The sequence below is a fragment of the Herpetosiphon gulosus genome, assembly GCF_039545135.1.
In the GTDB taxonomy this organism is placed as follows: domain Bacteria; phylum Chloroflexota; class Chloroflexia; order Chloroflexales; family Herpetosiphonaceae; genus Herpetosiphon; species Herpetosiphon gulosus.
Genome location: NZ_BAABRU010000032.1, coordinates 1 through 41318 on the forward strand (window position 1 = coordinate 1; position 41318 = coordinate 41318).

Sequence of the window (41318 nt, forward strand, 5' to 3'; positions counted from 1 at the left end):
CGCGAGATCAAGGGCCATGTGGCGAAATTCCGCCGTAAAGGTGCGAGGGTTTTGCCGTGTCATTGGTGGATTCCTTTCCCGTACCAGTATGATAGCATACATGTCTATACGTTCAGGACCACATCAGTTCCTCGGATTGATAAATTGTCCCCACAGGCGTGGGGGTGAACCGTCCTGTCTTTTGCCTAGTACCCTTGTCAAGATATTGTCCCCACAGGCGTGGGGGTGAACCGATATAGGCGCATCACTCAGCAACCTAACCAAAATTATCCCCACAGGCGTGGGGGTGAACCGTCAATTCAAATTGGCGGAGTTTCTAAGTAGGTATTGTCCCCACAGGCGTGGGGGTGAACCGATCCCAGTAGAGGCCGGAACACTCAGAAGCGGATTGTCCCCACAGGCGTGGGGGTGAACCGTCAAAACGCCGGAGCGCTCGCCGATGAATATGATTGTCCCCACAGGCGTGGGGGTGAACCGGCACATTTGTCCCCTTAGCCGAAGCCTATGCAATTGTCCCCACAGGCGTGGGGGTGAACCGCCCGCATGCTCCGCACGGCGGAAGTGCGCACCATTGTCCCCACAGGCGTGGGGGTGAACCGTTGTACCTTTATCTGTTTTCATCAGGTGTTATATTGTCCCCACAGGCGTGGGGGTGAACCGCCCTCAACTATTCCGGCCAATGCCAGGTGTTATATTGTCCCCACAGGCGTGGGGGTGAACCGCCGAACGCCACGATCAAGCATAAACCAGACGGATTGTCCCCACAGGCGTGGGGGTGAACCGTGGATAATATCCAGCTTGCTCGTTGTGCCAAGCATTGTCCCCACAGGCGTGGGGGTGAACCGCAACTCAAGAACGAAAGCGACATGGCCTACAAATTGTCCCCACAGGCGTGGGGGTGAACCGTGTGGCATTGAGCCGTTACTTGACATTGATTGTCCCCACAGGCGTGGGGGTGAACCGCTGCCCACTTGAATCGCTGGCTGTTTGATGCGATTGTCCCCACAGGCGTGGGGGTGAACCGCCGAACGCCACGATCAAGCATAAACCAGACGGATTGTCCCCACAGGCGTGGGGGTGAACCGAAAAAACTGATGAAGAGATTAATAATGAATCTATTGTCCCCACAGGCGTGGGGGTGAACCGTTGTTCTTCAAGGTCGTTGATCTCGCCAAGTGATTGTCTCCACAGGCGTGGGGGTGAACCGCGGCCTCATTACGTGTACTAGTCTCATAAGCAATTGTCCCCACAGGCGTGGGGGTGAACCGCGGCCTCATTACGTGTACTAGTCTCATAAGCAATTGTCCCCACAGGCGTGGGGGTGAACCGAGCCTGCTCGGCTATCGGTAGTCTTGGCTGGGATTGTCCCCACAGGCGTGGGGGTGAACCGGCTGCTCAAGACATCGGCAATAGCTTGTTGCTATTGTCCCCACAGGCGTGGGGGTGAACCGAGCATGTGCAAGTCTCGCCTGGGTATAAAAGCATTGTCCCCACAGGCGTGGGGGTGAACCGGCCGCTGACCAATTCTTGTCTGTGTATGCCACATTGTCCCCACAGGCGTGGGGGTGAACCGACGCGCTCATTGCTGCGGCTGCCGGAAGATGTATTGTCCCCACAGGCGTGGGGGTGAACCGTCGTGTGGCCAAACCTTCATATGCTGAAATGCATTGTCCCCACAGGCGTGGGGGTGAACCGTTGTTCAATCACGCTGGCCAGCTCGGCAACGCATTGTCCCCACAGGCGTGGGGGTGAACCGTTTGTTTCTAAATCCTCTAATGCTCCATCTCAATTGTCCCCACAGGCGTGGGGGTGAACCGTACGATGAACACAAAAAGGAAAGACTGGAAATATTGTCCCCACCGGCGTGGGGGTGAACCGAGAGGGAACAACAGTAAAAGTATTGGGAGGAAATTGTCCCCACAGGCGTGGGGGTGAAGCGGAACAGACAACGATTGAAGCCGTGCTTGATGGATTGTCCCCACAGGCGTGGGGGTGAACCTTGCAAAGCATCCCGTTGATTTGAGGTCAGGCCATTGTCCCCACCGGCGTGGGGGTGAACCGCTGTCGGCTTAGAACACTTGCGTCAAAGTTTTGGATCGCCGCGAAGTGATTATACCGTTTGTCTTCCAATGAGTACATGCTGATGGAAATGTATGAATTGCGCATTATCATTTGAGGTACGGCAATGAGTCAAACAGTGAATGCTCGAAGCATTGGCATACCCCATACCTGTCAGGGAAGGCCTACTACTCGCCGCCTGGGCGTGTAAAGTCGATCTGTTCGGTGCGTGCCGTGCCATTCGTGCGCCCCGGATAGGACAGCCACTGCATGGCGATATTGAGGTCTTGCACAATGGCTGCCGCTTCGATCAGAGTGCCGTTCTCCAACTGGATCGTTCCAGTGGTATGTGCATCACTAAGCAAGGTGAGATCATACCCACGTTCAAGTGCTCCATACGCCGTGGCGCGAATGCACCAATTGGTTGCCGCCCCTGCCAGCACTAGGTGCGAAACTCCTAACGCTTCTAGTTCTTCCGATAAGGTGGTGTGTTCAAACGATGAATTGAACTGCTTATGGATGCGTGGCTCACCTGCAGTTGGCACTAACTCTGGAACCCATTGCCACTGCGGACTATCAGTGGGCAGTTCTGCATCAGCGTGTTGAACCCATAGCACGGGAATATTTTCGGCACGAGCACGCTCCACAGCGCGGGCAATATTCCCGATGATCCGTGATGCATCCCATGCGTCATTGATAACCCCAACCTGGGCATCAACGACCACAAGTGCCGCGTTATTTCCTTCTCGAATAGTTGCTATACGGTGCTCCTTTGTTACAATTCAGCAGAGAAACCTTCTTAGGATTATAGCACATATGTGCGACACTAATCTCCAGCAAAACCACGAACGAAGCGCATTCCCATTCAGGGTATCAGTACTGTCTGACCTCCTCGCTTGATCTGCGCGGCGCGGTATTTTTGGGAATGTGGCATTCGCTATTAGGCAGCTTGCGTCCGCCCTGATTTAATGTTAATAAGGATTTGAGGTATTTGTTTCGAGGAGCGTTTTTGGGCAAGCATTTTTGCTTGGCTGATCGCTGCTAACGGCGTGCAAAGTTCGTTGATTCACGAATTACCAAATCGGGAGTTAGCTGAGGCAATGACCATGGATGTTGATCGATTAAATTAAGCGTTGCTTTGGCGGCACTCATGCCCATTTCAAAGGTTGGTTGGCGAACGGTGGTTAATGGGGGGGTAGTATAGGCTGAGCTTGGTAAATCATCAAAGCCAATCAGTGAAACATCTTCAGGGACGCGAATTCCCCGCCGATAGAGTGCTAAGCGGGCTCCATAGGCCATTTGGTCATTGGCAGCAAAGAGGGCGGTAAACGGGTTCGCTCGCATTAATAAGGTTTCAACGGCGAGTAAGCCCGATTGTTCTTGAAAAGTTCCTTCAACAATCAGGTCGCGATTAATTGGTAAGTTGGCATCGCGCAGAGCTTGTTCGTAGCCCGCTTGGCGATCAAGTGTATCTTGATGGCTGCGAATCCCAGTAATATGGGCAATCCGCTGATGACCCATTTCAATTAAATATTGGGTTGCGCGATAGGCTCCTTGGAAATTATCAACTAAAACACAATATTCTTCCAAACTTGGCACACTTCGCCCAATAATGATCAAAGGAAACTCTTGGGCTACGGCCAACATTTCAGCATCGGGCATTAAGCCGCCCAAAATGATCAGTGCCTCGGGTTGGCGTGAGCGCAGAATGTTTAACGCGTTGTATTCCTCAGCTTGTTGCCAGTTGCCATTGGCAAAAATAGGGTGATAGCGGCTGCCCCGAAAGCCATATTCGATGCCGCGCAGCAACTCGCCATAAAACGGGCTACCAATATCTTGGGTCAGTACCCCAATAATTGTGGATGTGCCACGAGCTAGGCCTTGGGCAATCAGATTTGGCCGATAATCCAACTGTTGGATCGCAATCGTTACAGCTTGGCGTTTGGCTTCAGCTACAGGCGTGGTGCTGTTCAAAACCCGCGAGACGGTACTGGGTGATACGCCAGCTTTGCGTGCAATATCATGGATGGTGATCCGTTTATTTCCAGTCATAATACTTAACCAAACTAGTGCTTCCAAGCTATCAATACATTGAATAATGAGCATCAACAATACCATATTCCCGTTTGAATGCAAAGCATGGGCTTATGCCGATTGTGGCGCAAAAGGATCGTTGGCGTTGGTTTAATCGCTGCTTGCTGCTTATGTTGCGATTAGCACGTTGTTGCTTGTGCTCCACAACTGTCCTAGTATCGCTGTATTTTGAAAATATTTTCATAAAATAAACGATATTTTGAAAATTATTTTCACAAACTTTATAAAATGAATAGAATAATCCAAATTTCCAATCAAATCCTTGACTTTTTATTAAAATCATGCTAATTTTCTGAAAGCGATTTCAAGATCTCACCTCTTTATCACCAACCTTCATGATCCGTGTTTAACTGGCCCTTTTACCAACACCTTAACCAGATTCAGGATGTTCTGAATAAAAAGGAGACCAATGATGGACTCAGCAACGCTAGCGCGTCATCGTATATTTCGAAAGATCACGCTGCTCATCCTCACAAGCTTTATCCTCGGTCTTTTTGCCTTTTCGATTCAATCAGCTGCTGCTCAGACTACGCCAACGGCCTCGGATAAGGCCTATAGTTGGTTGCGCTCACAGCAATTGCCGAATGGGTTGGTCGATAGTTTCGAGCAAGGTGGGGCTGCCGACGACCTGTGTGTGGTGTACGACCAAGCGGTAGCAGCGATCGCCTTTGTGGTGAAAGCCGATTACGATCGTGCGCGTGCCGTGTTGACCGCCTTGCGTGGCTTGCAATGGGATGATGGCAGTTGGCACAATATCTACGCCTGTGGCAACCCCAACCAAGTGCTGGAATGGCATCGTGATGTGGGGCCAGCGGTGTGGGTGGCCTTGGCAGTGGCGAGTTATGAAGCGGCGACCGGCGATCTGGTGACCTATCGCGAGATGGCGCTACGAGCGGTAAACTTTGGTTTTGGGTTTCAGCAGGATGATGGTGGGGTGAATGGTGGCTTTGAGGCGACCCAACAAGGCTATCGCTTCCACAGTTGGGGATCGACCGAGCATGCGATTGACCTGTATGCGGCGGCTCGCTATTTTTATGGCGATCAACCGCGCACGGGGCAAGTGAAGCAGTTTCTCGAAACGGTGGTGTGGGATGCTGCCAAAGGTCGCTGGTTGGGTGGCCGCGCGGATCAGCGCGACCCGTTGGATGTGAACACCTGGGGCGTGGCCGCGTTGGGCGATGAGTATGTGATGGCGTTGGAGTATGCCTTGACGACGCATCGGGTGACCTTGGGTGGCATTGATGCAGTGGATTTCAACAGTGACCGCAATGATATTTGGTTTGAGGGCACAGGCCAATTGATTGTGGCGTTGCAGGCCGTGGGTCGCACCAGCGACGCGACGTATTTTCTGCAACAAATGGCGAAGGGCCAAACGGCGAATGGGGGAATACCCTATTCCTTACAAGGGACGAATAACGGCTATTGGACGATGAGCATGGCGAATGCGGTGTCGAGTGCAGCTTGGTTGATTTTTGCCGATGCTGCCTTCAATCCGCTAGGTTTAGGCACTGCGACGATCACAAGTGCTACGCCAACGCCTGATCCGGTGATGGTGGAGCCGCCCGTGAGTGCCTCGGATAAGGCCTATAGTTGGTTGCGCTCACAGCAATTGCCGAATGGGTTGGTTGATAGTTTCGAGCAAGGTGGGGCTGCCGACGACCTGTGTGTGGTGTACGACCAAGCGGTAGCAGCGATCGCCTTTGTGGTGAAAGCCGATTACGATCGTGCGCGTGCCGTGTTGACCGCCTTGCGTGGCTCACAATGGGGTGATGGCAGTTGGCACAATATCTACGCCTGTAGCAATCCCAACCAAGTGCTGGAATGGCATCGTGATGTGGGGCCAGCGGTGTGGGTGGCCTTGGCAGTGGCGAGTTATGAAGCGGCGACCGGCGATCTGGTGACCTATCGCGAGATGGCGCTGCGAGCGGTGAACTTTGGTTTTGGGTTTCAGCAGGATGATGGTGGGGTGAATGGTGGCTTTGAGGCGACCCAACAAGGCTATCGCTTCCACAGCTGGGGATCGACCGAGCATGCGATTGACCTATATGCGGCGGCTCGCTATTTTTATGGCGATCAACCGCGCACGGGGCAAGTGAAGCAGTTTCTCGAAACGGTGGTGTGGGATGCCGCCAAAGGTCGCTGGTTGGGTGGCCGCGCGGATCAGCGCGACCCGTTGGATGTGAACACCTGGGGCGTGGCCGCGTTGGGCGACGAGTATGTGATGGCGTTGGAGTATGCCTTGACGACGCATCGGGTGACCTTAGGTGGCATTGATGCAGTGGATTTCAACAGTGACCGCAATGATATTTGGTTTGAGGGCACAGGCCAATTGATTGTGGCGTTGCAGGCCGTGGGTCGTACCAGCGACGCGACGTATTTTCTGCAACAAATGGCGAAGGGCCAAACGGCGAATGGGGGAATACCCTATTCCTTACAAGGGACGAATAACGGCTATTGGACGATGAGCACGGCGAATGCAGTGTCGAGTGCCGCATGGTTGATTTTCGCCGATGCAGCCTTCAACCCACTAGGTTTAGGCACGGCAAATATCACGAGTGCTGCGCCAACGCCTGATCCGGTGATGGTGGAGCCACCCGTGAGTGCCTCGGATAAGGCCTATAGTTGGTTGCGCTCACAGCAATTGCCCAATGGGTTGGTTGATAGTTTCGAGCAAGGTGGGGCTGCCGACGACCTGTGTGTGGTGTACGACCAAGCGGTAGCAGCGATCGCCTTTGTGGTGAAAGCCGATTACGATCGTGCGCGTGCCGTGTTGACCGCCTTGCGTGGCTTACAATGGAGTGATGGCAGTTGGCACAACATTTATGCTTGTAGCAATCCCAACCAAGTGCTGGAATGGCATCGTGATGTGGGGCCAGCGGTGTGGGTGGCCTTGGCAGTGGCAAGCTATGAAGCGGCGACCGGCGATCTGGTGACCTATCGCGAGATGGCGCTGCGAGCGGTAAACTTTGGCTTTGGCTTTCAGCAGGATGATGGTGGGGTGAATGGTGGCTTTGAGGCGACCCAACAAGGCTATCGCTTCCACAGTTGGGGATCGACCGAGCATGCGATCGACCTGTATGCGGCGGCTCGCTATTTTTATGGCGATCAACCGCGCACGGGGCAAGTGAAGCAGTTTCTCGAAACGGTGGTGTGGGATGCCGCCAAAGGTCGCTGGTTGGGTGGCCGCGCGGATCAGCGCGACCCGTTGGATGTGAACACCTGGGGCGTGGCCGCGTTGGGCGACGAGTATGTGATGGCGTTGGAGTATGCCTTGACGACGCATCGGGTGACCTTGGGTGGCATTGATGCAGTGGATTTCAACAGTGACCACAATGATATTTGGTTTGAGGGCACAGGCCAATTGATTGTGGCGTTGCAGGCCGTGGGTCGCACCAGCGACGCGACGTATTTTCTACAACAAATGGCGAAGGGCCAAACGGCGAGTGGGGGAATACCCTATTCGTTGCAGGGGACGAACAACGGCTATTGGACGATGAGCACGGCGAATGCGGTGTCGAGCGCAGCCTGGTTGATTTTTGCCGATGCTGCCTTTAACCCGCTTGGCCTGATTGGTGATGATCAAGCACCAACTGCGCCTACCAATCTGACAGTTTCGTTAATCACGGCTACAACTGCCCAGCTTGCTTGGAATGCGGCGAATGACAATATTGGGGTTGAAGGCTATGCAGTGTATCTCAATAACGCTGTTACTCCAGTAGCTGAATGTCGAGCTGTTCATACAACTCAATGCACGTTGACCAGCCTGAATCCACTCACTGCTTATAGTATTACGGTCAAAGCCTTTGATGCGGCGGGCAATGTTTCGGTTGTGAGTAATTCGGTTGACATAACTACGCCTGATCTTGATCGGATTGCCCCGACTGCCCCGACCAACCTGAATGCTACCGATGTGACTGCTGCCAGTATGCTGCTTCGTTGGGCGGCTTCAAGTGATAATGTCGGCGTGATTGGCTATAACGCCTATCTTGGCACGAACCCGATTGCGGTTGCCAGTTGCAATGGCGTAACGACAACCGTATGTAGCCTGACTAGACTTACGCCCAATACTGAATATAGCATTACGGTCAAAGCCTTTGATGCGGTGGGTAATGTTTCTGCTGCCAGCGCTAACATCAGCGTGACAACCTTGGCCGATACTCAAGCCCCAACACCACCATTGAATCTTCAGGTTTTGGCTAAAACCATGACGACGATTGGCATAAGTTGGACGGCTTCAAGCGATAATGTCGGCGTGGTTGGCTATAATGCCTATCTTGGCACGAACTCAATTGCGGTTGCCAGCTGCAATGCTGTAACGACAACCATGTGTAGCCTAACCGGACTTACGCCCAATACTCAATACAGCATTACGCTGAAAGCCTTTGATGCGGTGGGTAATGTTTCTGCTGCCAGCAATGGGTTGGTTATTCGTACCAACCCATTACCAACATTTGGCAATCCTTGGTATGTGCTTGATGGCGCTACTCAAACTATACCAAGCCAACTCAGCACAACCAGTGGCGATGCCGCCGCCAGCGATTCGATTCCAGCGGCGAGTGCAACCAACATCGATGGTCAGGCAACTCAAACCATCAGCTATGAGGCCAAAAATCTCACGGCTAGCTACGATAGCAGCAAAACCACCCAGTTTGAGTTGTTTATTGATGCAGGCACGGCAGTTGGCAATGGCACCCAAGCACGCGTTGCCTATGATTTTACTGGCGATGGCACATGGGATCGAATCGAAACCTACAACTATTTTGCGACTGATCCGGTGAATAGTTGGGAACGCTATAACCATACTCGTGGATTACGCTCAGCAACGGGCAGCTTTGCCAATTTGACCAATGGCAAGGTGAAACTTGAGCTTTGGAATGCAATCGGCAATAACCCATCGATCATTCGCACGAGTGCAAGTAGCGCCGATGGGCAACAATCAACCTTGATTTTGCCATTCTTGGTAACAACCGTTGATAGCGAGGCTCCCACTGCGCCAACCAACCTTCTGCGCGGCACGACGACTGCTAGCTCAGCAGCCTTTACCTGGCAAGCATCAAGCGATAACGTCGGGGTCGTGGGTTATTCAGCCTACCTCAATGGTAGTCAGGTTGCTGAAGCAAATTGTCAGATGGTGACAGGCCTCGGCTGTACTATCACTGGCTTGAGTGCCAATACCAGTTATAGCGTGGTGGTTACAGCCTTTGATGCTGCTGGCAATCAATCCGAGGCTAGCGCAAGCATCGCATTTACTACTCCCGAATTGGATACGATTAAGCCAACAGCGCCAACAAATGTTGCAATTGCCAATATAGGCTCTACCACGGCTACGATTAGCTGGAATGCAGCGACTGATAATCTGGGAATTGTTGGTTATTCGGTGTATCTGAATGGGGCAACTCAAGCAGCCAGTGGGTGTAGCCTTGTCGTTACGCTGAGCTGTGCGCTGAGTGGCTTGAGTGCCAATACCAGTTATAGCGTGGTGGTTACAGCCTTTGATGCTGCTGGCAATCAATCCGAGGCTAGCCTAACTGTCACGTTCATAACTCCGTCCAACCCATTTCGTTCGCAGTTGTATCTGCTTGATGGTGCTAGCCAAACCGCTAGCGGAATGTTGAGTATGATTCCGGGCAATGCTGCGGCTAGTGATCAGCTTGCGAGTGCCCAAAATGGGAACTGGGATGGGCTGCCAACTAATGCTATCACCTATCAGATTAATGATCTGACGGCAACCTATGATCCTGCGAAAACTACTCAATTTAATCTCTATCTTGATGCAGGCACAGGCGTAGGCAACGCCAGCCAAGTGCGCGTTTCTTACGATTTTACTGGCGATGGCACATGGGATCGGATCGAAACCTATAACTATTTTGCGACTGATCCGGTGGCTGGCTGGGAACTATACACTCATACTCGTGGGTTGCGCTCGGCAACAGGTAGCTTTGCCAATTTGACCAATGGTAAACTGAAAGTTGAACTTTGGAATGCAATTGGCAATGGTGAATCGCTCGTGCGAACGAGTGCCACGACGGCTGATGGCCAGCAATCGGCGCTGACGCTGCCATTTAGTGAATAACGTTCGTTGTTGAGCATTCTCGAGAAGCATTTAAAGCTGGCGGGTTTGATTTGGATGCCAGCCATTTACAGATTCGCCGTATCTTGATGGCTCTGGTAATGCTTGGTGTGGTGACACCCTGGAACTGGGGCGCTGGAATATTAGAAATCTGGTGCAACCATGCTGTTTCAGCACAATGGTTGCACCAGATTTCCAGCGGCAGCTAGCGGCGCTATGGATGGAATCTGATACATTGACCATCGTTTTCGATTGACAGCAATCCCCTTTATCTCCCATGCTCGTGCTCGTGGTCGGCGCAACTGAACTCCTGATCTCCCTCCACGCCAATAGATCATTGAAGCCCATGACCCTACTTATCATGACCGTGCGGCGCTATGGATCGGCCTTCGTAAGCTGCATTCCATGAACCGTTGCAACTGATATTGAGTAAGTCCCTGATTTGCTCTGAATGATTTATTCAAATATCTAGATAATATTGTTTCCTCGCCAAACTTGATCTATCGATGGTACGAGTTTTTAATGGTTATCAGCGTTTTTGCAACAAGCGATGTATAATTCAAAATAACCCCAACTGCAATAAATCTGCTCCATGATGCTCTATGTAGTAAGTAATCACTTGGTAGAAGGAGTGCTTTGATGAAGCCTGAAGACATTGCCAAAAAAGTTCGCGAAGTTGCCGAAGAAAGCTTGAAAAACGCCCATACCAACGACTCCGATGATCAACTTGACCAAGCTAACGAGCCGCATGATCGTCGCCCAGTCAAAGAGGCCGATGAACATATTACCTTGCGCAAACGCCGCCGTCCTAGTGGCAACGATGATGATTAATCGTTGACCCATGTTAGGTAAAATATTCATTTTTTGCACTTTGTAGGAGTGTTGTATGCAGCAGATTGCGCCGCGACGCTGGCGTTTGATTCGTTTTAGCCTCATTTTACTCTTGCTCTTAGCCGCTTGTGCCGATCTCTCCGAACCAACTCCGGTGGCAAAACGCACTCCGATTGCTGGCCAAGCTACGCCCGCCGACCCAACTCGCACCCCCGCTGGCCGCGATGATCAGACCTGGCTGATTATGCTCTACTCCGATGCCGACGATGAGATTCTTGAAGAAGATATGCTCAACGACATCAACGAGGCTGAACTGGTTGGTTCAACCGATCGGGTGCGTGTAGTTGCTCAGGTTGATCGTTACGATGGCGGCTTCGATGGCGATGGCGATTGGACGAGCACCAAACGCTTTTACATCGAACAAGACGACAATCTTGAGCAAATGAACTCGAAAGAAGTCGCTGATCTCGGCGAAGTTAATATGGCCGATGCCGATACCTTGATCGATTTTGTCACCTGGGCCGCCAAAACCTATCCCTCAGACAAATATGTATTAATTATGTCTGACCATGGCGCTGGCTGGCCTGGCGGCTGGAGCGATCCAGATCCTTCAACCACAGGTCGCCACGATATTCCGCTGGCTGAGAGCTTTGGCGATATGCTCTTTCTAATGGAAATGAGCGAAGCACTCGAACATATCATCGCAGAAACTAACATTGGCGAATTCGAGTTGATTGGTTTCGATGCCTGCTTGATGAGCCATGTTGAGGTCTATAGCGCAATTGCGCCCTATGCTCGTTACGCCGTGGCCTCGCAAGAGCTTGAGCCATCATTGGGTTGGGCGTATGCTGCAATTTTAGGGCGCTTAACCGATAGTCCTGAGATTGATGGCGCTGAGCTGTCACGGGCGATTGTCGATAGTTACATCGAGCAAGATCAACAAATTCTTGATGATGATGCCCGCGCCAAATATGTTTCGCGTACCTACGATTTTGATGGCGATGTTTCTGCCGAGGAAGTTTTAGAGCAAGAGCGCAAGGCGATCACCCTAACAGCAATCGATTTGGGCAAATTGCCTGCGGTGATCGATGCCCTTGATCGCTTGGTCATCACTTTGTCCGAGGCTGAGCGCAAAGATATAGCGGCAGCGCGGCGCTACACCCAAGCCTTCGAGAGCGTGTTTGATAGCGATCAACCTAAGCCCTATATTGATCTTGGGCACTTTGCTCAATTGCTTAAGCAAAAAGTCAATGTGCCAAGTGTCAACAAAGCCGCCGATGACCTGATTGCAGCGATTGATCGCAGTTTGATCGCTGAGAAACATGGCGATGAAAGAGCTGGAGCAACTGGCATTTCGATCCATTTTCCCAACTCCAAACTGTATACCAGCGCCGATGCTGGCTACAAATCCTATAACACGGTTGCCGTAAGCTTCGTCAACGATTCGCTATGGGATGAATTTTTGGCCTTCCAATACGCCAAAAAGCCGCTACCTACTACGATTGAGCAACCAACCGCAACCGTTGAACGCCAGCCAACTCCAACCCCAGAGCCAATTGATGTGACCGAGGTTGAAGCACCAGGCTCCGAGCCTATTACGGTTGCAGCGATCGAACTTTCCAGTACAACCGCTAGTCTCGATCAGCCAGTTGTACTCACGAGCAGCATCACTGGCGATAATATTGCCTTTGTCTATATTTTCATCGGCTACTACGATCAAGAATCCGATTCAATTCAAGTCTTGGATATGGACTACCTTGATGCTGAGCAGACGCGTGAAATTGGCGGGGTCTTTTATCCCGATTGGGGCGAGGCCTCGACAATTGATATTGAGTTCGAGTGGGATACACAAGTTTTTGCCATGCACAACGAAACCACCTCAAGCCTAGCCTTGTTCAGCCCCGAGGATTATGGTGCATCGCCCGAAGATGCCACTTATACGGTCGAAGGCTTGTACACTACGGCCAAAGGCAAAAAGACCCGTCGCGCGTTGATGTTGTTCAGCAATGGCGAGTTGGTCCAAGTGCTTGGCTATACCGGCAAAGAAGATACTGGCTCGTTGCGCGAAATCAACCCCAAACGTGGCGATAAATTTGTCGTGCTCGACACCTGGCTGGAAGAATCGCAGCAAACTGGCGAGAGTGAATTTGTCAATTACGAAGGCGAAACCTTTGTATTTGGCGACGATAACTTTACCTGGGAGCTTGAGCCAGCCCCCGCTGGGAATTACCTCGTTGGCTTCTTCGCTGAAGATTTTGATGGGAATGTCTACTCAGCCTATGAAACCTTGATTGTCGAGTAAATACTTAAACAACAACGGCGCTGGTTTTGCACCAGCGCCGTTCTTTATTTTAGTGAGGTGGTCAATCTAAGGAATCCAAATCAACCAGACTGCGCTATTGCCATAAACCGACCCAGCTAGATCGCGGAAGGTGATCGTAAGTTCTTGATCAAGCCATGATTGTAATTCGCTGCGCGAAATTTCGACAACTTGGGGCGTGGTTAAGGTGTGTTCATACAACACTGCATTATCAGCCCAAACCGTCATTTGATCATCAACCCGAACTTCGGCAATCGCATCAGGACGCGATGAAAGATAGAAACGCCCCGTTGTTGGCAATGGGCTATTGATTGTTAATGTCGTCGTGTAATAAATTTGGCCTTGTTGGTCAATTGGCAGAAGCGGCTGAGCCACGGCATTAATCACTATTGGGAAAATTGGGCGGCTATCGGTTACCAGTGGCAAGAAGGTGGTTGAGCTACCTGCTACTGGCGTTACGCTTGGTTGGATCGTCGGCGTGGCGGTTGGGGTACTAGTTGCCGTTGGGGTACTGGTTGCCGTTGGGGTACTAGTTGCCGTTGGGGTTACGGTTGGCGTACTGGTTGCAGCAGGAACCCGCCGTAATAAAACGCTTATGCTATTACCATAAAAATTTGAGGTCGCAATATCGACCAAACCATCGTTATTCAAATCGGCATAGATCAACGACGTTGGGTGTACACCTGAGGTAACTAGTTGCGGACTGCTAAAACTGGCATTGCCTAAGCCAAAATAAATACTGACCGTGCCAGGATCAACATCATTAACCGTATTAGTTGCCAAGATATCCAGCATGCCGTCACCATCGAGGTCAGTTATTTCAATATCGCCTGGGCCTTGCAAGAAAATCGTTGGAGCAAGCGGCGTAAAGCTACCACTCCCATTATTGATCAAGCGGGTCATGCTTTGTTCCCAACGGTTAACCGCGATAATATCGTTATCGCTATCACCATCGATATCGCCAATGCCTGCGCTATGTGGAACATTGCCAACGCCATAATTAACTGTTGGACTAAACGTGCCGTTCGCATTATTAATCAACACGCTGACACTATCGCTACCAGCATTGGCCACAACCACATCAGGATAACCATCGCCAGTCAGATCGCCAACTGCCTCAAGCGTTGGCGAGGCCTGCACCATATAAATTGTTTGATTGGCGAAGGTTCCATTACCATTGCCCAATAAAATACTAACCCCTTGACTATCTTGGTTGGTCACAACCGCATCAAGTTCAGTATCTTGATTCAGATCACGCAAAATTACGTCGGTTGGGCGTGAACCAGTGCTAAAAGATTGAGCAATTTGGAATGTGCCATCGCCATTACCAAGCAATACCCCCAATTGGTTAGAGGTTTGTTTCGTAACCACAATATCTAAATCGTTATCACCATCAACATCGCCAACATCGATGCCACAAGGCGTAGCGACGCTATAAGTGGTGCGAGCTGGAAAAACGCCAGCTCCATTATTCAAAAATATTTGAACTTCGCTACTTGCCTGATTTGTGGTCGCCAGATCAACAAAACCATCGCCATTGAAATCACCACGACCTAATTCGCATGGGCGGCTTGGTGAGCTATAGGTCACCACCGGATGAAAATCAATTGGATTAGGCAGCGTTTGAGCAAACAAGCCTTGACTATTGGCGTTAACCACCAACCAACTGCTCACGACAATTGTGCCTATGCTAGCCAGCATGGCACGCCGAAAAAACATTGTGGTCTGCATAAATCTCCCATCAATCGAAATGTAGGGTTTTGTTCCTCTCTGCACTGAGGCTACAATGACAGTATAGCATAGCGTATTTGGTGTTACTATCCTTCTGTTTGCAGGAATACACTGGGGATATTCTGCTCTGTTTTACTATTAGAGCAGCTACCCTCAAAGGTATAAGCTCCTTTGCGGCCACATACTGCTCTCAAGGGGCTTGTCGCATTTTCAAATCCCTGTAATCAAGCAAATTAAGTAAAGGGATGGGTGTGATGATATTGTGGCACTATTGGGAGCCAAAAACGCTCGTTACTGCCGCTGAAGTGGCTATCAAGTATACTTCGTGTGCGCAAATCGCGGATGATCCGCGAGATCGTAGCACGGGTTGAACCAACCGCTGAGGCAAGTTGTTCGTGGGTAATTCGCACGTCGATCAACAAGCCATGGTTGTGCTGTTTGCCAAACTGCTCGGCCAATAAATTCAAAATACCTAAGACTCGTTGGTCGAGGTAGGGATGGGCTTGGCACGAAGCCCACGCTTCCATTAGTTGTAGCCGCATGCGTAATCGTTCGATCAACAAAGGTTCACTCAATACCCGTTGCCACGGCAAGAGTTGGGCGCTAATCGGGGTATGTGCTTGTAGATAGATCGCGCAGCCATCATGAGGATGGCCACAGACTAATTGATTGGGGCCAAACAAACCTAGGAGCACTTGCGCTCCATCGGGATGATTGACCTGCAAGCTTAAAATCCCTGTTTCAATCAATAAGGCTTGATCGGCTTGTAAATGCACCATTGCACCACGCGGATAGTGTTGTTCACGGCCTCGAGTGTTATGCTGATTAAGCTGGCTGGTTTGCAGGGCATTTAACTGTTGAATAATTTGGCTTGGGCTTGTATCATTGCTAATCACATGGCGAGCACCAGCTTCATAGGCCTTCAAGGTTAAATGTGGATAGCTACTTTGGTTCCATCCCCACCATATTAGCTCTTGACCGCTCAAGTTTTCGGTGAGTTGGGCTAGTTCATGGTCGTTGGCAAAACTGCCGAGCAGGAGACTTTGATCAACGACAATTGCTTGTTTTGCCACTTGGCCAAGCCGTACCAAACTCAATCTATATCCAGCATCCAGCAATTGTCCAAGCAGGGCTTGATCCGGCAGATCGCTGCTGATTAAAAGCAGTTTCAACATAACGGTGCTATCCATCACTTAATTATTGATACAATATATCAAATAATGCCTACTTGTCAAAATAGGTTTTCGTGATGCGCCTTTAAGCGTGGCCTAAATAGGCTAATACTTGGCCGATGGTAGCACATGGTTGGTGTTCAATTTGCCAGCGATTGTGCTCTAGCTGCTGAATATGTGGGCAATCGGCCTGGCCTGAAGCAATAACCTGATAGCCATAACGCTCTAGGGCATGTTGCATCCATTGGCCATCTAAGCCGCTTGCGCTCAGCTGAACCTTGCCAATTGGTTTGCTGTGTGAGCGAAACCCGCCACGTTGTTGATCAAAGTGCAGTTGGCTTTTGCGGAAGGTTTGAGCCAAACGCCCATCTAAAATCAAATCTTCAGGTGTGCCACATTCCACGCTGCCATCATCTAAAACCAGCCATAACCGATCAGCACTACCAATTGCCAAATCCAGATCGTGAGTAGACATAATTGCAGCTAAGCCAGTTTCGTGGGCAAGTTTGCGTAATAAACTGGTAATTTCGACTCGCCGTGGCAAATCGAGAAATGCGGTTGGCTCATCGAGAATCATGACTGCTGGTTCTTGGGCTAGCGCTCGGGCAATCATAATCCGTTGGCGTTCGCCATCGCTCATTTCATTGAGCAAACGTTGCGCCAAATCATCAGAGTTGGTTGCATGCAATGCCCAGCGAATCACTTGGTGATCGTGCTGATTGAGGCTGCCAAACATGTTGGTATAGGGCATTCGGCCAAGGCTAACCAACTCGTAGCCACTTAAATTACTGACCTGAAGTCGATCAGTCAATACAACGCTGAGTTGTTTGGCTAATTGAGCTTGACTCAATTGCTGCAGCGGTTGTTGATTGATCGTAATGCTGCCGCTAATTGGTGCTTGCATGTGGGTTAGGGTACGAATGAGGGTCGATTTGCCAGCGCCATTCGCTCCAAGCAAACATACGAATTCGCCATTGGCAAGGGTTAAACTAAGGTTTTGCAAAACGCTGCGGCTTTGGCCACGGCGTTGGTGGTAGCCAACACTCAAGTTATGGGTTGCTAAAACTGGCTGGTTCACATCCATGCTCCGCGTTTCATACGCAATAAAACCCAAGCCGCAACTGGCGCACCAAACAGCGAGGTTGCTGCGTCAATTGGCAGTTGCAGCGAGCTATTCGGTACTTCGGCCAAAATTCCGCAAGCAAGCGCAAATGGCATTCCGGTGAGGATGGTTGCAGGCACAAGCACCCGATGATCCGAGGTTTTGAACAAGCCACGAGCAAGGTGCGGAATCGCAATGCCCACAAAGCCAATCGGTCCAGCGTAGGCGACGACGGTGCCTGCCATAATTGAGGCGCTGCCCATAATGATCCAGCGTGCCCGCTGAACATTGATGCCTGAGCTTTGGGCATAATGCTCACCAAGCAACAGCGCATTCAGGTGTTTGGTGGTTAGGCCTGCAATTAAGGCTCCGATCAGGGTTACAGGCACAAAATAGCGTAATTCGCCCCAACGCACCCGGGTAAAGCTACCAAGTTGCCATTCAACAAAGGCACGGGTTTGAGTTTCGTTGGCAAAGAAAATTAATACCGTTACCAGTGCATAGGTCATAGCACTCAGAATCACCCCCAGCAGCAGGATGATCGTCATATCGCGTACCCGACTCGCAACCACCAACATAATTCCTAATACGCTCAAACCACCCACAATTGCGCTGCCAATCGTGCCTAGATTGCCAAAAACATTGCTGCCAAGCGCCGCAAAACTAATACCAGTTGAAGGAGCCAGCAGAATCACTAAGGCTACACCAAGGCTTGCCCCTGATGAAACGCCTAAGGTAAATGGTTCGGCCAAGGGATTTCGAAAGACTGTTTGGAGTTGTAGGCCTGCTAAGCCGAGCGCCATACCAACCAAGATCGCGGTAATAATGCGTGGCAAACGAATATCAACAATGATTGTACGCCACGCTGGCTGAGCAGTTGGCTGCCCAAGCAGGATATCTGCCACGCTGCTCAGCGGAATATCGACCGACGACCATGTGAGCGAAAGCAGCACCCCAACCACGCTGAGCACAATTAGTAGCCCAAACAGCCAAGTGTTGCGCTGCTTGTGGCTTGGCTGCCAGTGGCTGACTGTTTGGTTTGGCTGAGTTGGTAAGCTGGCAATATGAGTCGCAAAACGGCTTTTTGGTTGTGGTGCTTCTGGTAGTTTTGGCTCAGGTTGGGCTAATCTGAGTTGTTGCTTTTGCATTACTTGAAACTTTCTCTATTCGATAGCTGGTGTTCCCTCACCCCTGACCCCTCGCCCGCCGCCGTGGGCGAGGGGAGTTTCCCTATTCATGATGGCTGGTTTCTCATACCTCGCTAGGTGGGAGGAATGAGAGATTCCTTTACTCGCCAGGAATACGTTTGAGAAATACTAATGTGTGATCGGGCAAAAGCTCAGGATGCAACATACTGACTGCATCAGCAAGCAATTGATCAACCCGCAACGCGCCAGTGCTAAAGTAATCGTCGGCACGACCAAAACGATGGAAGCTATTGCCCTTTTGCAAAGCACTAAAACTCGCATTTAAGGGATTGCTGGCAATAAATTCGCTGGCGTTCTGTTCGCTGGGCATGTAAGCCAAGTTGAACCAGAAATCGGCGGTTGCCCCAACTTCAAGCGCTTTTTCGAGATCGATGCTGCTACCAAAACCACCACTGCCGCCACCAAGGCTTAGCTCAGCATCAGTCAGCACTAATTCGCCGCCTGCATCACGCATCAACACTGATTCCAACCGATCAAGGTTGCGCGTGCCAAAGCGACCATCTTGGGTCACATTACCAATGAGCACGTTTGGTTTGCTAGCCGCTGCCTGAGCTTGATCACGCAGCGCCAAATATTTGCGCTCGATTGGCGTAAAAATCGTCTCAGCTTTGGCTTCAAGGTTGTAGAACAACGCTAAAAATTTGATTTGCTCAGCCGAGCCAAGCGGTGATTCGGAAAATGGTGAGTAGTGTAGCGCTGGAATACCCACTTGACGGGCGTTGGTCATCCATTCGCGACCATTGGTGTTCAAATAAATGTCGGGCTTGCCAGCAGCGATTAATTCAAGATCTTCGCCATAACTGGCTTCTTTGATCACGTTAGCTTGAGCGACTTGAGCCGCGATTGCTGGCAGATATTCGTTGGTATTGCCAGTCATTGAGCCGACCACGCCGCTCAAGCTATCGACCACACCCAAGGCATCCATGGCCGCAAAAGTGCTGCTGCCACCTTCCCACACCCGCGTAATCGGGATGGTTACGACCAAGGCATTGGCTAAATCGCCTTCAAGCACGGGCGCTGGCGTGCCACATTGCACCAAGACATAGCGATCAAAATCAGTGCTCGTTGGATCAGTATCGAGATCAACCGTGACGACTTTGTAATTATTGGCATACTCAACCGTCCACTCTTTGGCATAGCTTGGGCTTGTTTTGGCGCTAAAGTAATCGGTTGCACTAACGTAATTGCTAACACATGCACTTAAATTGGCTGCGCTGGTTGCTGGGGTTGTCGCTGCTGGCACAGCACTCACTTCGGCCACAGCGATTGGGGTGCTACTAGCGGACGCAGCAGGGCTGGTTGGATTTGTGGTTGGCGTAGTTTGAGCGCCACAGGCGCTGATCAAGCCTGCTACCACAAATAAGGCGATCATTCGCTGCTTGAACATTGGTTTCCTCGCAAAATCTATACTACAACGGCAATGCCTCGGCCATGCTGGGGGTTGATGGCTGAGGCATTGCCAAAACATTAAGTTAAATTAGTGCTAGGCCGATTGTTTGGCTAGCGCTTGGCGTAAACTTAATGGCCGCATATCAGTCCAAACCGCTTGAATATGTTCCAGGCAGGTCTGTTTATTACCACTTACTCCAACATCGCTCCAGCCCAGCGGATTTTCGCGTTCGGCAGGCCAGATTGAATATTGCTCCTCGTGATTGATCACGACTTTATAGATGGTTGAATCGTCAGTTTCGGCGTGCATCGTAACTACCTCTTTGAAATCGATCACGATCGCTAAGTATAGAAAGAGTGCTGTATCAATGTTGTTTGATTGGGCACTTAATTACTGTGTGTGATTGAACCTTGATCTGGTGTGATTCGACACCAAGCGTGCTGTTTAGCCTCGCTACAATGCTGCTTGAACGAGCTGTGGATGTCGGAAGCGTCCCCTTGCTTCCATCACGATAGATTTCAGAAAGCGATAGTGTTTGTGTTAGAGCATGCGACTCTCCCGCCAGCCGCGACGTTGGTGGATGTGCTGCGTTTGAACGCATTGGAAGCGCCTGAACAGCAGGCGTATCGGTTTTTAAATGGCCAATTTGCACCCGAAGATTTAAGCTATGCCGAGCTGGATCGGCGGGCGCGACAGTTGGCTAGCCGCTTGCAAGCGCTGAACGCTCAGGGTGAGCGGGTTTTGTTGCTGAATGAACCAGGTCTTGATTATATTGTGAGTTTTTTGGGCTGTTTGTATGCTGGCGCGATTGCAGTGCCGTTATATCCGCCAAAATTGCAGCAACTTGAACGCCATTTGCCGCGCTTGTTGGCAGTTGTCGCCAACGCAACCCCACGCTTTGCGCTGGTTGATCCGCAGTTTGTAAGCCAAATTGAGCGTTTGCTGGCGGTCGCGCCACAATTGCAAGCACTCCACTGGCTAACCTGCGCTGATCTAGCTGATCCTGAGGCTTGGCAAGCGCCACACCTTGATGCGCATAGCCTGGCTTTTTTACAATATACCTCTGGCTCAACTGGCCAGCCCAAAGGCGTGATGGTCAGCCATGGCAATTTGTTGGCTAATTTGGCGCAAATTCAGCAACGTTTTGCTCACGCTGCAACCAGCCAAGGGGTGATTTGGCTGCCGCCCTATCACGATATGGGCTTGATCGGCGGGATTTTGCAGCCGTTGTATAGTCGATTTCCGGTGGTTTTGATGTCGCCTGTGGCTTTTTTGCAGCAACCATGGCGCTGGTTACAGGCGATCAGCGATTATCGCGCGACCAGCAGCGGCGGCCCCAACTTCGCCTATGAGTTGTGTGTGCGCAAAATCACTCCAGCCCAACGGGCTACGCTGGATTTGCGTTCGTGGCGCGTGGCCTTCAACGGTGCTGAACCAATTCGGCCAAACGTCTTGCGCCAATTTGCCGAAACCTTTGCTGAGGTTGGTTTTGATCCGGCGGCGTTTTACCCAACTTATGGCATGGCCGAAGCAACCTTGATGGTCAGCGGCGCTTATTTGCCACGTTTGAATCAGCCTGAGCCAGATTTAGTCAGTTGTGGCACGGTAATCAACGACCACGAGGTGTTAATTGTTGATCCAGTCAGTTTGGCGGTTTTGCCCGAAGCTGCTGTTGGCGAAATTTGGTTGCGTGGGCCAAGCGTCGCTCAAGGCTATTGGGCGAATGTCGAATTGAGCAAGGCAACTTTTGCCGCCCAACCGTTTGAGCGCAACGAGCACTTTTTGCGTACTGGCGATTTGGGCTTTTTGCGCAATGCTGAGCTGTATATCAACGGGCGCTTGAACGATCTGATCATCATTCGTGGGCAAAATCATTATGCCCATGATTTAGAATTGAGTGTTGAGCAGGCTCACTCTGCCTTGCAACCCCAAGCCTGTGCTGCGTTCAGCCTCGATGTCGCTGGCGTTGAGCAGTTGGTGCTGATGCAGGAGTTGCGGCGTGAACAGCGCCAGCATGATCCAGCCCCAATCGTGGCCGCCATTCGCCAAACCTTAGCCCAAACCCATGGCTTGCAAGCCTATGCAATTGTATTATTGCGGCCTGGCCAACTGCCACGAACATCGAGTGGCAAGCTTCAGCGCTATCGTTGCCGCGAATTATTTCTCGGCGGCGAATTAACTCCAATTGCCCAAACGATCGTTGCCAGGATCGATCACGAGTTGCTTGAGCCACAACAGATCAAGGAATTGCCAATAGCTGAGCAATCAGCAGCTATCGCCAACTATTTGCACCATCAATTCAGCCGTCAACTCGGCTTTGAAGTTGACGTAACGCTATCTATTCAGCAGCTTGGGCTTGATTCGTTGGCAGCAATTGAAGTGCAATATCAGCTAGAGCAGGATCTTGGGCTAGTCGTCAGTTTCGGGCAACTGTTGGGCCAACAATCGCTGCTGGATCTTGCCGACGAGCTAGCCCAGCAACAAAGCTTGGTTATTCCAACAATTGCGCCAAGCGCGGTTTCGTTTGGTGAGCAAGCCTTGTGGGCGCTCGATCGGCTGAACCCGAATAGCACAGCCTATACGATTGCGCGGGCTTGGCGTTTTGAGCAGCCGCTTGATCCTGCATACTTCGCCGCAGCATGGGCAAACTTGGCCGAGCGTCATGCGGCGCTGCGCACCAATTTTGTCGAGGTTGACGGAGCCGTGCAACGGGTGGTGCATTCCACGGTTGAGTCGCTGTTACGACTGGTTGATGCCAAGGCATGGGATGCCACCCAACTTCACGATTATCTCCAAGCGCAAGCCAATCAACCCTTTGATCTCGCCAACGATCGTTTGGTTCAGGTTCAATTGATTGCCCACCCCACAGGTCAGGTGTTGTTGTTGCTTGCCCATCACACGGTTGTCGATTTGCAATCGTTGGCGGTGTTGCTGCACGAAGCGCAACAGCTGTATCAGGCCTTGGTTGAACAACGAGCTTGGCAATTGCCGTCTGCTGCCGATTATCGCGAGCATGTCGCTTGGCAACAGGCTTGGTTAGCTAGCCCTGCCGGCCAAGCCGCCCAGCAGTTTTGGCACAATCAAACTGCCGAGGGCTTGCCAACGCTTGATTTGCCCAGCGATTACCCGCGCCATGCCCAGCAGCGCCACGCTGCAAGCTATCATTATTTGATTGAAAATAGTCTGCTGACCAGAATAAATAAGCAACCCCAAACCTTGCTTAGCAGACTCTTGGCTGGCGTGGCGCTGCTATTGAGCCGTTATAGCCAGCAACGCCAGCTTGTTTTGGCAACGCCAACTTTAGGTCGCAATGCTGCTTCGCGCTCTGGCATTGGCTACTATGTTAATCCGGTGCTGATTAACTGGCAGTATCAGCCGAATCTCGCGAATACTGAGCTTTTGGCCTATACCCAAAACCAAGTTCTGGCAGCATTTGAGCATCAAGCCTATCCGTTTGATTTGGTCTTGCGTTCGTTGCAGCACGACCGTCACAATCCACCGATTCGGGTGATGGTAGTGTTGCAACAAAGCCCGTTGGGGCAGGCCTTGGAGATTGGCGGCTTGGCGCTGGGTCGCGAGCATACCAGCATGCATTTTGCTGAACACCAAGCCCAGATCATTGAGCTAGCGCCAAATGATTTGCAATTTGACATAACAATTATCTTTGCATTACTGGAACATGGTTTAGGCCTGCGGATCGATTACGATCAAGGCTTATTTGCTACGGCTACGATCGCGCAATTGAGCCAGCATCTCAGGCAAACGCTGGAATTTTTGGTGAGCAAGCCGCAACCTGTGCGGGAATTAACCCTGAGCACGCCAACCCTAGCGCCATTGCAAGCCTTTGAAACTGGCTGTTTAACTCAATGGTTTGAAGCGCAAGTTGCCAAAACGCCGGATGCGCTTGGTCTGACCGACGGCCAGCAGACCTGGACGTATCAGCAGCTTAATCACCAAGCCAACCAATTGGCGCACTATTTGCGCGATCACGGCATTGGCGCGGGCCGCTTGGTTGGTTTGTATCTCGAACGCTCGGCTTTGGTTGTGGTGAGTATTCTGGCGGTGCTCAAAACTGGCGCTGCCTACCTGCCGATCGACCCGATGTATCCGGCTGAGCGCGTGCAATTTATGCTGGCCGATGCTGAAGTCGCATTATTGTTGGCCGATGCTGAGCTGACAGAATTTAGTGGCACGCTGATCGATCTCACCCAGCAAGTTTGGCATGATCAACCAACAACCAACCTTGAACTAGCGCTTGATCCGGCGCAATTGGCCTATGTAATTTATACCTCTGGCTCAACTGGTAAGCCCAAGGGTAGCCTGCTGAGCCATGCCAATGTGACCCGTTTGTTTAGCAGCAGTCAGCAGCATTTTAATTTCAATGCCAATGATGTGTGGACATTGTTCCACTCGTATGCCTTTGATTTTTCGGTTTGGGAAATGTGGGGGGCGTTGTTGTATGGCGGGCGTTTGGTGGTTGTGCCCCAAGCCCTCAGTCGCAATCCCGAAGATTTTTATGCGCTGTTACAACGTGAACGCGTAACGGTGCTCAATCAAACGCCCTCGGCTTTTCGCCAGTTGATGCAGGTTGATCAGCAATGTCAGGCCAATTTGGCTTTGCGCTGGGTGATTTTTGGTGGCGAGGCTTTAGATCTTGCCACGTTGCGGCCTTGGTTTGAGCGTCATGGTGATAGTACACCATGCTTAGTCAATATGTATGGCATCACCGAAACCACGGTGCATGTGACCTATCGCCCGTTGAGCTTGGCCGATCTTGTAGGCTATTCGAGCGTTATTGGTCAACCCTTGGCCGATTTACAAGCCTTGGTGCTTGATGCGAATTTGCACCCTGTGCCGACCGGAGTTTATGGCGAGCTGTATATCGCTGGGGCTGGTTTGGCGGCGGGCTATTTGCGGCGGCCTGATCTCACGGCTGAGCGTTTTATTCCGCATCCATGGAGCCAACCCGCTGGCCAGCGCTTGTATAAAACTGGTGATCTCGCACGTTGGAATCAGCAGGGCGAGTTGGAATATCGCGGGCGCAGCGATCAGCAAGTCAAACTACGTGGCTTCCGGATTGAATTGGGCGAAATTCAGGCAGCACTATTGGCGCATCCAGCGATTCGCGAGGCCGTGGTTGATGTAGCTTCGCTAGAAGTTGCTGCGTCAATTGCCGATGCCCAGCCCAGCCAACCAACGCTCAATGAATTACGCCCATTTATTAAAACTGCCCTACGCCAAGCCCCAACGCTTGAGCAACGCTTGGTGGCGTATGTGGTGGCGACCGAGCCAGCGCCGACGATTAGCGCATTGCGCCAATGTTTGCGCCAGCGATTGCCCGATTATATGCTGCCAGCCCACATGCTCTTGCTTGAGCGTTTACCTCTGACCAGCCATGGCAAGCTTGATCGGGCAGCCTTGCCAGCGATTAATCAGCAACGCCCTGAGCTTGAAACGGTTTATCGTGCACCGAGCACTGGTTTGGAGCAACAGCTTGCCAGTATTTGGAGCGGCGTTTTGGGCGTGCTAACAATTGGACTTGATGATAATTTCTTTGATCTTGGTGGCGATTCGATTTTGAGCATCAAACTGCGAGCGCAGGCGGCTGAACAAGGCCTGCACTTCAGTTTACAGCAATTGTTTGCCAACCCAACGATTGCCGAGCTAGCTCCCTTGGTTGAGCCAAGCAGTGATCAAGCTGAACTGATTGCGCCGTTTAGCTTGATCAGCGCTGCTGATCGTCAGTTGCTGCCTGCCGAGTTTGAAGATGCTTATCCCTTGGCGCGAATGCAGGCGGGCGTGATTTTTCACTGCCAGCTTGAGCCAACTACACCGTTGTATCACGATATTTTTATCTATCGTATCCGTGTTGCCTTTGATGCCGATTTGTTGCGTCAAGCAGTTCAGCAGTTGATCGATCGTCATGCTGTGCTGCGAACCTCGTTTCACATGCATGGATTTAGCCAGCCCTTGCAATTGGTGCAGCGCCACGTCGCCGCACCGCTCACGATTGAGGATTGGCGCGATTTGGACGAGGCTGCCTATCAAGCTCGCCAAACAGCGTGGATTGAACAAGAGAAACAGCGCCACTTCGATTGGCAAACTGCACCATTGATTCGCTTTATTGTGCAGCGAGCCAGCGATGATAGCTGCGATTTGGTGCTGAGTTTCCACGACACGATTTTTGATGGCTGGAGCACCGCCTCGTTACTGACCGAATTGATGTTGCGCTATGATGGCTTACTCAATCAACAACCGCTTGATCCAGCTCCACCGCTGGTGCAATATCGCGATTTTGTCGCTCAAGAACAGCAGGTGTTAGGTCATCCAGAGGCACAGGCATTTTGGCGCGAAGCCTTGGCAGATGCTAGCGCTACGCCATTACCACGTTGGCCGCGCCCTGCTACAACCAGTACGATGCCCGATGTGGCAGTCCTCGATGTGCCAGTGTCAGCCCAGCTTTCACAGCAATTGCATGAATTGGCTCGCCAAGCTCATGTCCCAGTCAAACATGTCTTGCTAGCGGCACATATGAAGGTGATCAGCCTGATCACCGGGCTAACTGAGGTGATCAGCGGCCTCGAAACCAATGGACGACTCGAACGCCATGACGGCGAAAAGACCATTGGGGTGCATTTGAATATGCTGCCATTTCGCCAGCACTTGGCTCCGATGAGCTGGCTGAGCTTGATTCAACAGGTATTTGCAGCTGAATTGGCGCTGATGCCCTATCGCCAAATACCCTTAGCCGAATTGCAACGCGAACGGCGCGGCCAACCATGGTTTGAAACGGTCTTCAACTACACCCATTTTCATGTGTTCGAGCAACTCCAACAACTCAAACAGCTTGAGGTGATCGGCGGAAGAGGTTTTGGTCAAACCCACTTTACCTTGCTCGCTGAGTTGAATCTCAACACCTTCACTGGGCAATTGCAAATCGATTTGGTTGGTAATTTACATGAACTAACCTGTGAGCAATTAACCTTGATTGGTCATTGTTATGCGCAGGTTTTGGCGGCAATGGTGGCTGAGCCAAACGCAGGCCATCACACCCACCATCATTTAACCAAGGCTGATTGGGTCCAATTGCAAGCTTGGAATGCAACCGAGCAGCCATTGATCCAGACTTCATTGGTAACAGCCTTCGAACAACAGGTGCTGCAACATCCGCATGCTTTAGCCGTGGTTGCGGCTGATCAACGGTTGAGCTATGCCGAACTTAATCAACAGGCCAACCAACGAGCGCACAGCCTGCGCCAACGTGGTATCGGAGCCGAAATGCTGGTAGCGGTTTGTGTTGAGCGAACCAGCGATTTGTTGATTAGTTTGTTGGCCGTGCTCAAAACCGGCGCAGGCTATCTGCCACTCGACCCAAGCTACCCCGAAGCCCGTTTGAATTGGATGCTGGCAGATAGCCAAGCAGCACTTTTGCTAACCCAACCGCAATTCAAATCATTATTTGCTGATACTCAAATACCTGTCTGCTACACAGATGAAAAACACACGTCAATCACCAACCTTGAACTAGTGCTTGATCCGGCGCAGTTGGCCTATGTGATCTACACCTCTGGCTCGACTGGCCAACCAAAAGGTGTTGCGATTAGCCATGCCGCCTTGAGTAACTTCTTGCAATCGATGCAAATGCAGCCAAGCCTCCAGCCAACCGATCGCTTGTTGGCAGTCACGACGGTGGCCTTTGACATTGCGGGGTTGGAATTGTACTTGCCCTTATGGGTTAGGGCGACGGTGGTGCTAGCACCCGCCAATCTTGCTGCCGATGGGCTTGCTTTGGTTGAGTTGCTGCAAAGCCACCAAATCACGGTGTTACAAGCGACTCCTAGCACATGGCGAATTTTGCTGGCGACCGGCTGGCAAGCACCAACTGGGTTTAAAGCCTTGGTTGGGGGCGAATCCTTGCCAAATGATTTGACTGAGCAATTGTTGAGCGCAGGCGTGACGCTCTGGAATATGTATGGGCCGACCGAGACCACAATTTGGTCAACCGCCGCTGCGCTCAGCCAAACACCCGTCCATGTTGGGCGGCCAATTGCCAACACCGAAATCTATATTCTTGATCAGGCCTTACAGCCTGTGCCAATTGGTACGCCTGGCGATGTGTATATCGGTGGTTTGGGCTTGGCACGGGGCTACCATCAACGGCCTGATTTCACCGCTGAACAATTTATCCCGCATCCATGGAGCCAACTCGCTGGTGCTCGCTTGTATCAGGTTGGTGATCGTGGGCGCTATTTGCCTGATGGTTCGCTGGAGCTTTTGGGCCGCAGCGATCAGCAAATCAAGCTGCGCGGCTATCGGATTGAGCTTGGCGAAATTGAAAGCGCTTTGCGAGCGTTGCCAACCATTCAGCAAGCAGCGGTTGCAGTTTGGCATGAGCAATTAGTGGCCTATGTGGTCGCTGATCAGCATTTTGAGCCTGCCGAATTGCAACAACAACTGCGCCAACAGCTGCCAGTTTATATGCTGCCGCGTAGCTATCAACGTTTGGATGCGCTGCCGCTGACCGCCAATGGCAAACTTGATCGCCGTCGCTTGCCTGCGCCCGATCAGGTGCTAGCACCTGTAACCCACGGCTATGTTGCGCCAACTACTGCCTTACAAACTGAATTGGGTGCGATTTGGGCGCAGGTGTTTGGGGTGACACAAGTTGGCATTTATGATGATTTCTTTGCGCTGGGCGGCCACTCGCTGCTAGCAACCCAACTGATTATTCAAATTCGCCAGCGCTTTTTTGTTGATCTGCCGTTGGCGCAGTTGTTCAATGCGGCCACAGTAGCAAGCTTGGCAAGTCTGATCGAGCAGTTGCAAACTGATCAGGGCCAAACTGCTGACCTAGCGACCTTGCTCGATGAGCTTGATCAATTAAGTGATGACGAGGCGCGTGCCCGTTTGTTGGCTGATTTTTAGCGAGGCTCACCTATGGATGCGTTACCGCAACGTTTGGCGCAGCTTTCGCCCGAAAAACGCGCCTTGCTCGAACAACTACGCTTACAACGCCAAGCAGCGGCGGCGATTGTGCCGCGTGATCCTGCCGTCGTTGTGCCGTTATCGTTGGCACAACGACGGCTTTGGCTGGTTGAGCAAATGCGGCCAGGCCAAGCCACCTATATCATGCCTTGTGTGCTGATGATCAAGGGCTTGCTTGATCGCAATGCGCTAGCGGCTAGCCTGAGTTGGTTGCTGCAACGCCATGAAGTGCTACGCACCAGCATTCAGCATGGCAGCCAAGGCGCATATCAACAGATTCATGCGCCTTGGCAGGTAGAATTAGGGTTGGTTGAGGTTGATCAAACCCAGCTTGAAAGCCAGTTACGCCAATATGCCCAGCAAGCATTTGATTTAAAGCACGCGCCGTTATGGCGTGCCCAGTTGTGGCGTTGCGCTCCAGAGCAGCATGTTTTAGGCTTGATGCTGCATCACATTATTGCTGATGGCTGGTCGTTGGGCGTGTTGATGCACGATTTGGCGCTGGCTTATGCTCATTTTGCCACAGGCGCAGCGCTGAATCGTGTTCCGCTGCCAATTCAATATGGCGATTATGCCTGTTGGCAAGCCCAACAACCAGCAATGATGCTGCCAAACAGTCGTGATTTTTGGCTAAAGCTATTGCATGATGCTCCAACCTTGGCCTTGCCAACCGACTATCCCCGACCAGCAGTTCAATCGTTTCAGGGGGCACAAATCGCGTGGCGCTTGCCAAGTGAGTTAGTTGAGCAACTTAAGCAGCTCAGCCAACGCCAGAGTGCAACCTTATTTATGAGCTTGCTGACGGCGTTTTATTGGCTTTTGCACTGGCTAAGTGAGCAAACTGATTTGGTGGTTGGCACTGATGTTGCGGGGCGACAACAGCCTGAAACCCATCAATTAATTGGCTTTTTTATCAATCAATTGATGCTGCGCCAAAAAGTTCAGCCGTATCAATCGTTTCAAGCCAGCCTACAACAAACCCGTCAACTCACATTAGCGGCTTTTGAACACCAACATGTGCCATTCGATCAGATTGTCGAATTGTTGAACGTCGCCCATGATCCCAGTCGCACCCCCTTGTTTCAGGTGAAATTTGTGCTGCAAAACACGCCTTTGCCCACGCTCCAACTAGCAGGAGTGGAGCTTGAGCGCATGGATCTTGATCCGCACACTGCCAAATTTGATTTACTGATCAATCTTTGGGAAGAGCACACTGGTTTAGCAGGAACCCTTGATTACAACACCGATATTTTCGCAGCGCAGCGCATGCAGCAATTGCTTGAGCGCTACCAACTGCTGCTTAAGTTGATTGTGCTTGAGCCGACGATTACGCTTGAGGCTGCCGTAGAGCGTTGCCAAAGCCAAGAGCGCGAACTTCAACAGCAACGGCTTGAGCAACGGAAAGCGGCAAATCGTTCCAAACTAATACTTAATCGGCGACGGTCGAGCACCGAGCCAACCCAATAGAAGGATGATTGTATGCAGCAACACGCAGTTGAGCATTTTCGGCTATCGCCGCAGCAAACCCATACGTGGTTGGTTCAACCACAAAGCCAGCAGCCTTTGGGTACATGGCTGGTCGTTGGTTTAACCAACACCCTAAGCCATGAACGCTGGCAAGCCGCATTAGATCAGGTGATCGAGCGCCACGAGGCATTACGTACCCGTTTTGAGCAGATTGCTGGGTTAAAGCTGCCAGCCCAAGTGTTGCATACCCAAACGGTGGTGTTGCAGCAGCAGCAGGTAGCTGAAGTACGACAGATAAGTGAGCTTGCCGTACCGCCCGATGCAGGTTTGATGCACATTACCGTTTTTGAGCATGGCCAGCAGCAATGGCTTGGGCTATGGCTCTCAGCCTTGGTCAGCGATGCTACCAGTGCCCGATTGTTGCTCACTGAGCTAACCCAAGCTGCGTTGGCTCCGCACGAATTGAGCGCAACCGATGAGTTGATGCAATATATTGATGCTGCTGAATGGCAAAATGGCTTGCTCGAAGCCGCTGAAAATGCCGTCGAACGCGCATTTTGGCAAACTCAAGCGCTCAATCAAGCTCCCCATGATCTACGTGGCTTTGCACGTTTGTCATCGATTCAGCCAACTCGCATCGAGTTGAATCTAGCGCCAAGCATAATTAAGCCAGTTAATGCTTGGTGTATTGAACATAATATTGGTGTGGCAAGTACGGTGCTAAGCCTTTGGCGCTGGTTGCTCAGCCGCAGTAATTATGCGCAAACGCCAGCCTTGGCAGTGGCATTCGATGGCCGTTCGTATGCTGAATTGGTCAATGCCCAAGGCTTATTTGAGCGCTATCTGCCATTGTTGCCAAGCGAAATTACTGCCAATCAGCCAATTGCCGAGGCTACAGCTATGTTAGAGCAACAATTGGCCGAGCTAGCGCAGTTCCAAGAATATTTTAGTTGGCAGCAAATTGCGCTTGATCAGCCGTTGGCGTTGGCGTTTGCTCACTATCGTTGGGAAACAGCGGCGCATTATCAGCTTGAACACCTGACCAGCCATACTGATTTGTTTCGCTGTAAATTAAGCCTGATCGAGCAAGCTGCAAGCTGGCAATTGACCTTAGATTACGATGCAACCAATATGCGCTCCGAGGTTGCCGAGGCCTTGGCTGAGAGCTTAATCACGATGATGACTTGGCTTGGGCAACAATCTAAACCAACCTTTGAGCAACTGCCAATCATTGGTAGCAAGACCCAAACCTTGCTGACCAAGCAGGTTAATGCAACCGAGCAGTCATTTGCTGCTACACCAATTCACCATCTCATTGATCAGCAGGCACTGCATAATCCGCAAGCAATTGCCGTGCAATCTGGCGCAGAGCAACTGAGTTATGCCGAATTAACCCAGCAATCCAACCAACTGACCCAACAATTAATCCAACACGGTATTCAGCCCGAGCAGCGGGTTGGTCTGTATCTTGAGCGCTCGCCGCTGATGGTCGTGGCGTTGTTGGCTTGTCTCAAGGCTGGTGCGGCCTATGTGCCCTTAGAGCCAGATTATCCTGCAGAGCGGATTCAGTATATTCTTGCTGATGCGGCGATTCAATTGGTGTTGAGCCAAACCAACCTGATGCCAAGTTTACCCTGTACCATTGCCCAATTGGCGGTCGATCAGCTGCAATGTGATCAAGCAAGTGCCGCCCCATATTCGAACTACCATCCTGAACAATTGGCCTATGTACTGTATACCTCTGGCTCAACGGGCCAGCCCAAGGGTGTGATGGTGAGCCATGCTGGCTTGAGCAACTATGTGCAATGGGCGATTGCAGCCTACGATTTGGCGGCTGGCACAGGCTCGTTGGTGCATTCGCCATTGGCCTTCGATTTGACCGTGACCAGTTTGCTTGTGCCCTTGTGTGCTGGCCAAACCGTGCGTTTATTGCCAAGTAAGGCTGGAGTTGAAACGCTAGCCCAGGCACTGCGAGCCAGCACTAATCTAAGTTTGCTCAAACTGACACCAGCGCATTTGGCGGTGCTCAATCAATTGATTCCGAGTGCTGAATTGGCGCAACGCAGCCGGGCTTTGGTGATTGGTGGCGAGGCACTTGATGCAACTATTTTGGCTCCATGGCGCACCCACGCCCCTGAAACCTGCTTGTTCAACGAATATGGCCCCACCGAAACGGTTGTTGGCTGTGCGATATACCAAACCCAACCAACTGATCCGGCTGATGGCGCGGTTTCAATTGGTTTGCCAATTGCCAATATGCGTTTGTATGTACTTGATGATTGCTTGCAACCTGTGCCATTTGGCGTTGTTGGTGAACTGTATATTGGCGGGGTTGGGGTTGCTCGTGGCTATAATCAGTGCCCTGATCTGACCGCTGCCCAATTTGTCCCCGATAGTTTGAGTGGAATCGCTGGCGCACGGCTGTATCGCACTGGCGATTTGGCGTGTTGGGCTTGGGATGGAACGTTGGAATATTTAGGGCGACGTGACAATCAAATCAAGTTGCGCGGCTATCGAATTGAGCTTGGCGAGATCGAGGCGGTGTTGCAACGTATGCCAGCGGTTGCTTTAGCACTGGTCTTGGTGCGTGGCACAGGCGACGATCAACGCTTGGTCGCCTATCTTCAAGCCACACCAGATGTAGACCCCAAGCAATTAAGCGACCAAGCAGTGCTGAGTTATGCCCAACAATGCTTGCCACATTATATGCTGCCCAGCAACGTCGTGTTGGTTGAGCAATGGTCACTAACTGCCAATGGCAAAGTTGATCGGGCGGCATTGCCCGAACCAACCGTGGTAAACAATTATGTTGCCCCAACTACCCCTGAAACAGAAATTTTGGCAGCTATTTGGGAACAGGTGCTTGAGCAACCGACAATTGGGATTGATGATAATTTCTTTGCACTTGGCGGCAATTCAATTCGCAGTATTCAGGTGGTGGCCCACGCCAAACAGCGCGGCTTGAACCTAAGCGTTGAAATGCTGTTTAATCAGCCAACGATTCGTAGTTTGGCACAAACTTTGGTCTGCTCCACAGAAAATCGAATTAACGAATACAATCCATTCAGTTTGATTAGCCCCACTGATCGTGCTCTACTTCCAACCAATATCATCGATGCCTTCCCGATTGCCAAGTTGCAGGGTGGCATGATTTTCCACAACCAATTCAACCCTGAACAGGCGTTGTATCACGATATTTTCAGCTATCGCATGCGGGTGGTGCTCGATTTGGCGTTGTTGCAATTGGTCGTTGATGATTTGGTGGCGCGGCATCCAGCCCTGCGCACCAGTTTTGATCTGACCAGCGCCAGCCAGCCGTTGCAAGTGGTACATGCCCAAGGCGCAAACCTGTTGAATATCGTTGATCTGCGTGGCCAGCCTATTGAGCAACATGATCGTTTGATTGAAGCCTGGATTGCTGCCGAAAAGCAGCGCGGTTTTGAGCCAAGCAGTCTGCCGTTGTTGCGTTTCCAAGTCCATGTGCGGGCTGATGATGAACTGCAATTTTCGTTGAGCTTCCATCATGCGGTGATCGATGGCTGGAGCGATGCGATTATGCTGACTGAGCTGTTTAGCGATTATGCGCGACGCTTACAAGGCCAACCCAGCACTATCGTTGCACCCCAAATCGGCTATCACGAATTTGTACGGCTGGAACAAGCAACGATTCACAATCCTGCGACCCAGCAATTTTGGGCTGAACATTTGGCTCAAGCTAGCCCGATGCGCTTGCCCCGTTGGCCAAATGCGCCGCGTTCAAACACCAGCCAATCGCAATCAGTCGCAATTAGCACTGAACTTTCGCAAGCACTCAAAGCCTTATCGCGTAGCCTTGCTGTACCCATTAAAGATGTGCTGTTGGCGGCGCATTTACGCGTCATCAGTATGTTGACTGGGCAATTCGATGTGGTGACCAGTATGGTTTCGAGCGGGCGGCCTGAAACCCTCGATGGTGAACGGGTTTTGGGCTTGTTTATCAATAGCATTCCCTTGCGCATGCAGCTCAATCAGCCAACATGGCGTGAGCTTATTTTGCAAACCTTTGCTGCCGAACGGGCTAGTTTGGAGCATCGGCGCTATCCAACTGCTGAGCTACAACGCCATAACGACGGTTTGGCTTGGTCGGAAAGTTTATTCTACTTCACTCACTACCATATCTTCCAAGCCTTGCAAAGCATCAGCGAGTTGGAGTTGCTTGATGTACTGCCCTACGAAGTTTCAAGTTTTCCATTGGTTGCCAATTTCCGCATCGATCCCTTCACCAACGACATTAACTTGAGTTTGACCTGTGATGGCCGGATTTTGAGCGCTGCCCAAATTGAAGCGATCGCAGGCTACTATCAATCGTCTCTTACCGTGATGGTTGCCAACCCTGCCGCTGATTATCGGGCTATGCCATTGTTGGGTGTTGCCGAGCAGCAGCAATTGCTTGGGTTTAACCAGGCCGCTGCAATTGAGCAATCGCCACGAGACCTTGTGAGTTGGTTGGCCAAAATTGCCCAACAGCATCCGACTGCTCAAGCGATCCAAGCCTATGATGGGGCTTTGAGCTATGCTGAGCTTGAACAACGCGCCAAGGCTTTGGCGGGCTATTTGCAAGCCCAAGGAATTGGCGCAGAAACCCGGGTTGGTATCAGCCTTGAGCATTCAACCAGCTTGATTGTGGCGATATTGGCGGTGCTCAAAACCGGAGCCGCCTATGTTCCGCTTGACCCAAGCTACCCACACGAGCGGCTTGAATTGATCGCGAGCGATGCTGAACTGAAGCTCTTGATTTGCCAACAGCCCGAATTATGGCAAAACCTGCCTGCCAGCATTGGCTGTTTGGGCCTGGCTGATTTGGCTTCTGCGCAAGCGCCATTTGTGCCAGCGACGATTCATCCAGCTCAGGCTGCCTATCTGATCTATACCTCTGGCTCGACTGGTCGGCCCAAGGGTGTGATAGTGAGCCATGCCAATCTGCTTAGCTCCACGTTTGCGCGAACGCTTGAATATAGCGAGCCGCTGACGAGCTTTTTATTGCTCTCATCGTATGCCTTCGATAGCTCAATCGCTGGAATCTTCTGGACGCTGAGCCAAGCTGGCTGTTTGGTGCTGCCTGATCAAGCGCAGCGCCACGATATTTTAGCGCTGGCAACATTAATCGAGCACCAGCAAATTAGCCATACCTTGGCAATTCCATCGTTGTATGCAGTGCTGCTGGAACAAACCGAACGAAGCCAATTGTCCAGCCTGCGGACGGTGGTTGTGGCAGGCGAAGCTTGTTCCACCAGCGTAGTCAATCGCCACTATCAACAACTACCAACTTGTGCCCTCTACAACGAATATGGCCCAACTGAAGTGACCGTTTGGGCCACCGTTGCCAAGCTTGCATCACACCAACCAGTCTCGATTGGTAGTCCGATTGCCACAATTCAGGCCTATGTGGTCGATCCAAGTATGCAGCCCGTGCCCATCGGGGTTGCTGGCGAATTATTGCTTGCAGGCGAGGGTATCAGTCGCGGCTATTGGCAACAACCAGCGCTAACCGCCGAGCGGTTTATGCCCAACCCGTGGGCCGAACAGCCAGGCCAGCGGCTCTACCACACTGGTGATTTAGCTCGTTGGTTGCCCGATGGTCAGCTTGAATTTCTGGGCCGCATCGATCAACAGGTCAAGATTCGCGGTTTCCGAATCGAGCCTGAAGAAATTGCCCAACTGTTGCGCCAACACCCAGCCTTACGCGAGGCTGTGGTTACCGCTCAGCCCGATCAGCATGGTCAATTACGCTTGGTGGCCTATATCGAGCCACGCAATTAACGATAGGAGGGTTAGCTGTGGAAGCGAAATCTGGATTAAAAAAACAACTTGGCAGTATTCAGCGCCAAGCCTTAACGACTGATCAACAAGCCTTGGTGACAACCAGCTTTTTAAATGAACAACGCTTGCCGTTGGTGGTGCGGCCAAGCGTTGCAGGGGTTGATTTAGCCCAATGGTCAACCAACAATTTAGCGTGGCTAACCAAGCAACTGCATCAATACGGTGGGGTGCTATTTCGCGGCTTTGGTGTAGATACGGCCCAAGCCTTCGAGACCGTAATCAGCGCGGCCTCAGGCGAATTGCTGGAATATCGCGAGCGCTCATCGCCGCGTAGCCAAGTGCAAGGCAATATCTACACCTCGACCGAACATCCAGCCGATCAAACGATTTTTCTGCATAACGAAAATTCGTATCAAAAAGCCTGGCCACGCCAAATTTTCTTCTGTTGCACCATCGAGCCAGCAACTGGCGGCGAAACCCCAATTGCCGATGTGCGCAAGGTCTATCAACGGCTTGATCCAGCCTTGCGTCAAGCTTTTGTTGATCGGGGAATTTTATATGTACGCAACTTTGGTGGTGGCGTTGGCCTCGATTGGCGCAATGTGTTCCAAACTGATGATCGGGCTGAGGTCGAGGCCTATTGCGAGCGGGTTGGGATGCAGGCGATTTGGGGCGAAAACGACCATTTGCAAACCCGCCGCATGGGTCGAGCCGTGGCAACCCACCCGATTACTGGGGAAATCGTGTGGTTTAACCATGCGACCTTTTTCCATGTGAGCACGCTTGAAGCGCCGATTCGCGATGCGTTATTGGCCCAATTCAAGCCCGAAGAAGTGCCGAACAACAGCTATTACGGTGATGGCAGCCCAATTGAGCCTGAGGTTATGGAAGCGTTGCGGGCTGCTTATCAAGCCGAAACGATCATCTTCCCGTGGGAGCGTGGCGATGTGCTGATGCTCGATAACATGTTGGTGGCCCATGCGCGTTCAGCATTTACGGGCAGCCGTCAGGTGCTGGTGGGTATGGCCCATCCAACCACTCATGCTGATTAAATAGGTATCCATAATGCATCGATTCTGGAAATTCACCCGCTGGATTTTACTGGGCTTACTTGTGATCAGCTTGATCACAGGCACTGGCGGCTATGTGTATTTACGCCAGTCGCTGCCTCAAACTAGCGGCACCATTGAGCTAACCGGGATTCAACGACCTGTCACAATTGTGCGCGACCAAGCTGGTGTGCCGCATATTCAGGCTGCCAATTATCATGATGGCTTGTTTGGCTTAGGCTTTGTGCATGCCCAAGATCGGCTGTGGCAGCTTGAGTTTCAACGGCGTTTAGCACGAGGCGAGCTTTCCGAGGTGCTTGGCACGCCAACGCTTGAAACTGATCGATTTTTGCGAGCTTTAGGCTTGGTTGCTGCTGCTGAGAGCGCTTGGAAGGCGCTTGATCCGGCAAGTCAGCAGGCAATTCAAGCCTATATTGCTGGCATTAATCAATTTATTATGAATCACAATGGCATGGATTTGCCGCCAGAATTTAGCATTTTGGGGTTTAGACCACAGTTGTGGCAGCCAATCGATGTGTTGTTGACGGGGAAATTACAGGCCTGGAGCCTTGGGGCCAACTGGAGTGCCGAGCTGTTGTATAGCCGATTAATCGCTCAAATTGGGCCAGATCGCGCAGCCTTTTTATTACCAGCAGCTAGCTCCGACGACCCGTTGATTTTGCCTGATGCCACCTATAGTGCTGGTTCTTCGCGGTTGGCTACAGCTGTAAACTCGACCTTTTGTGTTGAGCAAGCCGATCTTTGCTCAAGCCTGTTGGGGCGTGTTGAGCAGCTGCATCAGCAATTTAAGCTCGCTGGCAGTTATGCGGGCAGCAATAGTTGGGTTTTAGCTGGCCAACATACCATTAGCGGCAAACCGTTGCTAGCCAACGACCCTCATCTTGCAGCCCAAGCGCCGTCGATTTGGTATCTAGCCCAGATTCAAGCAGGCGAACTTGACGTAATTGGCGCAACCTTGCCGGGTGTTCCGGCGGTGATGATTGGTCATAATCGTTCGATTGCGTGGGGGCTGACCAATACAGGGGTTGATGTGCAAGATTTGGTGATCGAACGGCTTGATCAAGCAGGCAACGCCGAATACCTGGGTAAATCCTATCCATTGACCTTGCGTGACGAGATAATCAAAGTTAACGATCAACCAGATCAAACGTTGCAAGTACGCAGCAGCCGAAATGGCCCGATTATCTCTGATGTTGATGCCGAACTGCAAGCCACCAACCAAGTGCTTGCGTTGCGCTGGACAGCCCTCGAACCAACCGACCATACGATCACGGCGTTGTTACAATTGAATCTTGCTAGCGATTGGCAAACATTTCGCGCAGCTTTGGCCTGGTATCACGCCCCGATGCAAAATTTTAGCTATGCCGATGTCAACAACAATATTGGCTTGCAAATCGCTGGACGCTTGCCAATTCGCGCTGGTGGTGATGGTCGCTTGCCCGTCGAAGGTTGGAATGCGCAGGCAGCGTGGTTGCGCCTGAGCGAGTTTGCGGAATTGCCATTGAGCTACAATCCGCCAAGCGGCATGCTGGTTTCAGCCAATAACCAGGCAGTTGGCGATGATTACCCATTGCTAATCAGCCGTAGTTGGGCTCCAGCCTACCGCGCTCAGCGAATTTGGCAATTGCTGGGCGAACAGCCAACCTTTGATCAGGCTGCTATGCAACGGATGCAGGCTGATCAACGCTCGTTGCAAGCCCAACAGCTTTTACCGTTATTGCTCACGGCTCAAACCAATAATCCTCAAGCGTTACAAGCCTTGGAATTGCTCAAACAATGGGATGCAAGTTTGACGAGCGATAGTGCGGCGGCGGCAATCTACGAAACGTGGTATTTGCGTTTGGCACGGGCAATTGTGGTGGATGATCTAGGCGAAGAGATATGGCGTTCGTATAGCTATCACGAACAATTTTTTGCGCTGGCGATTCCAACCATTTTGCAAACCAACGCTCAAGCATGGTGTGATGATCAAACCACTGCTGAGCCTGAATCATGTAAATTATTGATGGGGCGCGTGTTGGAGCAGACGCTGGCCGAATTAAGCGCCGAGTATGGTAGCGAGATTCAGCAGTGGCGTTGGGATACGATTCATCAAGCAGTCTTTCCCCATGCCGTATTTGCAGGCATCGAACCACTTGATAGCTGGTTTAGCCATACGATTGGTAATGGCGGTGATAGCGCTACGATCAATGCTGGGCCAGCTGATCGGATTGATTTTGTGCAATATGGCGGGCCGATCTATCGCCAAATTGTTGATCTGGCAGCGCTTGATCAAGCCGTCTACATCCAAACTCCTGGGCAATCGGCGCATATCCTGAGCAACCATTTTGACGATTTGCTCGCACCTTGGCAACGTGGCGAGTATTTGCCAATGCGCTTGCCACTACCCAATGAAAGGCAAACGACGCTGCTACTTCAGCCAGAATAGGAACCAGTATGACAACCACCGACTGGGGTGCAATCGATCAAACTAGCGCCGCACCCACGCATTGTATTGGCTATCTCAACACGGTCAGCGAGCTTGATCAAGTGGCGCAATACAAGGCCATGACCTTTGAATTATTGCATATCCAGCTCGGCCAGCGGGTGCTTGATGTTGGCTGCGGGGCGGGCAACGATGTTCGCTCAATTGCGCAGCAGGTTGGCGCTGAAGGGCTGGTGATTGGGCTTGATAACAGCGCTACCATGCTGGCAAGTGCCCGAAATTACCCGGCCAATCAAGGGCTAAACCTGCGCTTTGAGCATGGCTCAATTAATGCGCTACCCTTTCCTGATGGCTATTTCGATAGCTGTCGGGCTGATCGGGTCTTTCAACATTTGGAGGATCGTAAGCAGGCTTTGGCCGAAATACTGCGTGTAACCAAAGTTGGCGGCAGAATTGTGGTGAGCGATACCGATTGGGAAAGCCTTTTGATTGATGGCCCCGATAAAGCCCTGCTCCGCTACATTGTCCGACAGATTACGGATCGGGTGCGTAATGGCTGGTCGGGTCGCCAATTGCCGCGATTATTCCAGCTTTCAGGGCTGCAACAGGTACGCACAACCCCAATGACAATTATTGAAACTAATCCAACCCTCGCCGATCAACTGTTTGGCATCCAATCGGCGCTGAACGATTTGTTGCAACAAGCCCAAATAACCCGTGAAGCCGCCCTCGACTGGGAGCGCTATTGCCAAACTGCCAGCCGCTTGGGCGTTTTCTTTAGTGCAATTACCGGATTTGGGGTGGTTGGGATCAAAGGTTAACTTCACAACAATTGCTGATCAAAGAGGTAAGCAGCTGCCCTTTGATCAGCAAGCCGCGATAGTTTAGGCGAATTGAACAGTTTGGAGCAGTGCAATAACGTCGTTAATAACGAATGACCCCATCACCAGCATTGCTCCCACAAAGAGTATCTTCGTCCCACCAAATACCAAGGACTGGATGCGTCTCAACCGTTCCACGGTGTCTATACAATCATCCCAATGCTATGCGCAGACGGCTCCATCACCACCGCTCGGCTGGACGTGCAGTATGCTGGGGTCATTCGTTCGTCGTCAGTGCGGCATCTACTGCGAACGGAACACTGCCGCAAACAGGGCAAGCTCGGTATCGCGAGCCATCCATTGGGTCAAGATGTCTCGTGGCTTCCCAATCGTCAACGGTGGCATCATCCGCGCATACGTAGTGACCTGCGGCGAGCCGCCATCGGCCACAATCCGCACAACATCCGCATCACGCGTCATGCGATAGGCGCGTCCTTCGACCATGATCGTCCCCGTTTTCCCATCGGCAGTGCGGATCGACCACTGAGTAGTCGTGCCGTTCACAAAGGTAATCGTACAGCGATAGACCTCGTTCGGTGCACCACCCGCAGGGGTCACCACACAGGAACTGTCGGCCAATACCCCCTCTGATGTGGTCACGATTTAATGGATAATTATCTTATCCGCTCCACGCCGCTTCAATCATCGCGGGCGTTTGGTAGGCTAAGCTCGAATGTAGCCGTTGGCGATTATAAAAAATTTCGATGTATTCGAA

At 51.5% G+C, this 41318-nt stretch carries 18 protein-coding genes and 1 CRISPR repeat array; of the genes, 9 read left to right on the top strand and 9 right to left on the bottom strand.

All coding sequences use genetic code 11. The annotated features are described in order from the left end of the window. Positions 1 to 143: 143 nt before the first annotated feature. Positions 144 to 2061: a CRISPR direct-repeat array (repeat unit 29 nt; unit sequence ATTGTCCCCACAGGCGTGGGGGTGAACCG). 185 nt (positions 2062 to 2246) lie between these two features. Together ABEB26_RS24250 and ABEB26_RS24255 are read right to left on the bottom strand one after the other, a co-directional pair. Further along, a complete protein-coding gene (locus ABEB26_RS24250; protein ID WP_345724676.1) occupies positions 2247 to 2783 on the bottom strand; it encodes a cysteine hydrolase family protein in 537 nt (178 codons plus the stop codon). A gap of 316 nt (positions 2784 to 3099) precedes the next feature. Next, positions 3100 to 4110, bottom strand: a complete 1011-nt coding sequence (locus ABEB26_RS24255; RefSeq protein WP_345724677.1) for a LacI family DNA-binding transcriptional regulator — start codon at positions 4108 to 4110, stop codon at positions 3100 to 3102. Between the two features lie 451 nt (positions 4111 to 4561). On the opposite strand from ABEB26_RS24255, the gene ABEB26_RS24260 reads away from it, so the two are divergent. From ABEB26_RS24260 to ABEB26_RS24270, 3 genes are all read left to right on the top strand, one after another. Beyond that, positions 4562 to 10225 (top strand): fibronectin type III domain-containing protein, encoded by a 5664-nt coding sequence (locus ABEB26_RS24260; RefSeq protein ID WP_345724678.1) that lies wholly within the window; start codon positions 4562 to 4564, stop codon positions 10223 to 10225. 636 nt (positions 10226 to 10861) lie between these two features. Then, on the top strand, positions 10862 to 11053 hold the full coding sequence (locus ABEB26_RS24265; protein ID WP_345724679.1) for a hypothetical protein: 192 nt from the start codon (positions 10862 to 10864) through the stop codon (positions 11051 to 11053). Between the two features lie 55 nt (positions 11054 to 11108). Then, positions 11109 to 13355 (top strand): clostripain-related cysteine peptidase, encoded by a 2247-nt coding sequence (locus ABEB26_RS24270; RefSeq protein ID WP_345724680.1) that lies wholly within the window; start codon positions 11109 to 11111, stop codon positions 13353 to 13355. A 66-nt stretch (positions 13356 to 13421) separates the two neighbouring features. On the opposite strand, the gene ABEB26_RS24275 is transcribed toward ABEB26_RS24270, so the two are convergent. The 6 genes from ABEB26_RS24275 to ABEB26_RS24300 all read right to left on the bottom strand — a co-directional run bounded on the left by ABEB26_RS24275 (position 13422) and on the right by ABEB26_RS24300 (position 20285). Continuing rightward, positions 13422 to 15104 (bottom strand): FG-GAP repeat domain-containing protein, encoded by a 1683-nt coding sequence (locus ABEB26_RS24275; protein ID WP_345724681.1) that lies wholly within the window; start codon positions 15102 to 15104, stop codon positions 13422 to 13424. Positions 15105 to 15337: 233 nt separating this feature from the next. Next, the gene (locus tag ABEB26_RS24280) at positions 15338 to 16279 is read right to left on the bottom strand and encodes a Crp/Fnr family transcriptional regulator (protein ID WP_345724682.1); all 942 of its coding nucleotides are present in this window, start codon (positions 16277 to 16279) and stop codon (positions 15338 to 15340) included. An 82-nt stretch (positions 16280 to 16361) separates the two neighbouring features. After that, complete coding sequence (locus tag ABEB26_RS24285) at positions 16362 to 17354, bottom strand: ABC transporter ATP-binding protein (protein WP_345724683.1); 993 nt, start codon at positions 17352 to 17354, stop codon at positions 16362 to 16364. Beyond that, positions 17351 to 18526, bottom strand: coding sequence for a FecCD family ABC transporter permease (locus ABEB26_RS24290; RefSeq protein ID WP_345724684.1), 1176 nt, complete (start codon positions 18524 to 18526; stop codon positions 17351 to 17353). Before ABEB26_RS24290 ends, ABEB26_RS24285 begins: the two co-directional genes overlap by 4 nt. A 139-nt stretch (positions 18527 to 18665) precedes the next feature. Further along, entirely contained in the window at positions 18666 to 19973 is a 1308-nt protein-coding gene (locus tag ABEB26_RS24295; protein WP_345724685.1) for an ABC transporter substrate-binding protein, read from the bottom strand. Between the two features lie 96 nt (positions 19974 to 20069). Further along, complete coding sequence (locus ABEB26_RS24300; RefSeq protein WP_345724686.1) at positions 20070 to 20285, bottom strand: MbtH family protein; 216 nt, start codon at positions 20283 to 20285, stop codon at positions 20070 to 20072. Between the two features lie 228 nt (positions 20286 to 20513). Between ABEB26_RS24300 and ABEB26_RS24305 the strand changes: the two genes are divergently transcribed. From ABEB26_RS24305 to ABEB26_RS24330, 6 genes are read left to right on the top strand one after another with little or no spacing between them, the layout of a single operon-like run. Further along, positions 20514 to 28901 carry an amino acid adenylation domain-containing protein gene (locus ABEB26_RS24305; protein WP_345724687.1) on the top strand — a complete coding sequence of 2796 codons (8388 nt, stop codon included), beginning with the start codon at positions 20514 to 20516 and terminating at the stop codon, positions 28899 to 28901. A gap of 12 nt (positions 28902 to 28913) precedes the next feature. After that, complete coding sequence (locus tag ABEB26_RS24310; protein ID WP_345724688.1) at positions 28914 to 30428, top strand: condensation domain-containing protein; 1515 nt, start codon at positions 28914 to 28916, stop codon at positions 30426 to 30428. A gap of 12 nt (positions 30429 to 30440) precedes the next feature. Next, the gene (locus tag ABEB26_RS24315) at positions 30441 to 36227 is read left to right on the top strand and encodes an amino acid adenylation domain-containing protein (RefSeq protein WP_345724689.1); all 5787 of its coding nucleotides are present in this window, start codon (positions 30441 to 30443) and stop codon (positions 36225 to 36227) included. 17 nt (positions 36228 to 36244) lie between these two features. Continuing rightward, the gene (locus tag ABEB26_RS24320) at positions 36245 to 37279 is read left to right on the top strand and encodes a TauD/TfdA family dioxygenase (protein ID WP_345724690.1); all 1035 of its coding nucleotides are present in this window, start codon (positions 36245 to 36247) and stop codon (positions 37277 to 37279) included. 13 nt (positions 37280 to 37292) lie between these two features. After that, positions 37293 to 39725, top strand: a complete 2433-nt coding sequence (locus tag ABEB26_RS24325) for a penicillin acylase family protein (RefSeq protein WP_345724691.1) — start codon at positions 37293 to 37295, stop codon at positions 39723 to 39725. 8 nt (positions 39726 to 39733) lie between these two features. Further along, positions 39734 to 40543 (top strand): class I SAM-dependent methyltransferase, encoded by an 810-nt coding sequence (locus ABEB26_RS24330; RefSeq protein ID WP_345724692.1) that lies wholly within the window; start codon positions 39734 to 39736, stop codon positions 40541 to 40543. Positions 40544 to 40846: 303 nt separating this feature from the next. Here ABEB26_RS24330 and ABEB26_RS24335 read toward each other — a convergent pair whose 3' ends face one another. After that, entirely contained in the window at positions 40847 to 41203 is a 357-nt protein-coding gene (locus ABEB26_RS24335; RefSeq protein WP_345724693.1) for a hypothetical protein, read from the bottom strand. Positions 41204 to 41318 lie beyond the last annotated feature (115 nt).

Bases quoted from the DNA above. Each gene is read 5' to 3' on its own strand.
- ABEB26_RS24255 (WP_345724677.1), bottom strand. From the start codon at position 4,110: ATGACTGGAAATAAACGGATCACCATCCATGATATTGCACGCAAAGCT.
- ABEB26_RS24260 (WP_345724678.1), top strand. From the start codon at position 4,562: ATGATGGACTCAGCAACGCTAGCGCGTCATCGTATATTTCGAAAGATC.
- ABEB26_RS24265 (WP_345724679.1), top strand. From the start codon at position 10,862: ATGAAGCCTGAAGACATTGCCAAAAAAGTTCGCGAAGTTGCCGAAGAA.
- ABEB26_RS24270 (WP_345724680.1), top strand. From the start codon at position 11,109: ATGCAGCAGATTGCGCCGCGACGCTGGCGTTTGATTCGTTTTAGCCTC.
- ABEB26_RS24275 (WP_345724681.1), bottom strand. From the start codon at position 15,104: ATGCAGACCACAATGTTTTTTCGGCGTGCCATGCTGGCTAGCATAGGC.
- ABEB26_RS24280 (WP_345724682.1), bottom strand. From the start codon at position 16,279: ATGTTGAAACTGCTTTTAATCAGCAGCGATCTGCCGGATCAAGCCCTG.
- ABEB26_RS24290 (WP_345724684.1), bottom strand. From the start codon at position 18,526: ATGCAAAAGCAACAACTCAGATTAGCCCAACCTGAGCCAAAACTACCA.
- ABEB26_RS24295 (WP_345724685.1), bottom strand. From the start codon at position 19,973: ATGTTCAAGCAGCGAATGATCGCCTTATTTGTGGTAGCAGGCTTGATC.
- ABEB26_RS24300 (WP_345724686.1), bottom strand. From the start codon at position 20,285: ATGCACGCCGAAACTGACGATTCAACCATCTATAAAGTCGTGATCAAT.
- ABEB26_RS24310 (WP_345724688.1), top strand. From the start codon at position 28,914: ATGGATGCGTTACCGCAACGTTTGGCGCAGCTTTCGCCCGAAAAACGC.
- ABEB26_RS24315 (WP_345724689.1), top strand. From the start codon at position 30,441: ATGCAGCAACACGCAGTTGAGCATTTTCGGCTATCGCCGCAGCAAACC.
- ABEB26_RS24325 (WP_345724691.1), top strand. From the start codon at position 37,293: ATGCATCGATTCTGGAAATTCACCCGCTGGATTTTACTGGGCTTACTT.
- ABEB26_RS24330 (WP_345724692.1), top strand. From the start codon at position 39,734: ATGACAACCACCGACTGGGGTGCAATCGATCAAACTAGCGCCGCACCC.